This is a genomic window from Methylophaga thalassica MP, assembly GCF_000214595.1.
Taxonomy (GTDB): Bacteria; Pseudomonadota; Gammaproteobacteria; order Nitrosococcales; family Methylophagaceae; genus Methylophaga; species Methylophaga thalassica.
This window is the reverse complement of record NZ_AFIG01000002.1, coordinates 56,547-114,217: the sequence shown is the minus strand read 5'-3', so window position 1 is coordinate 114,217 and position 57,671 is coordinate 56,547. Positions and strand designations below refer to the sequence as shown.

Below are 57,671 nucleotides of genomic sequence, written 5' to 3'. Positions count from 1 at the left end.
TCTCTTCACCCTGGCCAATGATTCAAGTTGTCTAAGTTGTGCCGGCTGTATCGTATTAGGATCAGCTTTCACGCCACGACTTTTACTTGCATCTACCACCTGCAACTGTGCAGGTTTGCTGACCGAACCCGTCTGCTCTGTGGAGCTGGCGGTCTTTGTCACACTAGCCGCTGAAGTTTGAGCCTTAGTATCAGATGTTTCCAATTCTACAGGCTTCATCACTACAGACTGACTTGGACTTGGTTTATCAACACTTGCATTATCAAAAGAAAGACCTTGGGCTTGCATGTCGTTATCTTCATCAGAATCGAAGATTTCCCCACCAAAACCCAATCGAGCCAATAATCGCTGAAATGCTGCTGTCTCCCCAGTTTCATAATCTTTAAGATACCAAACTGCTTTGATTGCAGAACTTTCCGCGACTACATTGCCTTCTTTGTCCACTAATTGCGACTTAAAGACAACTCTACGCTCTTCCATGAACTCTTTGATGTGCTGTTCTGGTAGCTTCCCTTGTGCTGCAAGTGCTACACACAATTCCTTTCGGCCTTGTGCAAAATCCAGGTAATCGGTTGCTTGAGACAGTACGCGATAGCCTTTATCTGGGCCATATACCTTTAAAAAATCAGGTATACGGGCAGAGACTTTCACATATCGATTCGTTTCACCGTTGAGGTTTTGGATTTGAACAACTTTTGAATTAGTTGCAGCCATTATGCATCTCCTTCTATTTTAGTTGTCTTGTCCATAACTATCATAATCACCGGAATAGTAATCCATATCGTCAGGCATGTTAGATGATGGCTGCTGCATATCTCCTGCTGGATTGTTTGCACTTGATCTGCTGTCTAACATGGTCATTTCATTACCAACAATCTCTGTTGTGTATTGATCTTGACCTTGCTGGTTTTGCCATTTCCTAGTTTGCAATTTACCTTCGATATAGACTTGCGAACCTTTTTTTAGATACTCCTGTGCAATTTCACCTAACTTATTACGCAGTATTACCCGATGCCATTCAGTCCTTTCTTGTCTTTCGTTTGTTTGCCGGTCTTTCCACGACTCACTGGTAGCGATTCTCAATGTACAAATGCTACCGCCTTGAGGAAAGGCACGGGATTCAGGATCAGCACCCAAACGACCAACCAAAATAACTTTATTAACTGACATAATTTTCTCCTAAAAGGGTTTTCTACACTCTCGTTGAGGGTAGAACCTGAAATTGGTATTTAACCTTGGTCAAATACTGATGAGAGCAGTAATAAACGCTACTGCTGAACGTTTCAGACTGAATATCAAGTATTCAGCGCAGAAACCCTTTTTTTGGTTGAACTGTTTGTCAATGTAGCTAAAAAAAGAGTCACCGTTAAGGCAACTCTTTAAAACGTTTAACCAACCTCCAGTTCGTGTGAAAAGAAACGTCCGTTAGTTGATTTCTTAGTATCCATAGATACTACATTTCGATATGACAGAATATTTATTTCCTTGTCCATATAGAAGTGCTTTTCATATCGACCTAACAACAAGTAGGCAATATAAGAGCTAAAGTTATGTAACCGATACTCAGTACCAGACATTGATGTGATTGGTTCAAGCACAGTTTTCAGCTTTATCGCTATGCGAGATAAGTCTGAACTCAACATATCAGCTGAAAATAATGCACATAAACCATCCAGAATTTCTGGGTTATGACCTTCTAACCAGATAGAACTGGGTCGTTTACGTCCATCAATAACGGGCTCTGAAATCTTGATGGTGAAAGTTTTTTGTGTATATGGATCTAATACATCCACATCCCAGATATCTCCGGTATGCTGCTCACGCTGCATAGGAGTATCCGTCATAGGAAAACTACTTCGATGCTGGAGTAGTTTTGCAATGGCACTTACTTGTCCTTTCATCACCTGCTTTTCTCCCGTAGGAGGAAAAGCCATACTGAATGCTTTGCCTGTGACATTTGCTAATTTATTCAGTTTTTCCTGTACTTTATCTGGCATCTCTTGCTGAAGATCGAGTGTTAATATCTTTGCAAAAAGCGCCAGGTCATCTGTTGCTTTGCCTTCATTGGTCATAAACCAAACTTGTTCAGGCATACCGTTCTTTTCTGTCAGAAATAGACGGCAAGGTTCATTGCTTGGAAGATCGAATGTCCAAGCGTCCTTCGCTAAAGTGGAAATATCGTTTTGATTGCTCATTTGACGCTCCTTTTTTTACAAAAAGGGGCCAAATGACATTATCCGCCCAGGGCCGATGTTCATCTGACCCCGAGGGTGTTGTTGTGATCGGATTAGATCACAAGTATTGAGTGTCGGATAGTGCCGACGTTCACTTCAAAAGCAATATTGTTATTGCTAAGAAAACCTTATTGCAAAATCAACATATATGCAGACTTTGCGATAAGGCCGTTATAGCTAATTTGAATGGAAATATAATTAAATATGTCTGCCCTCCTTAGAAGACAGACTCTTTATGTGAAATACTTTGAGGAGTATTGATACATCCGTAGATATATCTATTTGAGAGCAGAAAGTTCGTTCTGCTAGCGATTCAGTCAGCAAAATTAATCACTGACAAGAATGTAATTCATTTTGTATGAGTGGATTTTGGATGTCAAGAAGTCGACTTTATTATATAAATCTCCAACCTAAGCTTTTTAGTCAGTACCGTACAATATTAATTGAAACACTTGATTAGTTTTTATATTTACTAATGAAAAAACTTTGGCAAATTGACTTTCTTAGTTACTAATGAATGCATTTATATTGTTAAGTACTTGCAAAAGTAGATGCTGTTTCCACACAGTTCTTTGTTTTAGTATACAAAGCAGTTGGGGCACTAATATCATTAGATTAATATATGGGCCAGAAGAGCTAGAAAATATGCAAATATTCCATAACCAATAACAACTGAGAGTGTTACTTTATCACTTCCTGTTTCGGCTCTTAACATAGCAACCGTTGCCACACACTGCAGTGCAACAACGTAAAACAATAACAATCCAATTCCAGTGCCAATTTCCATCCCTTCGCTTCGGACTTTATCAGCTAAACCAACTAGATCACCATCAGCGCCATCCATACCCAACAGTGTACCTAAAGTACCAACAAAAACCTCTCTTGCCAGAAAGGATGAAATTATGGCTACACCATAACGCCAATCAAGTCCTAAAGGCGAGAATACTGGCTCAATAAAATGTCCTATTTTGCTTAGATATGAATTCTCAAGACCTCCAGGCTCTAGTGGGAAGTAGCCAAGAATCCAAACGATAGTAGAAACAAGAAAAATAATAGGGCCTGCACGGTAGATAAATTGTTTTCCGCTATTCATTACACGATTGATTAAGGGTTTCCAGTGAGGTAATCGGTAAGCAGGCAACTCAAGAATGAAAGGCATATCGACATTATCTTTTCCAATTTTCGTATATCGACTGAGCATAAAACTTACCAATAAAGCAGTCATAATCCCAAATAAATACAAACAAAAAAAGGTAATTCCCTGCAAGCTAACAATTCCATTGAGATACTGGACCTCTGGTATAAACACACTTACTAAAAGAGCATAAACAGGAAGCCTAGCTGAGCAAGACAGTAATGGGATTGTCAGCATCGTTATCAACCTTTTGCGTGGTGACTCAATAGTTCTTGCTGCCATAATTGCTGGTATAGCGCAAGCGTGTCCTGACAAGTATGGTATAAAAGTGCGTCCTGATAATCCAAAATAACTTAATGGTCTATGACAAATTAACGCAGCCCTAGCAAGGTAACCACAATCCTCCAACAAACCGATTACAAATGTAAGAACCATTATCTGAGGCACAAAAACTAAAAATGAACCGATCCCTGAGAATACAGCATCATTAATGAAATCTGCAATTAGACCCGTGCCTAAATATGACGAGATATATGATGCGAGAGAAGTAATACCATTTTCTACAGCATCCATCAAAGGTGCAGCCCATGTAAATATACTTTGAAAAAGTAAGAACATAACTACCATAAATACGATGCCACCAATTGAATTGTGGAGTAGAAAATGGTCTAAAGCGTTTTGATTTCTGAGTGATATTTCAGGCTGAATTCCGAACTGATTCCCAACCTTTCTGGCTAGTTTACGTATAGACTTTTCGTCACCAACAGAATGTTTGGGCAAATATAGATTTGGGAGTTTAGTTATAGTCTTGATAGTCTTTTTTAGATTTTCAATACCCTGTCTCGTTTTTGCTGAAATTGGAATAACTGGGCTACCCAGCACCTCAGACAAAGACTCAGAATCAATGTGATGGCTCATGCGTGCTATTTCGTCAATCATATTTAGTGCAAAAAGGATTGGCTTTTTGTATTGCTGAGCCAGGCCCTGCACCTGAAGACCGAAAACCAAACTTCTCTCCAAACGAGTTGCATCAAGGTTACAAACTATCAGTGAAGTTTCCGTCGATGTCATAGCCTCTCGAAGTTTTTCCACCGCTAGAGCTTCATCGTGGGAAAGTGTATTCAGTGAATAAGCACCTGGAAAGTCAACTAACTCATATTCATTCAGGCGCCCAGCTTTTAACTCGACAGTTACTCCAGGAAAGTTAGCAACTTTTTGCTTCAGTCCTGTCAATTGATTAAAGAGAAGTGTTTTTCCTGAGTTAGGTTTTCCAACAAGTAGAATTCGTTGCATAATTTAATAGAACATCTCTCGATAGTTATATATCGTTGAGCTTAGCTCACTTATCCTAAGGCGATTACCTGTATCTGCTTGGCCAGACTAGGATCCAGTGAATAAATACAGTCACCGACTTGTATAACAATAGTGCCGTTGAATGGACCTTTACATAAACACCTTATCTGCTCACCAATTCCAAGACCTAAGTCTTGTATGCGTGCATCAAGAATAGGATTAATGTCTTTATTTGTGGCTAGAATAAAGGCAGACTTTCCCTCCTGCAGTTGCCATAAAGTACAAGCTAATGATGAGTCCGTCATTCTCATTCTGTATTTAGGAAGATTTAGAAATAAATGCGTGGTCTTTACTCAAAACATAGGTACGCCACATTGCATACTTCGGGATAAAGTCTATGTGTTTTTTGATTATAAAGCCGGAGTTTTCAAACTCTTTTTCTACCATTTCAACAGGAAGAACAAATCTATTTTGATAACTTTGGTTCGTTCTTTTTCTCTCAAGTTTTTTCCGTCTCCAGGCTTTATAATTACCATCTACCCATAATGAAATAATCACCGATTGGCGGGTCACTCGATGTAATTCATCAAGAATTTTCATTCTGTCTTCTGATGTCCCGATATGATGTAAAAGTCGAATACAAAAAACACAGTCCACACTATTATCATTCATTGTCAAATCGAATGCCGATGTTTGCAGAGTTTGGATTTTCTGGGTTATCTCATAAGGGCGATAGGCCATACCAATATCTATCATTTCTTGGCTATAATCTGCAGCGATAATTGCTCTGTTCTTCTTTTCAGCTAACAACGGCCAAAATCGACCAGTCCCACATGGCATATCTAGAATAGAATTAGGATTTCCTGCGATTTTAAGAGCTTGCCTACAAATCTGCTGGTCTCTCCAATTAGAAATCTTACGCCATAGTCCTGACTGATGTTTTTCAAAGTATGCTTTTGCATGCTCTGCATCATATTTTTTTGAAAACTCAAGATCTTTTCTTTTCATTGCTTATCACTTCTGAGGTTTATCATATTTATTACTGATGTCTTTTTTTGTCAGGAAGTCAGGACGATGCGTTGAAGCATCAAGTAAACTCTTAGTAGCTGACTGGATATAAGCACTAAGCCTGTGGGACATTACATTTTTGTCATCAGAGGATGAAAGCGTAACCTCAGGCAACTTTCCCAGTTGATAGCTATAAAGCTTTTCTTTGTCATAGGCATCTCTAACCAGTATTTCTTCACCACTGATAATCGCTGTTGTTGGATCTGAGCCAGAAGGTTTAATGATGGCAAACCCTTTATCATCTATATTTAACAAGTCTCTACCCCAACAACTATGAACACTCTTACCTCCAAGTAGGCCAGCGATTATTGGAGCGATGTCCACCTGAGATCCGACCATTGTGTTTCTTCTGCCATACTTCTCAATAATCCCCGGCCCAATAATTAGTAATGGAACGTGAAATCGAAGTAGATCTATGTCTGTAAGTTGACGGTTTGTACCAAACCCATGATCGCCGACAATGACAAAAATTGTATTTTTATAATAACTAGATTGTTCTACTTTCTTAAAAAACTGCCCGAGAGCCCAATCTGAATAACGCATTGCTGTTAAATGTTCATCTAGCGAACCAAATCCTGTAACAGGTCTGACAGGTAAAGGTATCGGTAGTGCATAAGGTGTATGGTTAGATAGTGTCTGTAGAAAAGCAAAAAAAGGTTTGTCTTTTGGAAGTTCTTTCAACTCTATCTCAGCACGATTAAACATGTCCTGATCAGAAACGCCCCATGTAGGATCGGAAAATATAGGATTGACGTAATCATGTCTGCCAATAAACCTCTGCATGCCTTGAGTACCAAAGAAGCCTTTCTGATTATCCCAAGCAAAATCACCGTTATAAACATACAAGCTTTGATAGCCTCTATCAGCGGTGATTTGTATCGAGCCTGAAAATTTCCTTGTTCCCTCAGGTTGCTGCATCAAATACTCGTAATGAGGCAAGTTTGGAAAACATGACACTGAAGCAAACATGCCTTGATGTGTATGCGTCCCATTAGAAAAAAAACGTTCGAATAGCAGTCCCCTTTGACTTAATTTGTCAAATTCAGGGGTGATGGAGTAGTCATGCCCAAGAGCACCGACATACTCACCACTGAAACTTTCCATCAGAATAAATACGACATTTAATGGTTCGCTCTGAAGTCCTTCACCCGCATCGTATTGCCTATAGGTAGGTGAAGTATCAGAAGATAGCAACTTATCTTTGCTTGTTAAAAGCATTGTTTTCACGATTGAATTGGCTTCATCTAACGGCATTTGTTTAAGCCATTTATTGTCAACTTTACGACTTCCAATAATGGCTTTACTCAAGGTATATACGCCATTCAACGCTAAGTGATTTGAAAATAAGTATTCACTATGAAATGCATCTCCCCATCTAAGAGGAGGCCCCTGCCTTAGTGTTCCTCTAGCAGCGACGATACTAACAATCAATAATAAAAAGAAAACACATAATCGAGTTGAATAAGAAATTTGTCTCTGCCCATGAGCTATATGATCACTGTTCTTTTTTAAGGCGTAATAAATAATGGTTACAAGAACAACAACCAGCATTAAATATTTAATAACCGGAAATCCATACCAAACCATGCTTAATACGGTACCGGGCTCTTCCTTTAAATACTCAAAAACAAGGCTATTTAGGCGAGTGTGAAACTCATGATAAAAGTCAAGTTCCATCACTGCTAGGAAAATCAATAAGCTAGCTACAAAAGTCAACCATACAAGATATAGTTTACGAAACTTAAAACCCTGTCTAAATAGCATTCCTAGAACTAAAGGGGTAACAGCATATACCGTAATTATTAAATCAAATCTCATACCAATTAAAAATGATGCACAAAGATCGGTCATTGGTATTTGAGTAGCAAGCTCATGATTTCTCGCAAGTAATATTAGTCTCAATACTGTTTGTAAAATCATGAGAATAAAAGCAGAACTCAATAAAAAATACACGTCTGTTTGTAATGTGGACTGATTTTTTGCTGTTGTCATAGACTTATTTTCCAATCAGATCGCAACTAATTAAAACTTCATTAGCAGCAAATTATTAATACTGATTTATAACTTTTTTTAGTTAAAAGACTCATAAAGACAGAATGTAAAAGAACATTTCTAATAGAGAATGCCTATCCAGATGCCTGCGGCTATCACTAAGCCCAATAAAACCGCTAGAGAGCCGTAATCCTTGGCTCGACCAGACAATGGATGCCAGTCCATCCCAACACGATCGACAACACATTCAATGGCAGAATTAACTAATTCGAGAATCAAAACCATTAGTAGGCTGCTAATTAAAGCAATTCGCTCTATAGCAGTAACATCAAATAAAAACGTAAAAACGGTAAATATGATAAATACTAAAAACTCTTGTCTAAATGCAGCTTCATTTTTTAGAGCCGACCTCAACCCATTCCAAGAATATGTTGTCGCATAAAATAAACGTTTTATCCCTGTGTGCTTCTTGATAAATCTATTATTTTGTCGTGATTCATTCATTTTTCAGTTACCAAATCAATGAGCTTTACTAGCAGGTGATTGTTTGAATGAAAAAAGAAGAAATAGCATCATGGATAAAAGCGCTGCAGTTGCACCATAATGACTGAGTCCAAGCCCACCAGAAGAGGGGGATTTATCCAGAAAATCACCAAGTACAGCTCCTAAAGGCCTTGTAAGAACGAATGCAGACCAAAAAAGTAAGGTTTTAGAAGCAGTCGTTAAATAATTTGCGGCTAACAATATGATTAGGATTCCACTGAATAAAACAGCACTTCCCAAATAACCTACTCCAGCTGTATCTGCCGTCCAATCTCCTAATGCCGTTCCTAATGTTTGAGAAAACATAATTGTCAGCCAGTAAAATACTTCTGCTTTAGGTTGATTAACGGAGGCGACGGATACCGTTCCAAGGCGGCTGTACCAAAGTGCTAAACAACCAATCAAAAGTGTTAAAAGAAGCATTGAGCCTCCGAGGTATCCAATTCCTAAAGACCGAGTTGTAAAGTCGGCTAATGTTGTACCAACAGTTGTAGTGGTAATTATGGTGAACCAGTAAATCAGTGGGTGAAATTTTTTAGCGAAGATCTGAACACTTACAGATAAAACAAACAAAGTGAAGAAAATACCTGTCGCGGCGAGATAACCTAGATTCATTTTCATTGAAACAGCATCACCACCGGTTTCCCCGAGTGTTGTCGAGATAATTTTTAGCACCCAAAACAGTAATGTTACTTGTGGCACTTTAGACATAATATTTTCTGAATAATTATTCACAGTATGTTCCTCATATAATTTCTCTTGCTTGTATCAGTTCAAAGTACTGGCTTGGCTGTTTCAACATTTACGCCATTTTCAAGCACCAGAAAGTGGCCATAATAGACAGCGACAAACAATGTAATAACTGCTGCAGATTCAAGTGTTAATATCAGCCAACTAAATAGACCTTTTAGGCTACAATTTCTCCACCTAATCAATATTTGTGTAAGAGAGGCAAATGCAAATAAAAGCACTGCTGAGTTGGCGACGAATTGATGTTGTTTTAAAGGTTCTTCTGCAAAACCACTGGCAAGCGCTTTATCAAGGGCAATATCACCGAAACCTGCACTCAGATAGGCAATCACCGTTCCAAAAATTAGTAGTTTGAATCCCACACCTGAAAAACCAGAATTTGAGGATAAGTCTTCACACTTGAGTTGAGCGGTGATCTGAATGATTACTGAAGCCGGCAAGACAGCTATTGGAATCTGAACAAGCAATGGGTGAATATGAGCAGGATTAATCATTTTCCTCTCCACTATCGATCAGTATTTTCGATTTTTTTAAGGTATTTTCTCTGGAGAAATATATCCACAAAGCCAAGCTTGAAAACCAGCAAATCAATGCGGATGTTAAATCATGACTTAAAAAGTGTGCCCCACGCAGTTGTTGAGAAACCCCATAAATAAGTCCAAAAAATAGAACACAAAGCAAAACAGTTTTTGCATAATCGGGGAAATAGTTTCGAGAGAAAAAAAATAGAGTGAAATATGTATATGCAGAACTTGCATGCCCTGCAGGAAAGCATTGACCTGATTCTTTTATATTAGACTCTAATATGCTTCTTACCCAGGGGAAATACGGTTGGTCTCCCCCAAATGCAGTTAGATCCCATGGACAACTGATATGAGTAACGTGCTTGAGTAGAGATACAATTAAAGTACCTAAAGGTATACCAATAACTAGATACTTTAATCCTGAATTATAATTAGATAAGCGTTTATTTCTGAATGAAATAACATATATACCCATAATTGATATATACAGCGCGATTACTAAATGATGCCCCCACTTATGAATCAGCGTTTCTGTTAGCCAGTGCTTCTTAAGTACCCAACTACCACCTTCAGCGCCGTAAATAATCTGAGCAATTACGTAGTCACCATTCAAACCTTGCAAATAGAAAATAGATACCAAGTAGATAATAACTGGGAATAAAATCCATCTTGAATATGGCATACAATCGATCCCTAATTAGCCACAATATTTTTGACTTTACAACTTCTGAATATGTCTAATTCTGGCTTGTAAGCGTCGGTATATATATCCAGTCCTCCGAGAATCGAATGAAACAGATTGTCATGTGAATATTTGTGGCTAGTTTTTTTATCTAAGCAACTACGGTCAATACCAAATTCATTCTCAAATGATTCCGATATCCAAAATATCATAGGTATATGTGTCTGCTCTTTAGGTGCCATAAAATAAGGAGCACCGTGCAAAAACATATTTTTTTCACCCAATGATTCACCATGATCTGAGGCATATATCATGGCTGTGTCATTTGTTAGTGACTTACTTTTCAAATAATCAATGATCTTACTTAGCACGAAGTCTGTGTAGAGGATCGTGTTATCGTAAGCATTAGTGATTTCATCTACAGAGCAATCTTGTAACTGTTTTGTTTTACAAGCTGGCTTGAATTGTTCAAAGCTGGACGGTACACGCTCAAAGTAGGCTGGACCATGACTTCCTTTCTGGTGCAAAACAATAAACAGATCATTTTGTGTCGAGGCTAAAACATCATCAAGCCCCTGAAGTAATGCTTCATCGAAGCACTCATTTTTATTGCAAAAACTGGCAAATTCTAAGTGTGATATCTTTAAATTATCTACCCTGTCACATACACCTTTACACCCACTATTGTTATCACGCCATGATACGCTCATCCCCGCGTCTGATATTACATCCAGTAAGGACTCATATTGACGACCTTTTTTATCAGTGTAGTTATCCCGTCCAAACTTTGAGAACATACATGGCAGAGATACAGCTGTGGCAGTTCCACATGAAGACACATCTGAAAAGTTTAAAATGTCTCTTTTCTCTAGTTCAGGAGTTGTTTGTTTAGAATATCCATTCAGGTGAAACTCTTGTGCCCTAGCTGTTTCACCTACCACAAAGATAAAGACAGTGCGTTTGTTCTTTGTTAACCAAGTAGGGCCTTTTGAAACTCCTTGAGAGATTGATTGAATTGGTTGTGCAGCAGATTTCCATTGTTCTTCTAGTAATGATTTAGACGCTGATATGTAATTTACTGGATTAATTAGGTAACGAAGTTCTCTATTATTTCGTAGTAAGGAGGCATAGTCTTGATAAAACATTAAAGCGATTAGTGCGACGACAATCAGGCTTGAAGTCATTGATAGAGTATTAGCTAAGATTTGTTTATGAACTGGTCGGTATTTAATGTTTATTTTGAAAATGACACAACTCGGCAAAACTCCCCATATAAACATGTGTGTCAAAAATGAAAATGTCAACAGATCTCTTGCTTCAGCATAATCTGTTTGGAAGACATTTTGTAACATACTGGAATCAAGTAATATGTTATAGACATCCATAAAGTAGCTTGCTGCAGCCGAACATAAAACGATAATGATAAGAGCGAGTTTTTGAATATGCTTATATGCAAACAAATTGAACAGAAAGTTATTTGTTGCAGTAATGAAAAAGGCACAGGAAATTAGGAATAATAATGTGTGCAGGGACAGGTTAGTTTGAGCGTTATAGATACCTAGCCATAGACTTTGGTTATATACAACAGCAAATAAGACCGCCAAAAGTAACGAGAAATACTCAGCTCTGAAGCCAATGTTTGAAATTTTAAGCAACTTTGCCATGTGGGCGTATCCCTACTCCATAATTGAGATTCACAAAGTCGCAATACTAGTTAAGATTTCACCTCACATCGTTACCAAATAGTAATCATTACAATTTGGTAATATAAGTTTCTACATATGACTATCAGAAATCGCTATTCTCGAATTCTATGAAAATATTGTTAATTGAAGATGATATTGAAGCTGCCACATCGCTTCAAAAAGGTCTAAAACATTCGGGGTATGAAGTTGTTCATGCTTCCGATGGTCTACATGGTTTTTCATTAGCCAATACACAAAATTATGATGTATTGATCATCGACAGAATGCTGCCAAATCTAGACGGTTTAACAATCATACGGAAACTGCGTGAAGAGGATATTCATACACCAGTCCTAATATTAAGTGCATTAGGTGAAGTAGATGATAGAGTCACTGGACTTAAAGCGGGTGGCGATGATTATTTAGTAAAACCGTACGCATTTAATGAGCTACTTGCTCGGATCGAAGTATTAAATAGGCGAAGTTTAACCAATGTCGAGAAAGCTGAATTAGTCATTAACGACCTGAAACTAGATCTTATATCTCATACCGTGACAAGAAATGGAATCGCAATAAGACTACAGCCAAAAGAAATGCAACTACTCGAATACTTTCTTCGCAATATTAACAAAATTGTTACCAGAACAATGCTCTTAGAAAAAGTATGGGGTTTTCATTTTGACCCTGAAACTAATCTAGTTGACACTCAGATCTCTCGTCTCAGAAGTAAAATAGATAAAGACTTTTCTCAGCAATTGCTTCATACCATTAGAGGCAAAGGATATATTCTTAGTGAAGACCCCTCGAATCCTAAAAACTAGTGTCATAAAGCTTGTCTTAAAATACGCTATTTTCATAACAATTCTAACTACCTTAGGACTGAGCTTTCTCTATTGGTCAACAAGTCAGTATACCGATGCACAACTCGAATCAGGTTTGAAATTTGAGTTATCAAAACTTAAAGAAGTCGATGCAACTCAAGGAAGAGAAAAACTTATTTCTATTCTTAGCTCAAACTGGCAAGAAGGATTGGATACACGTCATTACTATCTATTAGTAAATGATAAAGGTGAAAAAATACTTGGTGACTTATTAGCATGGCCCAAGAAACTAGATCCCAATGAAGAAGTTGTGAATATTTGGATTGAAAATGATATTGCGCCTATACATTTAGAGGAAAATGATGGCTACTGGCCAATGATAGCCGGTAAGTTAGCTGATGGCAGTGAGCTACTGATTACATTGAGTGTTTTACCTGCGGAAGATATACAGGAATTTACCCTCTTTATTATAGCTATCATATTGATTACTTCCATCATTTTTACAATGATGATGGGATGGTTTTTAGGACAAACAATTCTCAAACGAATAGATAACATAAATAATACGGCTAAAGCTATTGAAACAGGTGAACTTGACCAACGCATCGTTTTATCAAGTAATAACGATGAGTTTGATGAACTTGGACAGCATCTAAATAGCATGTTAGACATGATAGAAAAGCTTTTATCAGGCATGAGAGAAGTTACTGATAATATCGCACATGACCTTAGAAGCCCTTTAACAAGAGTTCTCAACCACCTGGATGTCGCTTTGTTAGAAAGTCGCAGTGAAAAGGAATATAAGCAGGTTATTCAAGATGCTGTAATCCAGATCCAAAGTTTAATAACGACTTTTAATTCTCTTTTAGAAATCACACAAACCGAGGCTGGCAGTTATAGGGGGGAGTGGTTAACAATTAACATATCATGCATTTGCACTGACATTGGTGAACTTTATGCTGCTGTAGCAGAAGAAAAAAATAAATACATTCATCTCGACATTGCCCCAAATCTTACCATCATTGGTAATCAACATTTACTATCATTAGCAATAAGTAATCTTTTAGAGAATGCTATCAAATACACATCAAATAATGGAAAGATAGAACTCAAGGTTAGAACTTATCAAGACTCAACTGCCATAGTAATCAGCGATGATGGACCAGGTATTCCAGAAGAATTTCACGACAAAGTATTTGAACGCTTTGTTCGTCTAGATAATTCTAGAACTACTGAAGGTAACGGTCTAGGGCTAAGTTTAGTGAAAGCTGTAGTAGAATTGCATGGAGCAAAGGTTTACCTTAATGACAATCAACCTGGTCTGAAAGTGAAAATTGTATTTGATGATTAAAAAACATCGAAATGGAGTTTTGGGAAACTCTCGCGTAGATGAGAAGCAAAAATGGTTGATGAAGTAGCAGGTGAAATAGAAACCGCTCGTCTAGGTTACTTAGCCTCTCCATATACGTTTTATATGGGAAATTTGAAAGGTGTTGAATAATATTTAACAACAGACCTTTTTTGCTCTATCCCAAACTGGCTTTTGTCAAACTGTACACCCCCCTTTCCCATTACGTTACCAGACTTACTCAATGATAAGGTTCTTCTGTTCTTTATAGCATATCAGTTAGCTATATTTCGTAATCTGGCTAATCGATCAACGGAATATTATGGACGTGTAAAACATCATGATTAACAGCTATATATGGCAATTAATGATATTAACCACACATAAACCAAAGCGATGTCACCTCAGAAAAACGGTATTTGTGAACGATTCTATAAGACTATATTCCAAGAGTTTTATTAGCTCACGTTCCGTGAGAAATTGAACTCATCACTGAATAAATTGCAAAAAGACTGAATGCGGCACCGGTCTTCTATACGTTCACCTAGTTAAAGAATGGAGTCACCGAAAACGACTCGCCATATGCAATTGATTGTTGGACCAGCCATTTTACAATCTGGTCAGACGCGGCTATCAGGCCGGAGATGGACAACAGGGCATACGGCGAGAGATATTTGCCAATCATGGACGTTGCCTAACCCTTCAGGGCCAGAATGCGTCTGGCTCCGTTAAGCACGACAATTCCCGCGATGGTACCGATAATAAGATCCGGATAATTGGATCCTGTCCACACGACTAGGGCGCCAGCGGTGATGACGCCCAGGTTTATCACCACGTCATTGGCCGAGAATATCCAGCTTGCCTTCATGTGCACCCCGCCTTCTCGATATTTGGATATCAGCAGCAAACAAGTGGTATTGGCAATCAGTGCGACGAATGCAATAAGCATCATTATCATCGATTCCGGCTCACTACCGAAGACGAAGCGTCTCACCACCTCTGCGATCACGCCAACAGCAAGAATCAACTGGAGCACCCCCGCAAGATGCGCCGCGCATCCCTGCATTTTCACGCTATGCCCAACGGCATAAAGGGCGAGCCCGTAGACTGCCGCATCGGCAAAATTGTCGAGGGACTCACCAACCAGGCCGGTGGACTGGGCGATCAGACCGGCTGCCATTTCAACCACGAACAGGACTGCATTGATGCCGAGCAACCACGTCAGCATGACTGACTCTTTGGTAGCAGAGGCTGCGAAGGATTCGTCGGCCTTGATGTTCTCCGGATCGGCAGTGACGGTTTCCTGAAACGAAGCTCCCAGCCCCAGGGTCGTCAGTTTCGCAGTGAAAGGAGCAGCCTCTCCATCATGCATGATCTTCAACTGGCGATTCGACAGGTCGAAAGACAGCGCCCGAATCTCATCAAAGCCATTCAGGGCCAGGCGAATCATTCGTTCTTCTGAAGGACAGTCCATCTTCGGTACGGCATAAACGCTGACCCATCTCCCCGATGCTTCGAAGGAGATCCACCTATCGGTATCTGCTTTGGAAGTTGCATCACAGCCACAGGCATTTGTGCAGGTCTTGCTCATAATACGATTCCGCTTGAACATTATTGGGTTATCATTTAAAACCATATAGTAACTATAAGGTCAATAAAACGGAAAGAATCCGTTGAGGAGGAGTCTGATGCGCATTGGACAGTTGGCTCGGTCAGTCGGGATCAATACCCAGACGATCCGCTTCTATGAACAGCAGGGCCTGTTGCCTCCGCCTGATCGGCAGGAAAACGGTTACCGCACCTATACCGAGAAGCATGGTGAGCGGCTGGCCTTCATCTGTCGCTGTAGAATCCTCGATCTGTCACTGGCTGAGATTCGCGAACTACAGCGCTATCAGGACGACCCTCGTCAGCCTTGTGCTGCTATCAACACCTTGCTTGATGACCACATTTCTCATGTGCGGTCGCAAATAACTGCTCTGCAAGAGCTTGAGAAACAACTTGTCTCGCTGAGAGCGGGTTGTAGCGATGGCCGGGAAGTTGGGGCTTGTGGGGTTCTTGCTGGAATCGGCAAAGGGAGTGCGCATAAGCAGTAGGTCGAAGCCATAACCAGATAATCCGATGGTATTTTTGCTTGCCTCATTCTAATGCAGAGTAAAATCATGCACTAAATCCGGACACCCAAAATATGTAATGGTCATACACCAATGGCAACCTTGGACGATAGGGAATTAATTTGGGTAAAAAAGAATTTAGCTCAAATTTAATCTGACAGACACGTTTATCTAAAACGGATAACTATCACATCAAGCCCGAACTAGTACAGCTTTTGTTAGTTTTTCACCAAAAAGAACTCAATCATGAAGTACACTCATGCTCGCCTCAACTTCTCTTTTGGCTACTTGTTCGTAAGCGAGACGCTCACTTAATACGTCGTCGAGTAGTCCACGGTGAATTGCAACAGAGATGGCGTCCTGATTGTTAAAGCGGCCCCCGTGTTTAAATATGAGATCGATAAGTTCACGCTCGTTCATAGTCATATATTCATCAAGTCGGGCGCCTTGTTCTGTTCTGACTTTTATCGCTGCAGGATTAACGTTTCTCATCGTCAGGCTGGCGAGATTGTCTATCAATATTAATTCATTGATTGCATCATCAGAAAGGTGGGTTGGATTCATATATCGAAGGTCCACCAGCCCTTTAATTTCACTGTATAAACTGAATACGTCCTGAAACTCAATGTGATCAGCGGCAAGTACTTTTAAAGCCTCAAGTCTAGCTTTTGCCAGTTTAATGACATTGCTTTCTAGCAAAATGAACCTCCATGTTACGTTTTTAATTAGGGCTTAGGCCAGTGAGAAGTATAACTGTCAGACAACATAATGCCTTTTTGTTCAGCAAATTTATGAGTCTCTTGCACCATATGCTCTCTCATTTGAACAATATTTGAAAAGTCATTAGGAGATTCACTGATTATGGCCTTATAGCTAGGATTGTAGAGATATAAAGAAGCATCTACGCCAAATAGTAATAATTTCGGACACTTACCATGACGAAGATTCTGCTCAGCAATACAGCCGTTAGAAATTAGTAAAAATTCCTTAGGACTGGGTTGATTTAGTGTATCAGCTAGGTTAGAGAAACAAATCCCGGTAACAATTACTGCTGTAAGCCATGTAAAAGTTTGAAGAGTCCCTGTCATTTTTTCTTTTTCCTAAGCTTATCCTCGGGTAGATAACGATAGATATTTAATAATGGGCAGTAAGCCGTTTCACATAACGTAGCATCACTACGCCTGATACGTGGTCTGTCTTCCCATTGTTCTGCTAATGGGATGATGATAGGTAGTTGTTCATCGCTATCAGCTGGATAGAATAAAGGTAAATGAGCAGTCGTGACCGGCATACGCTTACCTTGAATGATTATATTCATTTTGGGTTGGGCGGTTGTCACATAAACTCTGGCCAGAATTTCATCTTCGGGTAATTCCATTAACCTAGCATGCTCAGATTTTAAAATTTGAAGCTCTTTTTGATCACGCACTTTTGCAATTTTACGATTAGCGACCTCTATGGCCTCATCTCGCGACAGTTTATGTGTTGATCTTGATTGCGACCAGATAAAACTGATAGATTCGGGCTTGTTATCAAGTACGCGAAACGTCCGACCAGCAGTTTTACGATTAAAACGATGTAATCCTGCTTTCTCTAACAAATACTTGCTCAGTCGAAGTCCCTCAGGAGTAGTCTCTTTGTCGGATTCACGGAGAAAAGCCATAAGGTTTTCTCTCATTTCATTAATTGCACGTACTTCGTAGAGCATTCCATAGGGTACGCCCAAAACAGCAGGCATAGACGAAGTACTCCCCGCTTTGGAATCATCATCCTGGTACTCCATAGATTCGATATGTGATGCGACTAGCTCTCTACTCGCATCCAGATGAGCCCAATATGGATATTCATTATCTACACGGACAAACTCTGCTAGTGCATGCTGCAGTTCTCGCAATGGTAGATATATCTCTTCAAAACGCTCAATAAGACTCATTATCTCTGGCGCCATAGTCATAAATAGCCTTTTAGAATAATTTATATAATGCATAATATAACACAACCACCGTATAACAAGCTTTATACTCTTTCCGAATAAAACACACCTTTCTAGCCTGCATAGCCAACCGTGATCGTATTAAGTCTTTGCTAGACGGTCATACATTTATTCATCAAATATCAACTACTATGAATGCCCCACGTAGCGTTAAATAGACATAAATAGATAGTAAAAAAAGAATATAAAAAAATAAAAAACAAAAGGATTTATACAGCGGAGGAAAACCTATATTTCAAGGCAGAAAGAGAAGGCTTAGTTGTAGAGTTGCGTTACTGTGATTGTGTTATAATATGCATGTAATAGTAAATTATTACAGGAAGCGTCTATGTCATCTCTCACTGTTGAAAATACAAATCAGATCCTGAAAACCGTAGGTATAAAGATGCGAGTGACTGATAAAGGTTTACATTTCGTCAGTCAGGTAGCTCAATTTGCTAAAGCTCTTGCACATTGCACATCTAATCCAAAAGCACGTGATGATCTGATTACAATACTGGCTCACTATAAAGAGCAGCCTGGCTTAGTTTTTGTAATAAACGAATCTCAGCATCAGGATTTAGTGGATTCAGCCCCATCTCAAAACAACCTCGATCAACGTCCAATGAATCACTTTCGACCTCAATATTCTGATCAGCAAATGGACTCTGAAGATAAGGCTGACAATAATCACCCTACCCATCACAATACAAATGATGAACAGTCTCAAAAACAAACTGCACCGGTAGAGTTTGTTGGCCATCATGTCTATGGTAGTAAAGCCGCTCTCTATTTTGCTTATGACAAGACTCGTGATGAAGATGACACTATTGCTATCGATGGTGCTGTGTCAGTAGCTCCTCGCAAATACGATTGGAATAAAAAGCTAAGAATCCAAATTACTCGGAGTGATTTACCCAATGTCGCTGCTGTCATGTTTGGCTTATTGAAGAAAGTTGAACTCTCGAACTATGGCGCTGACAATACAAAGCGATTGATGATCGAAAACCAGGGAAAGAACTATTTTCTAAATATGTCGGCAAAAGATTACAACCAAATTGCTGTACCAATCTCTGCAAGTGATATTTTTGAGATTCGCGGGCTTATTTTGGCTCAACTAATGAAAAACAGACCAGAAATTGGTGTTGAAGGTGTGCTCGCCAACCTTAAGTGCCATGCTGCCATTCTCAAACAAGCAGGTCAGCAATAATGCCATGCTATTTAAAGACTGAACAAAGCTATACTGAAGTGGCTGAGCCCCATGAGGGCTCAGTCTGATACTTCTTTAAAGTATGGATTGAGTAATTAGAGAATAAAACCGTTGTAAATGCCCATCAAGCTTGTTGCTGTGAAGCCAATTTGCATAGCGAGTAAAGCGAAATAACGATTAGTTATAGAAAAATGTATAAAGAATAGGTTTGAGATTAAAAAGAATATAAACCCAGCTTCTGATCCCTGGTCCTGTCTGGCCAGAACAAACGCACCTATCAGTCCAAATAATGATCCGGCAAACTCGCACCAGGTCATTTGTTTTGTTAAATTGAGTATTGCTTTCATAAGCTCCCCTAAATTTACGGAAACTAAATGGCAGATAAGAAGAAATCTCTGAAAATCATCCAAGGCAATCGAGAGGCATTAGAAGTCGAAAAAGCTAATGAGATAATAAAAGCGTTGGTAATAGATAAAGATAGAGATACTGCCTTTCAGATTGCAGATTCGTTAACGCCCAAAGGGGCGTTAACTCTTGCTGCAGATAATCAGCGGAAACCTAAATAGAAACAAGAACTGGTTTAGCAGCTCGTCGACGTTGCTCTTCAGCAATTGCTTCAATAGCAGCCTCAATTGTCTTTTTGCCAGCCGGTGTAGTCATGCTATCTGATAATGTAATCAGATCGTTCATGGTGTCTTCCAGCGTTTGCTCAGACGAATTCTCAAAACTTACTTCAAGAACGTTAGTTTTTGTCATGGTGGACTCCTTAAAGATAAAAAAGGAGAACACAATGCCCACAAGGGAATGTATTCCCCTATGGGTAAATCATCTGCTTACAGATAATCACGATTAATTGACAGCACCTGTTTACAGGTGAGTTATTGAGCGTTCAGTTGGTGTGTTGAACGAACACTTCATACCTAACTAGTAAAAAATAGTAGGTACAAAATCAGTAAGATAAAGATAGCGCTTACTTACAGCTGAGTCAAAGCATGGTAGTGATCTTCTTCACACTTCTCATTAGATTCTCTTATACAAATCACATTTATTAACACCAATAACCGGATAGAGGTTTCCGGGAGAGTTATTAAATAATCACCCTCTAGGTTTTCAGGAGATTTATATATCTTGTTGTTTTGTATATAGTTTATATCGAGGTTTTGCGGAGAGTTAACAAACCAAAAGGTTCATGGTTTTTAGGAGACTTGTCTATATCATTGATTTATATATGTATAGGTTCTAGGTTTTGCGGAGAGTTAGAGTATTTACACTCTTTTTATTACTCATAAAAAGCTCTAGTAATGGTAGAGGTTTTCCGGAGAGTTAGTGGCTAGACAGATGCAATAAATAAGAGTGAATTGGTATCAAGGTTTTCAGGAGACTTACTTAAGCTACTGTTTTATATGGATAGGATTCTAGGAATTGCGGAGAGTAAGACAAGACAAAGATAATGAAATTTAGCGAATTCATTTCACAGAATGACCAAGGCTTAATTTTAAATCGATTTATATGAAAATTAACGTGCAACAGAGACAGTTAATAAGTATAGTTATCACATCAATTTTATAAGTATATGAAATATATGGATTTCCGTTCGAGGTTTTCCGGAGAGTTGGACAAAGCCTCCACTGATAATTTAATTAACTAGCATTTAGGGTTCTAGGTTTTCAGGATAGTTAAGGCTACGTTCGAGGTTTTCCGGAGAGTTGATTTTGTACCTAAAGGGTTCTTTTTGCGCCTGGGTACTAGGTTTTCAGGAGAGTTTAAGGAACATTACATTCTAGGTTTTCGGGATAGTTAATCCTTCCCCATCTAGGTTCTTAGGATTTTTATTCAAGGTTTTGAGGAGAGCACTAGTTATCCACAACATTATGTTAAATTCTAAGAGCCAAAATTTAATAAAATGTTCAAGGTTTTCGGGAGACACCTTCAAGGTTTCAAGGAGAGTTGATACTTCAGTATCTAGGTTTTGAGGTTATTTGTTGTTTTAATGTGGTAAAAAATTATCAGGTTCTAGGTTTTGAGGATTTTATTAGTCATAACTATTTGATAATGTTGAACTTATCAGCCTTTCCTCTCCTCTACTCCTCTTATAAAAAAAGACCATCTTTCTTTCAAGAAGATAAAGGCTTGCGTCATATGTTTTTTATGTCATCATCTCGTAGTACAGTTCTTAGGACAAAGGTATCACACAGGAATGTCAGGTAATAAGTTGAAAGACGACAATGATACAAAAAAAAATGCTCGTTCTATTCTAGACGACATTCAGGAATCACAAGATAAAGCACCGGCTTTCCCTCAAAGCAGTCAGAACTATGATTTGTTTGCTACTTTGCTTGGTCCTTCAGGTGATACAGAGCAGTTATCAAACTTACTGAGTTTTTGGGATTCCATTCCAAGATACAGCGTATCACGACAAATCCAAGCTGCTATGCGTAACGAAGCGGGTAATTTACCTATTCTTAGGAAAAAATTTCAATCACCAGCTGGTGAGATTTGTGAAATGGAATTAAAACCAGCACGCATAGAAGTAGGTGGTGAAGAAAAGGACTTTTATCCTGCAGAGTCTGAAGAATTAATTGAAGATATTTTACGTAAAATCTTCCTTCAACAAAGACATGGATTTCATGACTCCGATCGAGATGAAACTTGGTGCAAATTCACAATAAATATGATTGTCAAAGAACTTAAAGCTTTTGGAAAAGTTCGTAGCCATGATGAAGTTAAACAGGCACTAGAAATCATGGAAAACTGTCGTCTAACAATCACTGTAAATGGTAAGCAGGCATATAGTTCAAACATACTCTCTGACAAGTTACTTCAAGATAGAGCTGCTTATAGAACAGATAGTAATGCCCTTTCTGCAGTAAAATTCTCATCACTTATAAGTAGAGCTATTAATAAATTTGATTATCGTCAGTACAACTACGCAGATGCAATGAGTCTTAAACAGCCATTAGCAAGATGGTTATTTAAACGACTAGCAGATAGGTTCATTAATGCAGGAATTGATGCACCTGCTTATAAAATCATCTTTAGTGAGATAGATCGTGATTCTGGGCTAATGCATCACAAACTCATTACTAGACGAATAGAAACATTAAAAATGGCCGTTGAAGAATTAGTGGAAAGCGGTATTTTGATGAGATATGAAATGAATAGTGTCAAAGACGGGAAAAAAATAGTTGATGCTATTTTTATGTTGCATGCTTCAATGAAATTCATCAAAGAAATGAAAGCTGCAAATGCCAGACAAAAGATTATAAGGGAAAAAGCACAACGAATTTCAAAGAAATAAACAATCTTTTCTTTTGATAATTGCTCTACTTACTCAATAGATATTATTTAGATATCTAGTAGATATCCAATATGAAGTCTTACTAAATAGCAAATTACATTACTAATAATAATTACAGGAATATTAGGGTGGCTTTATATCAAAAGATAATACAGAAAAAATTAAAAGTAAGTTGTCTTTGACAATTAGAAAATCTATTGAAAGTTGTAGTACTTTTTATAATGGAAAATATTGATATTTTAGTTTACTCTCTAGATCTAGGCAATCGATTGAATATTTCTTTAAGTCTAGCGATATATAAACTAGATACCTTATGATTATTATATTTTCTACACTTAACTGTTGTTTGCTTAAGTTGTAGGTAAACATAAACTGATTGTTGTATGTTGATGATTTGAAGTTATACTAATACTCCCTCTATGTGCTTCGATTATAGATTTTGTTATTGCCAATCCTAATCCTGTACCCTCTGTGTTATCACTTCTAGACGAGTCCACTCTATAAAACCTGTCGAATACTTTTGTAAGGTGTTTAGTAGGAATTGGCTGACCAGGATTAATGAAATCAAGCTGGATTATGTCATCATGCTTGACACTTGACACGATCCGGAATTCCTTACCAGAGGGAGTATATCGAATAGCATTGGAAATAAGGTTGGATATTGCACGTCGTAAGAGATCTCTATCAGCATATATCCACGGCACTTCTCCTTCCTGAATAAGCCTGATATTTTTTTCTGAAGCTAATGCCTCAAAAAACTCTAATAATTCTTTAATTTCTTGATTTAAATTAATAAAATTTGAAGCGGGTTTGATGAGATTGTTGTCACTCTGAGCCAGCCAGAGCATTTGGCTAACCATTTTAGCAAGACGCTCTAGTTCTTCAAGGTTAGAATAAAGTAGCTCTCTGTATTCCTCTGATGAGCGTTGCTGAACAATCATGACTTGGTTCTGTGTTATGATATTTGTTAATGGCGTCCTTAACTCATGAGCTATATCAGATGTGAAATTAGATAAACGTTCAAACCCCTCTTCTACATGTTGCAGCATTTCGTTGAATGATAGAGCAAGTCCTCTGAGCTCAATAGGCAATTCATTTGAATTAATTCTCTCATTGAGTCGGTTTGTCTGAATGTTTCTGATTTTTGTACTCAGAGACTTGAGAGGTTGATGGCCCTGATAAATTACAAACCAAGTGGCACTTATGGTGATAATGCCTATAACTAACATCATTAGCCACATCTTTATTGTAAATTTATCAAGAAACTGCTTGTGAAAGGCCATGTCCATAGCAGTTATTACGTTATATGTCTGACCATTAACAGTGAGCTCAGCAATCAATCCTCGATAAAGACCACTGCCGATTTGCCATTTTTTCAATTGTTCTCGACTGGCTATTTCTAGTTTTTGTTCATATTCAAGATGCTCAAGAAACTCAGCGTTTCTGGAAAGAAATATTGGTTTTCCATTTTCAGTATCAACACGGAAAAAAATACCATGATGACCTGAGATCGCTTTTGATAAAGCGTTCTGAACTTTTGCTCTATCAGCATCAATGCTGTTCAATTGGTGCTTAATACTCTCAAGTACGACAGTTAATTCCTCATAGTCCTGCTCTGCAAAATGGTGTTTGACGGACTTCAGTACCAAGAAACCACTGAAGATCAAGCTCAGCGTTATTGCAGTACCAGCAAACATCATCAACCTTAAAGTCAACGAGAGCTGACCCAGCTTACCCCTTATCATTGCCTTGAGTCTCATACTCAAATTTATACCCCATCCCACGAATGGTATGTATTAACTTAATGTCGAAATCATCATCAATTTTGGCGCGTAGCCGCCTTACTGCAACATCAATGACATTGGTATCACTATCGAAATTCATATCCCAGACTTCAGAGGCTATTAATGATCTTGGCAACACCTCACCTTCTCTACGGATGAATAGTTCCAACAACAGGAATTCCTTTTGAGACAAAGTAATTTTTTTCCCTGCCCTGCTGACCTTCCTCGAAGGCAAATCGACTAACAAGTCAGCGATATTGAACTGATCAAATATATTTGACAAAGTCCCGCGACGTAACAAACTTCTTACCCTTGCCAACAGTTCCACAAATGCAAAAGGTTTGACGAGATAATCATCCGCTCCCAACTCCAAGCCTTTTACCCTGTCATTAACACTATCCCGTGCTGTTAAAAATAACACCGGTGTCTGGTTAGCTGATTCACGCAGCGCCTGAAGAATTTTCCAGCCGTTAACATCAGGCAGCATGACATCCAAGATGACCAAGTCGAAAGTCTCAGTCATAGCATGGTGGTATCCATCCAAGCCATTTGAAGATAGCGTGACGAGAAAACCGGCTTCGGTTAATCCCTGCTTAATGTAATTACCTGTTTTTGCTTCGTCCTCAACAACGAGTATGCGCATTTACACCTTCCCTAAAAATCAGCAAATAAATGCTATGTTTGCACCTTATATATTTAGTTCAGCATACTCGATGCATATTTGACTGAGAATTACATTATTGTCATGTTTGAGCAATGTCTATGTAATAAATGAACAAGTAGACTACAAAAAAGTTGAAATAAAATTCGCTATTAAATAGAAATCAAATAACTAGGAAAAATGAAATGAAAATAAAATTAGTTCACATAGTCATGTCAGTTGTTGCACTCCAAGTTCCTATAAGTCTCTATGCACACGAACAAGAAGATCACGCAAACATGGGTAGCAGTAAAGAACCGAATTGTACTGCAATGAAAGATATGGATCACGGTAAGATGGACATGAATGACCCTGTTACGCAGGCAATGATGCAAAAATGTATGTCACATGATATGCAGGGACATTCAAATGATCATAAGAATTCAACCACAGATAAAAAATCTGACATGCAACATAATCACCAGTAAGTGAAACTAATTAATCAATAAATGACTATCAATTATGACGTCACCGCTATCAAGTAGAAGAAAGTTTCTCTCGTCAGCGTTAAAAGTGAGTTCGACACTTTTGCTGGCAAAAATGGCGCCTGCTTGGGCAAGCCCTCTGGGTCGGAGTTATGGGCAGATTATCGACAGCAATGAGACAGTCGATTTGCTGGTAGAGCGCCAGCCTATGACTGTTGCAGGCCAGATGACCAGACCCATCACTATTAATGGTTCTATGCCTGGTCCACTGATTCGACTCAGGGAAGGTCAGCGTGCCAGGCTGAATGTGACGAATGCACTTGATGAGGACACGTCTATTCATTGGCATGGCATTATCCTGCCGGAAAATATGGATGGTGTGCCCGGTGTGAGCTATGCGGGCATCAAACCGAGACAGACCTTTAATTACGAGTTTGACGTTAAACAACACGGGACTTTCTGGTATCACAGTCACTCAGGGATGCAAGAACAACTTGGCCACTTGGGCCCTCTGATTATTGACTCGGCGGATGGTGATATCGGTGCTGACCGGGAACATGTGATTGTGCTCAGTGACTGGACCTTTGAAGATCCGCATGATGTATTCAGACACCTTAAAGTGGCTGAAGGCTACTACAACTACCATCAGCGCACCATTTTTGACACGCTTGATGACATAGACAAACAGGGATTCGAGCAAACCTGGAAAGAGCGCTCGATGTGGAACCGTATGCGTATGAGTCCTCGGGACATTCTAGATGTCACTGGCTCGACCTACACCTATCTTATGAACGGTCGCGACAGTCAGACTAACTGGACGGCACTCTATAAACCAGGTGAAAAGGTACGTCTCAGAATCATTAACGGCTCGGCTATGTCGTTTTTTGATTTCAGAATTCCGGGGCTGGAGATGGTTGTAGTAGCTGCCGATGGTCAACCCGTCATGCCAGTGACTGTTGATGAGTTCAGAATAGGTGTAGCAGAGACCTATGATGTCGTTGTTCAACCCAAAGACACCCGCCCCTATACCCTTTTTGCCGAAAGTATGGACCGAAGTGGTTATGTTCGCGGCACGCTCGCCACGGAAATGGGCCAGTCAGCCGAGGTGCCCGCTCTGAGACCGACCCCAGAACGAGGCATGGCAGCGATGGGCATGGGCCATGATATGTCAGCGATGGCCATGAAAGATGATATGGGGACGATGTCCGATGGTAATCAGACCCATCAGATGGACAATATGTCCGACATGGATATGAAGCAGATGACTGACGACCATTCAGGTCATGCTGGCCTTCCCTCTGCCCCGAAAATAAAAGTCACGCACCAGGACGGCGGCCATGGCCCCGGTGCCGCGATGATTGCCGAGAACCCGATCAGTCGTCTGAATGAGCCTGGCGTGGGACTTGAGCATGTTGATCACCGTGTGCTGGTTTACGGGGATCTGATTGGGGCCCATCCATGGCCGGATGAACGGGAACCCGTAAGAGAAATCGAGTTACACCTGACCGGCAACATGGAAAAATACATGTGGTCTTTTGACGGTATCGAGTTCACAGAGGTTGATGGTCCGATTGAGTTTCACTATGGCGAAAGGCTGAGGCTGATACTCGTTAATGACACCATGATGGAGCATCCGATCCACCTGCATGGGATGTGGATGGAGCTTGAAAATGGTCAATATCCAAGGCCTAGAAAGCATACCATCAGCGTCAAACCAAGCGAAGTGGTGTCATTGCAAATCAGTGCAGATGCGCTAGGTAGCTGGGCGTTCCATTGTCATCTGCTTTATCACATGGAAGCTGGCATGTTCCGTGTCGTTTCTGTTGCTTAAGAGGTCCGCTATGAAGAAATTTATTGCATTGCTATCAATGTCATTAGCGTTGTTGTCATCTGCTGTCATGGCTCAGCATGCCGAGGATGACTGGCCAGAACCTGTCAAGCCCTACTACACTGGACAGTTGATGATTGACCGCCTGGAAATCAGTCAAAATGACAATGGTGACAATGTGGCGACTTGGGATATGCTGGCCTGGTATGGTGGTGATGAAGCACGGGTGTACTTCAAAAGTGAAGGCGAAAATCAGCTGAATGATGGCGAGCCCTCGGAACTGGAGCGAACTGAGATATTGGGCAGCAAGCTGATCTCTCCTTTTTGGGAGCTACAGGCAGGTCTGGGCGCGCGAGGCTCGTTGAAGTCAGATGTTAACCTTGAACACTATGCCGTCGTGAGTCTGTTCGGTCTGGCACCATACCGTTTTGAAATGGATAACGCATTACAGATTAATGAGGATGGTGATGTCTCAGCTAAAGTTGAAGCTGAATATGACATTCGCCTTTCACAAGTTTCCTATCTACAACCCAGGCTGGAACTTAATGCGGCATTCACTGATGCTTTGGAGTATGACCGACCCAGCGGCATCAATAGTGTTAGGTTGGGACTTCGCTATCGATATGAGTTAAGTCGAGAGTTTGCCCCCTACATTGGCGCTTACTGGCGTAGTGCCCTTGGACAGACTGCGGATCTGGAACAGGCTCAGGGGAAAGACCACAATGAATTTGGCTTGGTAGCCGGCGTTCGTATGTGGTTTTAGTCACAAATTTACAGCAAAAATAGGGATGACAGATGTCAGACCACGATGATCACAGTACGCATTATCAGAAAAACAGTTTATCTCTGACAGGCACCGCCGCATTGGGCACCGGCGTGATGATTGGGGCTGGGATTTTTTCACTGACCGGCCAGATGGCACAATTGGCTGGATCTGCCTTTCCCTTTGCCTTTCTGGCAGCAGCTATCGTCGTCAGTTTCAGCGCCTACTCCTACATCAAGGTCTCTGACAAATACCCGTCAGCAGGCGGTATCGGCATGTATCTGCATAAGATGTATGGCCACTCCCTGACTACGGCATTTCATGCCCTGCTCATGTATGTCTCCATGGTCATCGCCCAGAGTTTTCTGGCCAGAACCTTTGGTAGTTACACCCTGCAACTTTTTGATGTTGAAAACACGGATTTCTGGGTGCCTGTGCTTGGGGCATGTCTGTTAGTCGCCGTTTTTCTGGTCAACCTAACGAGCAACAAATATATTCAAGGAACGGCTTATGTTCTGGGCGTAGTCAAAATTGTTGGCATTATTGTCTTCGGCTTGTTAGGCCTCTACCTCATGCTGAGATCGGGACAAGGTCTGGAATCTGACATCAATCTTTCAGCCGTACCGGGCAACTGGAATGCTTTCATCGCTGCCACGGCACTCGGTGTTCTAGCATTTAAAGGCTTTACCACAATTACCAATAGCGGTTCTGAGGTAGTAAACCCGCGAAAAAATATCAGCAAGGCCATTATTATTTCTATTGCCGCTTGCATCATTATTTATGCCCTTGTTGGTTGGTCCGTGGCAGGGAATCTCACGATTGAGGAGATAATTACTGCGCGGGACTACTCCCTCGCTGCTGCAGCAAGGCCAGCCGCGGGTGAAATCGGCGTTTGGTTCACAGTCATCATCGCCATTGTGGCAACTGCTGGCGGTCTGATGGCCAGTGTTTTTGCTGTATCACGGATGCTGGCTATGCTGACTGAAATGAAACTGGTCCCACACAGCCATTTTGGCATGCCCGGCAGTATTCAAAAGCACACCCTTGTCTATACTGTCGTTCTGGGGCTGGTATTAACACTATTTTTTGATCTGAGCCGGATTGCCTCTCTGGGTATTATTCTTTACTTGATCATGGATATGGCGATTCAATGGGGGGTATTGAGGCACCTGCGTGAGGATATTAATGCCAGCCCTGTCATCCCTGTCATCGCCATCTGTTTCAATGTGGTTTTGCTTGCTGGATTTAGTCTTAGTAAGTGGTTAAGCGATCCAGTCATACTGGGTGTTGCTCTGGGCATAATGGCCACTATCTTGTTTGTAGAAAAAGCCTTTTTAAATTCTTATTCAGCAGATGATTACTAACAACAGAGAATTAACAATGCAATCACATTTTACTTATTTCATCAAAGCTTTATTATTTTTAATTCTGGCAGCTGTTCTAGCAGTATTTATTTTTATCTACTCAGGGCTATACCAGATTGGTGCAGATGTGCCACATAACAAAGGGACTTTTTGGTTGCTAGAAACACTAAGAGAAAGATCTGTCGCTAAAGCTGCAGCAAAGGTGCATGTACCAGATGATTTATCATCACCAGCAAGATTACTTAGAGGCGGACCTGACTACAACGAAATGTGTGTTTCATGTCATTTGAGTCCATTTACGTCAGAAACTGACTTTACAAAAGGACTCTATCCTTCTCCTCCAGATCTAACCAAAATATCATCTCAGAAACTCAATGAGAAACAACGTGATCAACGTCGTTTCTGGATTATCAAGCATGGCATCAAGGCCTCGGCAATGCCCTCATGGGCTCCAGGTCATGATGATCAACGTATATGGGATATTGTTGCCTTCTTGAAAAAACTGCCTGAACTCTCTCCGGAACAGTACCAAATTCTGACTGCTAGGGGCAGCGAGGAGAGCCCACACAGTCATTGAATGACTGTAATGGCTGCTCATCAAACTCAGTATCGTGAATAACAACAAGCCAATGATTTCATTGATTAGGGCTTTAGTTTGAAAAGTATTCACACCGGTGCGATTGCTGTAATGCTGATGTGGGCGCTTTGTTACCCACTCATCAAGTTAAGTCTGCCCTATGCGCCAGTGATGATAACGGCTTTTTTGAGGGCTGTCACAGCTGGTTCTGTCCTTATTGCAATCGCGTTACTCATCAATCGCCGCTTTCCCAACACGATCAGAATTTGGGTCTATATAGCCATCATTGGCTTTAGCGGAACAGGTCTTGGCCTGTGGGGTATGTTCTATGCTGGCAAATTACTCAATCCTGGGTTTGCGACTGTACTAACCAACACCCAGCCACTTATTGCTGGCGTATTGGGCTGGTATGTGCTCAATGAAAAGTTAGGAAAAATACCACTAACAGGAACTGTCGTAGGTTTTATCGGAATTATCATAATCTCAACAAACACGCTATTTGATACTGGGGAGACAGTACTGCAAGGGATTCTTTATGTGTTTCTGGCTTCGACCGGCGTGGCTATTAGTAATGTTTTGCTAAAAAAAATTGCGGGCCAGGTTGATGTCTTTATCGCAATGGGACTCCAGTTATTATTTGGCTCAATCCCTCTGGCTTTTCTGGCATTTAACACAAGTCATTTTTCTTTATTAGACTGGCAATTAAATTACACGCTTATCCTTCTGTCGCTGGCATTGGTCGGGACCGCACTTCCCTATGTCACTTGGTTCTGGCTCATGCACAGAACCTCTCTATACAAGCTCAACGTATATAATTTCCTGACTCCTGTATTCGGTCTGTATCTGGGACTTAACTTTTTTTCAGAAACACTAACAGAGCTACAGTGGTTAGGTGCAGGACTTATCATCGTGGCTATTTTGTTGGTAACAGCCACTAATGGAGGTATAAAAACTGAATCATAATCTGATTCCTGTCTCACTGTCCCTTTATACGCTACTGACAAACATGGATTTAACTCTCTTCAGCATCGGTTTTACATGACTCACAAAAATGCACCCTATTCATTGCCAATAATGAAAATGATGCCGACCAAGCAATTAAGAGTAAGCCATTAATGGCTTCTAAGCCATAAAGAAGCATCAATGGTTGTGGTAGTGATAACTCACCGGCACCAAGAGAACTATAGGCCACAAATGAGAAATACAAAGCGTCTGGCCATTGTTGAAAACTTTCTTTAGCCTCTCCCATATCCAGCATATAATCAGAGTGATAGTAGACCATTGCGTAAACTATTATTTCCATAATATGAGCGATGAATAGCCCACAAATAATCAGCACCAATTTTGTTGATTGAGACCATTTGGTCTCAAAAATCACTGCCATATTACTAAGAAACTGATAATGCACGATTACCGTGAGAACCAATATAAATGGAAAGGTGATTAACAACATCCAATGTCCCTCTATTTTTCATTTGATTCAGTAGCTGAGCCTAAGACAGTTTGTGAGAAACACTTTATTAAATTCATTGGTCTAGATCTTTCATTCTCGAGTTGAGTCCATTTTTGGCTTTGGTGCTGAAATAACGCTAGCCAACTTGGGAACTACTATTGATGCCAGTATTACTGTCACCACCGTCATCATGACTAAAGCCACCGTTGCGTGATGAGAAAGGTGTTGTTGTTTCATACCGACACTAGCAACAATTATTGCGACTTCGGCGCGAGGGAGCATAGCAAACCCGAGTAAGCAACCTTCTTTTGGGCTTAGAAGGGGCGCGATGATCAAGGGCGACATGATTTTCCCTAAGATGGATGCAATTAAAATCAAACTTACGTACCAGAGCATATCAATAGTTCCAATAGTCATGTCAGTAAGCTGAATTCCTACAGCTAAAAGAAACAATGGCGCAGCAATTTTACTTAAATTGTTGAAAAAAACTGTATCTGAATCCGTTGGTGAGCTTTTAAACAAAGAAAAAATTGCGCCAGTGATGAACCCGCCGATAACCAGAGATAAGCCAAATTTTTCAGTGAGTCCTGCGGAAATAAATGCAATCAAGACAATAGAAGCTCTGCGTGGAAATTTTATTAGCTTCAACGAGTAAGAATTTATTAGCCTTGCTATGATACTCAACAACACAGTCAGAGCAAATAACATCAGAAGACTCATCAAAAAAGAGAGCAAAACACCGTTTGAATCAGTGCCAGAACTAAAGCCTGCATGAGCTGTAGCTAATATAAATAATACAAAAATATCGTCTACAACAGCAGCGGCTAACAGTATTTGTCCAACCTTTGATTGTAAGCTGCCTGCATAATTCAATAGCGATACGCTCAAACCGATACTAGTTGCAGACAAAGCAATACCGACATATATGGCTTCTTCGAAGTTGTGCCTGAACAGGTAACTGGCCGAGAAACCTAAAACCAAACTAAGTAGTACTCCCATCAACCCAACTAAAAGACCAGGCTTTATGGCTGCCATAAACCTGTCCCAGTTAAGACTGTAGCCGGCCGCAAGCAATATAATTATTACGGCACCTTCTGAAAGGAGCTGCTCGACTTTATTCAAATGAACCAATGTTAAAACTGCGGGCCCGATAATGATACCTAGGAGCAAAGTTAAGGCTGCTTTGGGCAATCTTAACCGCTCAAAGACACTGTCATTAAATGCGAGAATCGCAGCAATGCACAGAAACACTACAGTTTGAATAATCAATGAACTTTCCTGTCAGTGACCCATTAGTTAGAAGCGGTTTTAGTGAGATACTTATCGGCTTCTTTTGCTAGCTGATACTCTTCGTTTGTTTTGATAACAAAAATATGTGTCAAACTTTCCATTGTCAAAATCTGTACCTGTTCAGCTTTAATTTTCATCTTATTTTTCCCCACCTCTTCCAGTCGTATGCCAAATTGTTCAAGGTCCTCACAACAGCGTGCTCGTATCTCTGGATAGTTTTCCCCGATACCGCCAGAGAAAACAATGGCATCGACGCGACCAAGCACCACCATATACTCACCAATGGCTTTACGGACTCGGTAAACGAACATATCAACTGCCAGCTTTGCATCTATATCACCACAATGCATCCGACTGAGGAACTCTCGCATATTGTGGTAACCACACACTGCTTCTAAACCCGATTCAGCAGTTAATTTCTTATTTACTTCATCTTGACCCATCCCATAGCTGTGCTGAACATATATCAAGGAATGGTGGGATCATGATCACCGCTTCTGGTTTCCATCATCACGCCTACCGCAGGAGTAAAGCCCATAGATGTATCAACACTAATACCATTATGTATAGCACAAAGAATGGCACCGTTACCCAGATGCAACGTGACAGAGCCGGCTGTTGTATTACTTTAGCAGTTGTCACTGCCAAATAGTTACAGGCTTGCCAGTAGGCATGTATTTTTTCTAGAGTTGATCCTCGTACGCTGTCGTTACGGCCAGAACTCATAATGTATTCCCTCATTCAATGTATAAAGTAATCTAATATCTCAGTCTCACAGATGCTTGATCACCGTTATTATCTCGTTTAATGTCATAGCGCTTTACAGCCATCGCTTCAAAATGGAAGCAACTAAACCAGCCAACCTGGCTAAAAGGTCACGCTTAAACCACTGGTCTGAAGATACCTTTTCAGCTTCCTTGAGATCGTAGAGAAATTGTTCTTCGAGCGTCTCGCTTAAATGCCTGTTTGCACTGACCAGAGTTAACTCATAATTAATAAATAAACTTCGGTAGTCGAGGTTTGCTGTACCAATGAACGACCAGGTTTTATCAATAACAACCGTTTTCGCATGAAGTATCCTAGGTAAAAATTCGTATATCTCTATACCGCTTGCAAGCATTGGCGCGTAAAGACTTCGGGATGCCCATAATGCAATACGGACGTCACTTTTCCGTGGAACGAGTAATTTGACATCTACACCACGGTTTGAGGTTTTAATGAGCTCGTTAATAGTGTAAGAATCAGGAACAAAATAAGGTGTTGTTATATAGACAGTGCGCTTTGCTTGTTCAAAAACTGAAGCATATTCGCATCTTAGCCGGTGTCGGCAAGCTAAAGTTTGATTGTGTAACAGCTGGCTGCCAGTGGCTGGCTGGCTGACTACCTCTCGCAGGTGCCCAGACCAAAAAAGATCGAATAACTGTGATGCCTCGTTCGCTTTTATACCTGTAAACCGAATGTGTGTATCTCGCCAGCGTGCATCCCCGGATAAATTTTTTGAATTTTCCTTGTGAATATTAAAGCCGCCTAAAAATGCTACTTTACTGTCCACAACCAGCAGTTTTCGGTGGTCCCTGCAGTTATAACGTAATGGATGCTGCCAGCTCCAAGTATGAAACCAATGCAGTTCCACACCGCTTTGTCGCAAAGCTTTAATCAGTTGCTGTGATGACCAGCGTGATGAGCCCACGGCATCAACAAGCACCCTGACTTCAACACCATTTCTGGCTCTTTCTGCCAGTGCACTCACAAAAGTTTTTCCTATCTGGTCATAGGCAAAGATATATGTTTCCAGTTGTATTGAGTGCTGCGCTTTTGAAATGGCAGATAGCATGCTTGTATACAGTTCATCACCTTCAACGAAGACGATAAACTCTTCCTTGGCGTCATCAGGAAGCGTAATGCATGAATTGCATCTATCCATCTGCTTTTCCAAATGTGATCGCCGTAATGAGAGTTACGTTACATATCTTCTGAACGGTTGGCAGACTGAACCATTAACATCATTTCATGCTCCTCAAAGGATTTGAGCATCTCAAGCAACTCTTGAGCCGAGGGAATATCTGCACGATCATGCAAGTAACGATAAAGTTCTATCACTTGATTATGCTGATCGATAATCACTCGCATAATTTCAGTGGTTGATAGTTGAGAAAATGGCGCGTCACAATGGTGATGTTGAACTATGGGGTTTTTATTCAAATATTCATAACACCAGGTGTTTAAAGCATGCTCATCCCCCTTAGTTTCAAACTCATGGATCACATGAGCAAGCTTTTCTTCATGTTCTGATAAATACTTTAGAAGCATTTTCGCTCGTTCACTTTTATTACTGTCGGCACAATGTTTTAAACATGCTGTCAGGTGCTGATGAAAGTCGCTTGTCCAATGTAATACATCTCTTAAAGTTTCTACTTGCATGGGGCACTCCCGACTAAAGAAAAAATTGTTTAGTGTTACAAAAGATCATATATGTAAAACACTCCTATTCTCAGCCACATTAACTGCAAATCGGGTATTTTCGTTCAGATGAACGCGGAAAGCTTCAAGTGCCTCGCTATCACCATGTACCAAGTGGATTTGTGTACCTGGCTTTAAGTCTGAATCTTTTAACCACCTGGTTAATTCCATGTAATCCCCATGCCCAGACAAACCTGATATTGAATCAATCCTAGCTCGCACCGGTATCCACTCGCCATGAATTTTCACTGCGTCAACACCATCTACCAGCTTAGCTCCCCGTGTTCCGCCTGCTTGATAACCGGTGAACAATACTGTTGTTTTGTTGTTGCCCAGCAACCTTTTGAAATGATGTAGAATGCGTCCGCCAGTGGCCATCCCGCTGCCCGCAATGATGATGTGAGGATATGTTTGCCCTGCCAGTGCCTTGGATTCTTCTACTGATCGGGTATAGGTGACAACGTTACACATACGATGACATTGGTCCCTATCAAGACGGTGTTGGTCTTTGAATTCGCAAAAAACATCCGAAACCTTAATCGCCATCGGGCTATCGAGATATATAGGCATTTCAGGAATAACTTCGTCAGCCATCATTGATGCAAGCATGTGTTGTAAAGCTTGCGCTCGTCCCACGGCAAAAGCGGGTATGAGTAAGACGCCGCCATGGTGGGCCACATTACTAACCACATCCGCCAATTGTTTGAACGGATCGATACCACTATGTTGTCGATTTCCGTATGTCGACTCCAACAATAAATGGTCAAGAGCAGGCAAGGGTCGAGGTGCTTTCATCAACACATCTGAAAACCTGCCCACATCGCCAGAGAAGCCTATTCGTTTGCCTTCTGCTTCCAGGATAATGCTTGCCGCACCGAGAATATGTCCGGCCAGTTGCAGGTGAAAACGACAGTCTTTTATTTCCACTGGTTCATCAAAGTCGATGGACTGAAACAGTTCAATACTGTTTTCAGCAGTATGACGGTCATAAAGTGGTTCTGGATGGGCATGTTTGCCTAATTTGTGTTTACTGTAATATCTCGCATCTTCTTCCTGAATATGACCACTGTCAGCCAACAAAATCCTACATAGATTCTTGGTAGCATGATGGGTAAATACCGGTCCACGGAAACCCTGTTTAAAAAGGACGGGTATATAACCTGAATGATCCAAATGCGCATGGGTGAGAATCACTGCGTCAAGTTCATCGACTTCCAGATCGAGTGGTTGCCAATTGCGTTCCCGCAGCCATTTGTAACCCTGAAAAAGACCGCAGTCGATCAATATGCGGCTATGTTCGGTTTCCACAAGAAATTTTGAACCGGTGACTGTCTCCGTCCCGCCAAGAAAAGTTACTCTCATGGCTGACCTCCCTGAATTGTCGTTTCTGATAAGAAAGCTTCCACGGCGGTAACCAATAACGGTGCCATATCAATGCCGTTGGTATGGTGAACAATCGTGTTAGTTGTAACCAGTGATTCCAATCCAGCTGACATCAAATCCATATCGACACCTTCAGCAAAAATGCCATGTATAGCAGCACATAGAATATGAGCGATGCCTTTTGATTTAAGTGTGTTGATACACTCCAGAACGGTATGCCCACTGGAAATCACATCATCAATAATCACTGCTGTATGCGAAATGTATTGGTCAATATCAGGCAAAAAGATTTCGACGTTACGATCTCCATAGCGTTTTTTTGTACCAATAACGAATGGATGACTGCTTTGCTCAGCGATCTCAGACACCCACTGCTCACTCTCAGCGTCAGGTCCTATCAGTAACAAATCTTTTTTTCTTTTAGCCACTGAACTAATGCCGGTGCCCCTTGAACTACTGTTGAAGGAACCTGATAAATTTCATCCAGCGCATGATAGCGATGCAAATGCGGATCCACAGTGACCAACCAATCCATGTGATGGGAAAGGTCTTGCGCGAATATTTTTGATGTTATTGCTTCGCCTTCTATGAAACGCCGATCCTGTCTCATATAGCTCAAGTAAGGTGCTATCAAGCCGACACTGGCAGCACCAAGTTCACGCAACGTATTTAACAGAAAGATCAAAGGTAAATACTTAGCGTTTGGACGCGATAAATCGGCAATGACCAGGCAGCTGCGTCCAGCGACTGGAGACAGGACACGAAGATACGATTCGCCATCAGGAAATCGTCTTGTATCGAACTCGCCCGCCTCCCCATTTAACAGATCTGCAAGTGATAGTTGCAATGGATGTGGCTCAAGGGCAAATACGAGGGGTTGTGCTTTGCCTGCCTGTTTACGTTGAGGAATGTGATTTACTGAATCTGCTGGCATGTGATCGCTTAGCCTTTTAAGTCAAGTTAATAGTGAAAGGGTTGCCCTGCTCACTGTAATAAGCGAGTGCGTAATCGCGTTCTCCCTCACTGTCACTGAATAAAGTAAATAATGGTTCCCCTTTACTCAGGGTGTCACCAACTTTAGCGTGCAGCCTCACCCCGGCAGCGGGACTGCCTGGCGCACCTGCGAGTTTTGCCAGACGTGCTAACTTACGATTATCTATTTCAGTGATTGCACAGGCTTCTGGAACGAGCTCCGTATGCTGATAACGGGCTTCTGGCAGCTGTTTGATACCACCTTGTGCTTGAACAATGCGCTGAAACTGCTGCAAAGCTTTACCACTATCTAATATTGATGTGGCCCTCAAGAGACCTTGTTCCACACTCTCCTGATATGACAGAGAAAACAGGTTAGCAGCCAAGAACAAAGCACGCTCACGGAGATCTAGCGGCGCATCATTGTCTCCCTGCAAGACTGAAAGCACGTCCCGTGCTTCTTCAACGGGACCGATCCCCAGACCAACAGGTTGACTACCATCCGTAATAAGACAGCGGATGTTGATGCCACAAGCAGCACCCACCTGAGTAAACAGCGAAGCCAGTCTGTTGGCTTCTTTGTCCGAGCGGACCTTGGCCGTGGGACCAACAGGAATGTCAACCACTGCATGGGTTGAACCTGCAGCAATTTTTTTTGAAAGGACGGAAGCGATAAGTTGCCCCTCTCCGTCCAGGTCAAGTGCACGTTCTATACGAATTAACAGATCGTCTGCTGGGCTCAGGTTAACGGCACCTCCCCAGGCAAGACATGCGTTAGTGTCAGCAACAACACACTGAATTTCTTTGAGGTTAAGGTTAACGGTAGTCAACGTCTCCATGGTGTCTGCAGTGCCAGCTGGTGAAGTGATCGCCCTTGATGATGTTTTGGGAATGACCAGCCCTGCCGCACTGACAATTGAAACAACCAGCGGTGTAGTACGGTTACCTGGCAGGCCCCCAATGCAGTGTTTATCGAGAATCATGTTTTGACCAGACCAGGATAGGCGCTTACCGCATTCAACCATGGCCTGGGTCAGGCCAATTATCTCATCAACGTCCAGACGACTTCCTGCACAAACACTGAGAAAACTGGCAATTTCTATATCAGAATAGCGGTGCGCACTGATGTCTTTGATAATGTCAGCAATTTCATCGTCACTGAGCTTGTTGCCAAATACTTTTTTTCGTACATGACTCAATGAGGTAACGACGGGGGCATGACTGACCATGAGCTTCTGCCCCTCAATAGCACTCAGGCGGTGCATGGCGATTCTGGATAAGCCTGCTGTGCCTGACGGCAAAAGTTGTCCATCAACCACATTCAAGGTTGCAATGACGCTGTTTTCATTAAAACGGAGCGTGACCCGGCTGTTGGCGGTGAAGCCTTCTGAACGACAGATATGGCAATCACTTCGCATGTATACCACAGGCTCTTGGTGGGTATCTATGCCCATATCAACAATAGACAGTAAGTGTGATGTAGTCATGGCTAAATTTTTAATTCCTTAATTCAGTATGCCGATAGTGATTAAGTGAGCCTGCTGGAACGCATGCAAAAAAGATTCTCATCTCTCTATATCTCAGCACTGGGAAAACAATTCTGTTTACCTGAGTTTGTTACCTGAAGGTGCTTTATTACAGCAGTGGGGCTCGTGTTTGGCATTGTTTTTTATGTTTTCGTCGGTTTGTCGTTGCCAGCCAAGTTTTGTCTGGCTCCACCAACTGTCTTTAATCGACGCACCGTGTTTTTCAACAATTACAAGCAATTCATCGATGTTATGGAGAGATGCCTCGTAAGCAATGTTAAGCGTTTGCTTATTGGTATTCAGCCTGACATCGTCAACCCATGGTAATGAATCGATCTCAGTAATCATCTCACTGCTATTGGTTTGTTCAAGCCCAACTAGCCCCAGCTTATGTTTTGTCAAAAAACCGGGATTAATACCCAGCCTGTGCTTAGTCATCTTCTCGTCTCCAGTGTTAAATAAGACGCGGGGTTGTTGCCTGTTCATCCGTGATTAGAATTTTGGAAACCATCCGGGTGTCTTCGCCATGTAGCTTCGGTATTCATCGCCAAATTCATCAAGTGCCATTCGCTCTTCTCGTTTGGCTAAGCGGACATAGACAATAACCAGAATTGGGAACATGACCAGCGTCGGGATTGTTGGCCATTGCAACAAAAAGCCAAACATAATCATGATAAAAGCGATGTATTGTGGATGACGCATTCTTGCGTACCAGCCGGTTGTTGCCAGTTGTCTGTTTTGTTGGGCGTGGTGTAATACGCTCCAGGCAGAAGCCAGTAAAAAGAAACCAAGAATAATGACGACGTTGCTTGCAATATGCAGTGGATCAAAATGCGGGTTACCTTCAAAACCCAGTAGCGTATGCAATAAATGTCCATTTTCGTGTGACATGAAATCTACACCGGGATACTTTTCCGCCAACCAGCCTGACAAAAAATAGATGGTTAGTGGGAACCCATACATTTCGGTGAATAGTGCAATAATGAATGCTGAAAACGCCCCCAGACTACGCCAGTCTGTTTTGGTCTTTGGCTTAGTAAAACTAAAGGCAAAAAATATAAATATTGCTGAATTTATTAAAACCAACGTCCACAGGCCGTATGCTGATTCACCATGCATATTTTTTCTCCAGTAATGTTCTCTCATCCTGACCTTTAATGATCATGTTCACGCTCTTTTCGGCCATCCTCCAGTCCGCGTTGATAGGCATCCTGTTCAGACTCGCCTCCTTCATGCTGATGACCACCATGTCCCCCATGACTGCCATGCATAAAGAGATGTAAAAAAGGGCAAGCCAGTAGAATCAAGTAAGGCAGGAACTGCCAGACATGCTGGCGATGTTCCATAAGAAGAAAGTAAGTCACAACACCAATCAAAACGAGTGCGGTGAAACCGGCAGGGGTTTTCCAAAATGATGGTCTTTGAGTGTCCATAATTCACCTCAGGTGTGTCATGTGAGAAGTAAACCTTCTACTTCATGTTGTAGTGGAACCTGTTTCGCATTGCTTGGATAAACGTCATAGAAAATGGCAACAAATTTGTGAATACTCATATCCAGGCCCTCACTGTTGTTTTGCCCATTGAGGTCTAGATTTTTCATATTCTTGCCCGCCGGAGTCTCAGCGCATTAAGTACCACTGACAAGGAGGAAGCACTCATGGCAAAAGCGGCAAAAATTGGTCCAATCAGAATCCCCAAGAATGGATACAGAATCCCTGCGGCAATCGGTACACCGGCAGAGTTGTAGATCAAAGCAAAAAACAGGTTTTGCCTAATATTTTTCATGGTGGCGTGGGCAAGTCGTCGTGCACGAACTATCCCGTCTAAGTCACCTTTAACTAAAGTAAATCCTGCACTTTCAATAGCGACATCAGCGCCTGTACCCATCGCAATACCTACATCAGCCTGAGCCAATGCTGGAGCATCGTTGACACCATCACCCGCCATAGCTACTTTGCGCCCCTGTTGCTGTAGCTCTTCGATGATACGAGCCTTATCAGCTGGCAGAACATCTGCACGAATTTCATCAATACCCAGTTGCGTGGCTACAGCCCTGGCTGTACGTTCATTGTCGCCCGTTGCCATGATGATTTTCAGGCCGAGTTGGTGAAGTGTTTTCAGTGCAGCTGGTGTCGTTGCTTTGACCGGATCTGCGACACTTACTAAGCCAGCGATCTTGTCTTCAAGAACAATAAACATCACTGTTTCACCCTGATCACGTCGTTCATTGGCTTTACCTGTGAGCTCATCATTCTGCAAGCCCATGTCAGTCATCAGTGCGAGATTACCGAGTGCCACAGCGTTACCGTCCACAACACCTTTAACGCCCTTGCCAGTGACAGCTTCAAAGTCTGTTGCTTCAGTTAATGCTACTCCTCGCTCCTCAGCACCTCTGACGATAGCTTCAGCCAGTGGATGTTCTGAACCACGCTCAAGCGAGGCCGCCAGTCGAAGTACCTCTGCTTCGTCGTGTCCAGCTTCGGGCATTACAGCAACAAGTTTTGGCTTACCCTCAGTTAAGGTTCCTGTCTTATCGACTATTAGTGTATCAACCTTCTCGAAACGCTCTAATGCCTCAGCATTTTTGATTAATACGCCTGCCTGTGCTCCACGCCCTGTTGCCGTCATAATTGACATAGGCGTAGCGAGGCCTAGCGCACAGGGACAAGCAATGATCAAGACAGCTACCGCTGATACGAGTGCATAGGATAAGGCGGGGGCTGGTCCCCAGATTGACCAAGCAATGAAAGAAATGATTGCGATGCCAATTACAGCTGGTACGAACTTGCCGGCGACCATGTCAGCCCATTTTTGAATCGGTGCACGTGATCGTTGTGCTGCAGCAACCATTTCCACGATTTGAGCAAGCATCGTGTCAGAACCAACTCGCGTCGCTTCCATAATCAAACTACCCGTACCATTAATTGTCGCCCCGGTTAACTTTTCACCTTCTGTCTTCTCAACGGGGACAGGTTCACCAGAAATCATACTTTCATCCACTGACGAACGACCTTCGACCACAACTCCGTCTACGGGTACTTTATCGCCAGGTCTCACTCTGATCTGATCACCGACATGGACTTCTTCAAGAGGAATTTCTTCTTCCTTGCCATCCGGCCTAATAACGCGTGCTGTCTTGGCAGCCAAATCCAAAAGTGCGCGAATAGCCTTACCGGTACCCTCTCGAGCACGCAGTTCCATAATCTGTCCAAGTAGTACTAATGTGACGATGACCGCTGCCGCCTCAAAATAGACGCCTACATGTCCAGTTTTTGGATCTCTAAAGCCAGAAGGAAAGATCTCCGGCGTAATCATGGCGACCATCGAATACAGATATGCCGTAGACACCCCCATGCCAATCAGTGAGAACATGTTGAGATTCATAGTGCGGAAAGAATTCCAGCCACGTACGAAAAAAGGCCAGCCGGACCAGAGGATAACCGGGGTTGCAAGTATTACTTCTAACCAGAGAGATACGTTTTCTCCCAACAGATCACGAATCTGACCAAGTCCTATTAGTGGACTCATTGTAAGGATAAGGAGCGGAATGGTAAGCACCGCACCAACCCAGAAGCGTCTGGTAAAATCAACGAGCTCAGGATTAGGCTCATCCACCGCCATTGCAGCAGATTCAAGCTCTAGCCCCATACCGCATATTGGGCACGATCCCGCCTCTGTGCGACGAACTTCCGCATGCATTGGGCAGGTATAGACAGGGCCGTTCCAGCCTTGAGGAACACTATCGTATTTACCCTGAACAGCATTTTTACTTTTGGTTTCTGTGTCATGTTGATGATGCAATTGGGACACACTCTTATGCCCTCCACAACAATTAGATTCATTACCAGAGGTTTCTGAATCCGTGTGCTGTGCATGCTTATGATGTGATTTGAGCTCAGTTTCTGGCACAAGGTGCATACCACATTTTGGGCAATCTCCCGGCTGTTCGGACCTTACTTCCGGGTGCATCGGACAAACATAGGTTGTATCTTTTTTAGCACTATGTTGGCCAGGCTTGTCTGAGGCTTCTGTATTCTGTGTGTTCATGTGTAAATCCCGAGTTAGTCTAAAACAGTCGCTGGGTATCCCGCTTTTTCCAGGGTTGCAATTAGTTCATCTGTCTGAACTATTCCGCACACTGATACGACACTACTAGCCAGATCCATGCTGGCATTGCTTACACCGTTCAGAGATTGAAGGGCTTTTTCAATGCTCTGTACACAGCCACCACAGTTAGCACCTTCAACTTTTAATTGTTTGACTGGTAAGTCACTGACTAATTGTTCAATGCCTACCTTCGTTATGACGGTGGAATTGTTTGTACAGCAGCAACCTTGCTTAGCTGTTTCACTTTGATGTGTTGAATGTATTTTCATTACTTTTCCTCCGTCGTAAATGGGACAGTAAATTCTTCTATCAAATGGCAAATCATTTGACCTGTAGGCTCCATATCGGGCATTTGTTTCCATTGAGCGAGCGCTTTTTTCATCTTTTTCCTTAATTGCTGCATTTCCCTGAAACGTAGCTCTGTTTCCTGCAGTCGCTTAGCCAGTAGACGCCTTACCCCGGGACAAGGGGACCTTTTCTTGTCGGCGTCGGCCAGTATCTGCTGAATATCATCGACCGAGAAACCAAGCTGTCTTGCGGCTAATATAAACTTCAACCGATTGATATCTTTATTGTCATATTCTCGATAACCGTTAAACCGGTTCTTTTGAGGCTGTAGCAATTTTATACGTGTGTAAAACCGTACAGTTTCAGGACCTATGTTCAATGTTTTCGCCACTTCATTAACAAGCATGACCTACTCCTATTGCCTGACTATCAAGCGTCAAAGCTGCTTTTAAATTTCGGTTTAACTGTCATGCTAGTTAAACTATAAACCTGTGTCCTTGACATAGGTCAACAAATGAGAAGTAAATTAAGAAACATAGACTTAATGATTCGCTTACTCATATCTTCAATCAATATTCATATTCCTCTGACCAAATGATTTAATAGAAATGGAAATCTGAACCTGAGTGTTATTTAACTCCTCCTCGTGTTACTTGTAGGCCCAAAGAAGGTCGAGTGTGAATCGTGAGATTTCATTTAGCCCTCACTTTCCATAAGTAAAATACGACTGGCAGCACCAATAAAGTCAGAATTACTGAACTCACCATACCGCCCACCATAGGCGCTGCAATTCGGCTCATTACTTCAGAGCCAGTTCCTGTACCAAATAGTATGGGTATCAAACCTATGATGACCGCCGCCGCTGTCATCATTACTGGTCGCACACGCAGACCCGCCCCAGTGATCACAGCTTGTCTCAACTGGGTCTTACTCAGTGAGTTACTTAATGTGCTAATTGAGTTCTTTGTAAGTTCTTCTCGCCAAGCTTGATTTAGGTAGACCAACATAATGACGCTGATTTCAACAGCAACGCCCGCCAGAGCAATAAAACCAACTCCAACAGCGATAGAGAAGTTGAAGTTCAGCAAGTCAAGCAACCAAATGCTGCCAATCAAGGCAAAAGGCAGTGTCCCCATTAACAGTGCTACTTCTGTAAAATTCCTAAAATTTATGAATAAGAGAATGGCAATGATCGCTAATGTCAAGGGAACAACATAAGTAAGCTTTTCTTTAGCTCGCAGCATGTATTCATATTGGCCTGACCAATGAATTGAATATCCCGCAGGCAAGTCCAATTCTGCGCGAACTTTTTCCATAGCGTTCTCGACATAGGAGCCGATATCAACGCCTTCTATATCAACAAATGTCCAGCCATTAATGCGGGAATTCTCACTTTTGATAGCTGGGGGACCATTTTCAATTTTTATTTCTGCTACATCACCCAGAGCAATCCTTTGCCCTTTTGCTGTGACTATCGGCAATAATGCCATCTGCTCTGGAGAGTCGCGATATGATTGTGGGTATCGTATATTCACGGGATAACGTTCAAGTCCCTCTACTGTCTGGGTAACATTGACTCCACCAATGGCAGATGCAACAACCTGTTGCACATCAGCAATATTTAGGCCGAAACGGGAGGCTTTTCCTCGATCAATATCAACTTTAATATAACGTCCTCCGGCAACACGTTCAGAATAGACCGAGGCGGTGCCGGGCACCTCAGCCAATATTGTTTCGAGTTGTTGACCTATTTGCTGGATAACTGAAATATCTGCGCCAGCAACTTTGATCCCCACCGGTGTTTTTATTCCTGTTGCCAACATATCAATCCGGGTTTTTATCGGCATAACCCAAGCATTGGTGAGACCGGGCAATTTGACCAGATCATCAAGCTCTTTTTTCAGCAATTCTGTTGTCATACCTTCACGCCATTCGCTTCGGTCTTTTAACTGAATGAATGTTTCAATCATGGTCAGTGGCGCTGGATCGGTTGCTGTTTCAGCTCGACCAATTTTGCCAAAAACAGTTTCTACTTCAGGTACGGTCATAATCAACTTGTCGGTTTGCTGAAGAATTTCTCGGGCATTACCAATAGATATGCTGGGATATGTAGTAGGCATATACATGAGATCGCCTTCATCAAGTGGAGGGATAAACTCACTACCGATGTTCTGCAAAGGCCAGTAGGTAGAACCCAAGGCAAGTAGCGCAATGAAAATGGCCGTTTTGGGAAACGCCAAAACCATTTTCAAAACAGGCATGTAAGAAGCTACCAGTAATCGATTAATGGGGTTTCTATGTTCTGGCAACACTTTTCCACGAATAAAGTAGCCCATCAACACAGGAACTAATGTAATCGCCAATGCTGCAGATGCAGCCATCGCATAGGTTTTAGTAAAGGCCAGCGGAGAAAACATACGACCTTCTTGGGCTTCCAATGTAAAGACTGGCACAAAGCTGACAGTAATGATTAGCAGACTGAAGAATAATGCTGGGCCGACTTCAGAAGCAGACTCAGCCACCACTTGCCATCTGTTTTCCTTGGTTAGAGGCGTTTTTTCCATGTGTTTGTGCATGTTCTCAATCATCACTATAGCGCCGTCGATCATCGCACCGATGGCTATAGCAATACCTCCCAGAGACATAATATTGGCATTAATACCTTGCATATGCATGACAGTAAATGCAGTTAGAATACCGACAGGGAGACTGACAATAGCTACGAGTGATGACCGGATATGGAACAAAAAGAGCATACAAACCAGTGCAACAACAGCAAACTCTTCTAATAATTTGTGCCAAAGATTATCAACCGCACGTCCAATAAGCCCCGAACGGTCATATACCGTCACAAGTTCAACACCCTCTGGCAGGCCTTTCTGGAGTTCCTGCAATTTATCTTTAACACCTTCAATGGTTTTTTGTGCGTTCTCGCCAAAACGCATTACAACTACACCACCGACAGTTTCTCCGAGGCCATTAAACTCTGCGATACCTCTCCGCATTTGTGGTCCAAGCTTGATTTCTGCAACATCACCAAGCGTAAGAGGTGTGCCCCGGCTATTGACGCCCAATGGGACTTGAGCCAAGTCCGTTTTGGACTGAATATAGCCTGTCGCTCTTACCATATATTCAGCTTCAGCCATTTCTACTACGGAGGCACCTACCTCCTGATTAGCTCGTTTGATGGCAGTCTGGATATGTGACATAGGGATGCCAAAAGCGCGAATTTTTTCAGGATTCACAGTTACCTGATATTGCTTGACCATACCACCAACAGCCGCAACTTCAGATACCCCAGGTACTGTTTGTAGTTCGTATTTCAGGAACCAGTCCTGCAATGAGCGTAATTCGCTGATGTCGTGTTGACCGGTTCTATCTATTAGTGCATAAAGATAAACCCATCCAACACCTGTAGCATCAGGGCCCAGTTGTGGTCTGGCATTTTCGGGTAGTGAAGGTGCCACCTGACTCAGGTATTCCAATACCCGGCTGCGTGCCCAGTATAGATCTGTATCTTCATCGAAAATTACGTAGACATAGGAGTCACCAAAAAATGAATACCCTCTTACTGTAACGGCACCCGGTACTGATAACATTGCTGTCGTTAATGGGTAGGTGACCTGATCCTCAACAACTTGTGGCGCCTGTCCCGGATAGTTTGTCTTGATAATGACCTGAACATCAGAAAGATCAGGAATCGCATCTACCGGTGTGTTTTTTAAGGAGAACACACCAACGCCGACCAAAATCAAAGTGGCAAGCACTACAAAAAAACGATTACTGACAGACCAGCGAATTATTGACTCAACCATAAGTATTCCTTTCTACATGCCTGAGTGTTGATGATGTGAATGCTCAGAACTTTCGGAACTATCCATTTGAGTATTTTTTTCTTGATGCTTGTTATGGTTCATACTTTCATCATCTATAGATTGTAATTTGACGTCACCCTCTGTGGCAGACTCCTCATTCACAGTGCTAGTACCACTTTCTTTAATGTGAATTCCGGTAATTTCGTAGTATTCAGTATCTGAGTTGGTAATTTCCATGTGCAATTGAGTACCTTTTGAGAGAGTACTCAGATCAATATTTTCACTGACACTGAAATCCATAGTCATAGCAGGCCAATCCCACTCGCTGATTGCTGAATGAGCGGCTGTGATCATATGATGTTCTGTCATAACAGACTCAATCTTGGCCTCAACCCACACAGATCGTGGTTTTGAGTCTTCATGATGCATACGCTTGAAATCTGAAGTTTTGCTGGATTCTGAGTCAAGAAGAAACTGTGCAGAACTGACCACTTCCTCTCCCGGTTCGAGACCATTGATGATTTCTACATGACTTTCGCCAATGTTGCCGGCGATAACAGTAATCGACTTAAACTGACCCTCCCCAAGAGCTAGAACAACACGATCTTGATCGCCAGTTCGGATAAGCGCCTCCATTGGGATCATTAGTTTTTCTTTCTCCTCACCGGTCGCTATTGTTACTTGGGCAAACATATTTGGTTTGAGGGCATAATCTTCGTTATCAAAACGAAGACGAACTCGAACTGTTCTTGTCTCGTCATTCAATGTGGGATAAACATAGTCGACTTTTCCAATCCACTTTGTTCCAGGCATATAATCTAGGGTCATGGTAACCGCTTGCCCTGCTTTGACTAACTCTGCTTGACGTTCAAAGATTTCAGCTTCAACCCAGACTGTACTGAGATCACCTACTGACATTAAATTCATTCCTGGCTTGACATAAAATCCTTCACGCACATTAAGGTTATCGATGACTCCGCTCTGTGGAGCATAAAACGTAATGGCTTGCTGAACCTTGCGAGTTTGTTTTATTTGATTAATAACAGAGTTGGCTATTTGTAATGCTTTCAAGCGGTCCTCAGCTGCTTTAATTAAGCGAACATTGTTTCGATTGAGCGCTAAGACAAGCTCTTCTTGAGCGTTTACAAGTTCAGGTGAATAGAGTTTATAAAGTGGTTGTCCTTTTTTAATGGGATCACCGGCTGCTTTGACATATAGCTTGTCAACCCAACCCTCGACTCGTGGATGAATATGAACTAGCTTGTCTTCATCATATTGAACATAACCGACTGTATTTATTTCTGAATGAATTGGGCCATACTCAGCTTTAACAATTCTAACCCCGATATTATTCACAACATCTGGAGAGATGGTAATTGTTCCTGGACCAGAATTCTGAGAGGTTTCATTTTCTTCATACACAGGAATCAAATCCATACCCATTGGTGATTTACCAGCCTTGTCTCGACGGTAGTTGGGATCCATCGGTGCAACCCAATACAGTGGTTGCTTTTGTTCGGCTTCACTATTACTAACGGTATTATTTTCAAAATATACACGCGTCACACTGTATGTAATTACTGCGGTAAGCAGTATTGCAAACAGCATCAATAATAAAGTTTTGTATGAGCTAGTCATGTTGTTTCCCGTTAATAGATGTCATGTATTCAGATGAACTTGAGAAATAATTCAATGCGGCAATTGTTTTTAGCCTGTCTACGTTGATATTTAGGTAGTCGATGTTGGCATTGAGTTCTGCAATACGAGCGCGGACGACTTCGGCAAAGTCACCATCATCATTGGTGTAAGCGTTTAAGGAGGCTTCAGCCTGATCGTTCATCTCTTTCAACAGACGATCGCTGTAGAGTTTCTGGCGTTTTTCCAGCCAACTTAGTCTTTCACTGGCCTCATTAAAACGAGCGTTCATAGCACGTAATGCGAGTGTTTTATCTGTTTTTAAGGCTTCCTTACTACTTACTGCCGCTTCTACTTCCTTGTCTTGCCGTTTTTCCGTAAAAATCGGTAAATCAAAGCTAATACCAACAGAAAATAGATCACTGCGATCTTGCCCCCCTGGTGCATCGTCACGGAAACCATAGCTTGCATTGATGCCAAATTGCGGTTTGTATTTTTGTTTTGTCAGAACAATATTTGTTTCTGAAGCCATGATCTGCTGGTCAAGGCTTCTAATCATTGGGTGATCAGTGAAATCAGGCGCCTCGTACTGCACTTGATTGTTGATTGCTTCGTGAATACTTTTAAGTTCTATTTCTGGCAGTATTTGGGAAACGCCCATCTCTTGCCAGTGTGCCCCTGTGTCATAAAGCCATTCAGCAAGTTTTTCTTGGGTTTCGCTTCTTTTTTTATCGAGTACTGTAAGGCGGTCTTCAATGCGTGTCAGCTCAAGTTGAGCTCTAACTAGATCCTGTTGACGACTTCTACCAAAAGCACTGCTGTAACTAACCTCGGCAACTTCAACAAGGTATTCAAACAATGATCTGTCGTTCTCAATCAGACGAATAGACTCTTGGCTCTCATACAAGTCGAGCCATAATTGAGTGACTGTCAGTTTCACTTTTGCATACCTATCTTGACGCATAAAAGGATGTTGTCGGCTTATATCTTCCAATTTTTGTCTTTGTAACTCGAGAGTTTGACCTCGAGGGAAAACTTGGGAGACACCAGCCATGAGTTGTGTCATTGGCTCCTGATTAAAGTTCAAACTGTCAAGAGGCATATTTGCTAATCCGAGTGATATGACAGGATCCGGTAACTGTCCAGCTGCTATACTCTGAGCAATATTTGCCTGTTCTTTCTGATAACTTCCTTTTATCCAAGGATCACTCTGATGAGCAAGCTCGATCGCTTTTTCAAGAGACAACTCTTGGGCTGTCAAAGACAAAGAATTGAACATCAGAGCCATCAAAACTAAAGCTTTCAGTGGTTCTGTACTAAAAAAATATTTGTTATTACTCATTGCTCATATTCCGAATTAGGCTCATTTAACGCAGTATCAATTACTATTAATAAGAATCTCACTCATTGAGCTCTAATGTAGGTCATTCATTAATAGGCAAAATGCCAAAAGTGCTATTCTTAATATGTAAAACTTTAACGAATGATGACATGTGTGGCACACATTTCAGTGTTGACCTATACAGTTGTCTAGAGTGGCTACATCTATACTGTAATGAGTGAAATCGGAGGACGAAACAATGAGTTTGTTTCAAAGTTTGAGTAGAAGCTCGTTAAGTTAAGAGCAAGGCTGACTGCATTTTGCACTTTGAACGCTTGGGGGGAAAGTGAGAATGTAATAGCCTCTTGACTATGATGCAGACAAGAGTTCATGCCGCAAGTGGAAATAATACAACATTCAGATGTCAAATTTTTACTGCGAACTTGCTGAATATGGCCATCATGGACAGAGCCCATTGAGTAAGATTCTGTCATTGTACGCATTTCCATATCTTTACATGGGGAAGATAAAGCAATTAGCGGCTGACCTAAGTAAGCCATCACGATAAGGATTAGAAATAATAAGTTTGAAACTCTAAACATCCATTTATACACCAGCAACTAATAGTGTGATACTAACCTCAGCCTTAAGAAAAAAGAAGCAATGTAATGAACTTGTAATGATTCACACAAATTCTGACAAAATTGTAATGTAAGAAAGAATTTTATTTATTAGTATTTCTTCTTTCACACATAAATTATCACTCGAAAGTGATACATCGTGGTGACTTATTCTCTAGGAGTTATCTCAGAATGGATGAACAGTACGTATGGTTAGTCTGGTCTTTGGCATTTCTTATACCATGGCTGGCTGTATACCTAATTACACCTACATATCGCTCGGTCATGTTAAAAGCAAGCTCAATCACAATGCTTTTTGGTTTTACCGAACCATTATTTGTTCCAGACTACTGGAGTCCACCGAGCATGTTCAATTTAGCTCTCAAAACGGGGTTTGATATTGAAAGTTTGATTTTTTGTTTTGGTATCGGTGGAATTGGTGCTGTGGCTTACAACGTAATCACGGGTCAGAAGTTGCAAACTATGCCACTAGCTATTCGTTTATCTAAGAGACACGCTCATCATATTCTGGCCGTCACGACACCATTTATTTTGTTTCCAATCTTAATGCTCTGGGAGTGGAATCCGATTTACCCCGCTATAATAGCTATGGTTGCGGGAGGTATCGCCAATAGTTTATGCAGAACCGATCTAGCGCTAAAAAGCATATGGGGAAGTGCACTTTTTCTTATTTATTATTCGGTGTTTGTTCTTGGGCTTGAGAGTCTCTCACCAGGGTATATTGAGCGCGTCTGGAATCTGGATGCACTCAGCGGGTTGTTCGTTCTCCATATTCCGATTGAGGAATTACTTTTTGCAGCGAGTTTTGGCTATTACTGGACTGGCTTATATGAACATCTGACTTGGAAAGAAACTGTCGAATGAAATGTTCAGTTGTCTTTATAAGGATGGCCTAAATTATCTAGTTCTCCGTCCTCATTGTAATGAATCAAGGCATTATGGACTTTATCTATCCAAGATTGTTCGATGGCGATGCCCGTTGATTTAATGAAAGACTCTATTTCTCCTAAAGACACCTGAATCAGGTCGTATTCAATCTCAAGTTGTCCTTGATTAATTCTTGCCTGTATGACCCCCATTAACGAGTTCAAATACTGAATTAGTAGATCTATAGATTCATGATTGTCTGGCAATACAAGCTTTATGGTGTGTTTTTTCTCTACTTTTACACCATGCTGTTTGACTGATTTACCATGCTTAGGATCACCAATGTACAAACTTGGTCTTTGATTGAATCTGTCCCGGCATTGCTCAGAGCATAACCAAAAGTTTATTCCCTTAAACTGAACAATATTATCACTCTTTAGTAATAGCATTTCGCATACGGGGCATTTTTTTGTTTTTATCATTCTTCACATCGAGCTAAATTAACAAATACATCACAATTACTGAATTAGGTAAGACTTACTATGAATTGGCGCGTAGGCTTTCATGAGGAGTACCCATAGCGTTACCGTTAAATCACAAGCTTCTACATGCTAGCGATATTTAAAATCTATCCATAGGTGATTATCGTATATTAATTCTTGGTCACATAATGAATGTGTATCAGTTTATGACGTTAACCTTTAAAAAATATTTTAGTGACAAACCAATACTGTGAAAAGGTTCGATATTTATAAAATCAGTTCTTATTATTGATTTTCTTGGCAATCTTTTTTGCCTTTTCGTTTTGATAATAAGTGTTGAAAAAACACTCAGAAAGGGCAGATTCAACCCCGAAGTGCATAACCGTTTAAGCCGCAATTGCAGCCATGTGATTTCCCATTAACATTGCGGGCGTTTTAAAATTTAATTTCTTTCTGGGACGATTATTTAGCTGAACAATAACGGCTTTAACTTCTTTTGCCGAGACTTTTTTGAAGTCCGTCTTTTTAGGCCAGTACTGACGTAGAAGGCCGTTAGTATTTTCATTCAAACCGCGTTGCCATGAGCTGTAGGGGTCGGCAAAATATACCCGCGCCCCCAGCGCTGCAGTCATCTGCTCATGATAGGCAAACTCCTTACCGTTATCCGCCGTAATCGTTAGCACCGCGCCCTTGAACGGCCTCAGCAACTCAATTGTCGCATTGGTAACGACCTGAGCCGATTTGTTATTGATTCGCTTCGATACGGTAAAGCTAGTCGCTCTATCGACGATGGTTAACAGCGCTCCGCTGTGGCCTTTGCCGATGACAAGATCAATTTCCCAGTCCCCTACGCGTTCCTTAGCATCAACAATCGTGGGGCGCTCATCAATACTGACACGGTTTTTGATGTGCCCACGTCCAGCCTGGCTTTTGCCCCGTGCTTGATAGGCTTTCCCTTGTCGGCGCAGATTGCTATACAGATCACCGCCAGCGGCCTTATCGACCCAAATATGACGGTAGAGGGTTTCGTGACTGAGCAACTTCTCTTTCTCCACGAGTAGCCAACCCGAAATTTGCTCTGGACTCAGCTTTTCGCGCAACTTTGCGTTAACGAGAGAGATCATCTCTGGTGTCATTTTTGTGGGTTTAACCGCCTCTGCTCGGCGCTCCAGGGCTTTACGCTGGGCCTGAGCGAAACGATAACCGCTACCGCCGGTATTGCGCTTAAGTTCTCGACTGATCGTTGGCTGACTCACGCCAATCGCATTCGCCAGTGCTTGTTATGTCATTTTTGTTTTCTTTAGTGCGTAAAGCTGGCATCGTTGTTCATAGGTCAGTTGCTTGTAGGAATTCATCGTTCATCTCTTGCCGGAGAAAAAATGATCAGCCTACAGGTGACTGACCTCTTCTTCTACCTATTCAAGTTATGCACTTCGAAGTTGAATCCAAGAATTGTAGAAAATCAAGTAAATTCCATTCTGTTAAGCTTCTAGTATCTAGCGTTTAACAAACTTGTGATATGACTTTTATTTACCATAATAAAGACTAAAATCGTGCAGAGCTATGCTGCTAGTAGAAGAAAAATTAGAAAATGTTTTAAATTTTTGAAGTATAAAAGGCATCGTAATGAGTAAAAGCTTACCAGCTACAGGAAAAGAATTAAAATATTCAGATGATGTTAGCATATTCTCTACAACAATAAAGAAAGGCGTTATTACCTATATTAATGATGATTTTTTGAGTGCCAGAAGATGAATTACTTGGACAAGCACATAATTTGGTTCGACAGCCTGACATGCCCCAAATTACCTTTAAAGAACTTTGGGACACGTCTGCCAAAGGTCCGCCTTGGATGGGTATTGTAAGAATCGTTGTAAAAACGGTGATAATTACTGGGTTGATGCCTTCGTTATGCCTTATAGGGGAGGCAAGAAGAGTGCGGCCTGTAGAGTGTTCGCTTCAAGCCTGATGGTGAGGCGGTCAATAGGACTGAGGAAGCATACGAGAAAATAAACCTAGGTAAAAGTCCGTTTAATTTGTTATCTCCGAAGCATTGGCCAATCTTTACTAAGCTATTCTTAGCTGGCCTTTGTTCATTTTTACCTTTTGTTGTATCAAGTCTTGTTGGAGCAATAAATCTCGATACATTCATCGTTTTGTTGTTGCTTGGATTCGTTATTTTGGCTTCATTTTCCTATGGAATCTCACGGCCCTATGTTAAAGCGAAAAGCGCTCTATCAAAATTATTTTGGAGAGTTCATTTATACAGGAAGAATGAATGATTAATCTAGGACAAAAATTTTTAAGTAACCATTTAGAAACAGCGCTTTGGAGAGTAGCCAGCTCGACAAAAGAGGTTGAAATTGAAGCTGATAATTCGTTTGCCGTTTATCGTAATACCTTTGATCAAACGGAAAAACAGGCACTTTAACTAGAGCAACGCGCATAGGCTATGAACGAAATGGTTGCGCAAGGTAATGAATAAGTGGGTAGCACAAATAGAATATCGAACTTCTGGTTGAGGAGCTCATGTCAACATCTGATAAGGTGAAAAATATTAGTAAGAGTAGTCACTCAATATCAACTCTGGTTGGAGCCATCTACTGCTGTGTTTTCTCTTAACTCTAAATCATCAGTTTTAATTAAAATGGGTGGTTAATGTTCATAATCATTGGTCTTTAGCGTCCCCGAATTGGTCTCTTTCGACCATAAGCCACTATTGACCCAACCTTCAAACTGGCTGTTTTGTCCTTATCTAAACAATGTATCTGAACGGCAACTTTGCGGACTTCACAGGCACAAGAGCAAAAAAGTCTGATCAGATTTCTTTCGAAGGTCGACTTCTGGGCATCCTAGTGCCATGAACTGCCGTTGAAGGTTAAATAGAGCGTGGCCTAATCGTCATGAATTAGGGTGCTGGAAAATTAAGGCTTTGCTTCAAAAGCGTTCATGTTTGACTGACCCAAAAACAGCTTACTTCAAGAGCAAAGCGATCATTATGAACCGAAAAAAAACTAGCTAACTTCCAACCTTCTTGCTCGCTGTTTTCTGAGGATTTAATAGGTAGCGCTTTGTGCTCGATGCCAGTGGTATTTAGTGCAACCAAAAATGATCGATTTCAACAAAGAGTCATTAATATTCCTGCATTCTTAAAATGTTAGTTTTGTGCTCAACCCCCCATATAGAGTACTGTCCCCGTGAGTTCTTTTTCACTCCAGTCAGTCAAGCTATGAAATAAAATAGTCATCTAAGCTTCATTTCTCTGTCATATTCAAACCTTAGTATTCGATTGTGAACCGCAATACAGCGGTGACAATTATTGCGAAAGGTAATGATATGACGTTAAGCCACTCACCTCAGCCAATTCTGTCCACAGACGATCTTGGCATAATCTATCCCGGCGGAATTGAAGCATTACGTGCAACCTCAATCAACTTTCAACGTGGTGAATTCACAGTGCTGCTAGGTTTATCAGGTGCGGGAAAATCATCCTTATTGAGGTCACTGAATCATTTGGTGAAACCTACCTCGGGTAAAGTGATTTCTGCTGAATTCGGAATACTGGATAATCAAGGCATACTGCGCCGGCATCGACGCAAAACCGCGATGGTGTTTCAGCACCATCAACTGATTCTGCGTCACACAGCCCTGCAGAATGTACTCATGGGGCGACTGGGATATCATTCATTCTGGCGTAGTTTATTGCCGCCACCCAAAACCGATCTTGAATTGGCATTGCATTGTCTGGATCGCGTTGGCCTTGCTGACAAAGCCCTGGTGCGGGTCGATCAATTATCAGGTGGCCAGCAACAACGAGTAGGTATTGCCCGAGCTTTGGCTCAGCAGCCGAGTATTATTCTGGCGGATGAACCTGTCGCCAGCCTGGATCCATCCACATCCGAAAAAATTTTGTCTCAATTGAAACAAATCTGTGCCGAAGACGGCATTACCTCTATCGTCTCATTGCATCAGCTTGAATATGCCAAACGTTTTGCCGATCGCATCATTGGTTTAGCTCAAGCCCAAGTGGTGTTTGATGCCGCTCCGCAAGAGCTCGATGACAAACAGCTCAAGTTGATTTATCAACAATCGGCCAACCCCAAAAGAAAAGATAAACAAACCGCCGATACGCAATCCAATTCTTCTTATCAACATTTACCCACTAAAACGGCAACACAACTGGAGATAGCAAAATGAAACTGTTTAAACAAATACTCTTAGCCACCACCTTGCTGGTGACAGCCATAAGCCCCTGTATGGCAGCAGATGCCGATCCGGATATGCTCAAAGTCGCCTTGCTGCCGGATGAAAACGCTTCCGAACTAATCAAGCGCAATGAACCCTTAAAAAATTATCTGGAAGCCAAGTTAAACAAAAAGGTGGAATTAATAGTCACAACCGATTATTCATCCATGATTGAAGCGATGCGCTTTGGCCGTATTGATCTGGCCTATTTCGGCCCGCTGTCTTATGTGATGGCCAAATCAAAAAGCGATATTGAACCGTTTGCGGCAATGATAATCGACGGTGTACCGACATACCGTTCCATTTTGATCGCCAATACAGAGTCAGGCATTGATTCCTATGCCGACATTAAAGGTAAAAAAATGGCCTATGGCGATCGCGCCTCAACGTCCAGTCATCTCATCCCGAAAACGGTTCTTTTAGAGGAAGGCGGCATCGAAGCGAAAACCGATTACGAACAACACTTCGTCGGCTCGCATGATGCTGTGGCTGTCAATGTGGCCAATGGTAATGCAGATGCAGGCGGGCTCTCTGAGGTGATTTTTAAGTATGTGGTGGAACGTAAACTCATTGACCCGGCAAAAGTTAAAGTTTTGGGCTATAGCAAACCTTATCCACAATATCCCTGGGCAATGCGCTCCAACCTTAATAAGGATCTCAAAGTGAAAATTAAAGATGCGTTTGTCAGCCTGGATGACAAAGAGATATTGAAGAATTTCAAAGCAGAGGGATTTGCACCGATTACCGATGCTGATTATGACGTGATACGTGTTATGGGTAAATTACTGAATCTTGATTTTTCCAAGATGTAAGGATGATTTATGAATACCTACCTGATTACACAAACAGATGTGCTGCAAAGTTACAGCAAGAACTGGAAACGTAAAACCCTGCAGGTGGTGACCTTATTGGTCATCGTTCTGCTGGCAGCCTGGTATGTGAATGTACTGAACTTCGAAATTTTGGCAAATGGCTTGCCTGCAATAGGAACGTTGGCTGGCGAGTCTTTCCCACCGGACTTTACCAACCTTCAAAACTGGTTTTCACCCTTGCTGGATACGCTAGCAATGAGTATT

At 41.6% G+C, this 57,671-nt stretch carries 60 protein-coding genes and 1 pseudogene (2 of these 61 cut by a window edge); 19 read left to right on the top strand and 42 right to left on the bottom strand.

Annotated features, from left to right (window positions below; translation table 11 throughout):
- The 12 genes from MAMP_RS11365 to MAMP_RS11310 all read right to left on the bottom strand — a co-directional run.
- Positions 1–714: the 5' portion of a hypothetical protein gene (locus MAMP_RS11365; protein WP_007146198.1), read on the bottom strand. It extends 81 nt beyond the left edge of the window; only the first 714 of its 795 coding nucleotides appear in the window; it begins with the start codon at positions 712–714; its stop codon lies off the left edge, out of view.
- An 18-nt stretch (positions 715–732) separates the two neighbouring features.
- The gene (locus tag MAMP_RS11360) at positions 733–1,170 is read right to left on the bottom strand and encodes a single-stranded DNA-binding protein (protein ID WP_007146197.1); all 438 of its coding nucleotides are present in this window, start codon (positions 1,168–1,170) and stop codon (positions 733–735) included.
- Positions 1,171–1,388: 218 nt separating this feature from the next.
- Positions 1,389–2,195: a hypothetical protein gene (locus tag MAMP_RS11355; protein ID WP_007146196.1), complete on the bottom strand. Its 807-nt coding sequence runs from the start codon at positions 2,193–2,195 to the stop codon at positions 1,389–1,391.
- 649 nt (positions 2,196–2,844) lie between these two features.
- Complete coding sequence (feoB, locus tag MAMP_RS11350; RefSeq protein WP_007146195.1) at positions 2,845–4,662, bottom strand: ferrous iron transporter B; 1,818 nt, start codon at positions 4,660–4,662, stop codon at positions 2,845–2,847.
- A gap of 50 nt (positions 4,663–4,712) precedes the next feature.
- Positions 4,713–4,967, bottom strand: coding sequence for a FeoA family protein (locus MAMP_RS11345; RefSeq protein WP_007146194.1), 255 nt, complete (start codon positions 4,965–4,967; stop codon positions 4,713–4,715).
- Between the two features lie 13 nt (positions 4,968–4,980).
- Positions 4,981–5,670 carry a class I SAM-dependent methyltransferase gene (locus MAMP_RS11340; RefSeq protein ID WP_007146193.1) on the bottom strand — a complete coding sequence of 230 codons (690 nt, stop codon included), beginning with the start codon at positions 5,668–5,670 and terminating at the stop codon, positions 4,981–4,983.
- Positions 5,671–5,676: 6 nt separating this feature from the next.
- Entirely contained in the window at positions 5,677–7,722 is a 2,046-nt protein-coding gene (locus MAMP_RS11335) for an LTA synthase family protein (RefSeq protein WP_007146192.1), read from the bottom strand.
- A 120-nt stretch (positions 7,723–7,842) separates the two neighbouring features.
- On the bottom strand, positions 7,843–8,226 hold the full coding sequence (locus MAMP_RS11330) for a diacylglycerol kinase (protein WP_050797557.1): 384 nt from the start codon (positions 8,224–8,226) through the stop codon (positions 7,843–7,845).
- A 15-nt stretch (positions 8,227–8,241) separates the two neighbouring features.
- Entirely contained in the window at positions 8,242–9,000 is a 759-nt protein-coding gene (locus tag MAMP_RS11325; RefSeq protein ID WP_007146190.1) for a COG4705 family protein, read from the bottom strand.
- Positions 9,001–9,038: 38 nt separating this feature from the next.
- Positions 9,039–9,509 (bottom strand): DUF2231 domain-containing protein, encoded by a 471-nt coding sequence (locus tag MAMP_RS11320; protein ID WP_007146189.1) that lies wholly within the window; start codon positions 9,507–9,509, stop codon positions 9,039–9,041.
- On the bottom strand, positions 9,502–10,221 hold the full coding sequence (locus tag MAMP_RS11315) for a phosphatase PAP2 family protein (RefSeq protein ID WP_007146188.1): 720 nt from the start codon (positions 10,219–10,221) through the stop codon (positions 9,502–9,504). The genes MAMP_RS11320 and MAMP_RS11315 overlap by 8 nt, the downstream gene beginning before the upstream one ends.
- Before the next feature lie 11 nt (positions 10,222–10,232).
- On the bottom strand, positions 10,233–11,885 hold the full coding sequence (locus tag MAMP_RS11310) for a phosphoethanolamine transferase (protein ID WP_007146187.1): 1,653 nt from the start codon (positions 11,883–11,885) through the stop codon (positions 10,233–10,235).
- Between the two features lie 149 nt (positions 11,886–12,034).
- Between MAMP_RS11310 and MAMP_RS11305 the strand changes: the two genes are divergently transcribed.
- From MAMP_RS11305 to MAMP_RS16450, 3 genes and pseudogenes are all read left to right on the top strand, one after another.
- Positions 12,035–12,727: a response regulator transcription factor gene (locus MAMP_RS11305; protein WP_007146186.1), complete on the top strand. Its 693-nt coding sequence runs from the start codon at positions 12,035–12,037 to the stop codon at positions 12,725–12,727.
- On the top strand, positions 12,699–14,078 hold the full coding sequence (locus tag MAMP_RS11300) for a sensor histidine kinase (RefSeq protein WP_007146185.1): 1,380 nt from the start codon (positions 12,699–12,701) through the stop codon (positions 14,076–14,078). Before MAMP_RS11305 ends, MAMP_RS11300 begins: the two co-directional genes overlap by 29 nt.
- A 57-nt stretch (positions 14,079–14,135) precedes the next feature.
- A pseudogene (locus MAMP_RS16450) lies at positions 14,136–14,534 on the top strand (IS481 family transposase); the annotation flags it as partial.
- 235 nt (positions 14,535–14,769) lie between these two features.
- Here the strand turns inward: MAMP_RS16450 and MAMP_RS11290 are convergent.
- Positions 14,770–15,666: a cation transporter gene (locus tag MAMP_RS11290; protein ID WP_040576563.1), complete on the bottom strand. Its 897-nt coding sequence runs from the start codon at positions 15,664–15,666 to the stop codon at positions 14,770–14,772.
- A gap of 97 nt (positions 15,667–15,763) precedes the next feature.
- On the opposite strand from MAMP_RS11290, the gene cadR reads away from it, so the two are divergent.
- The gene (gene cadR / locus MAMP_RS11285; protein ID WP_007146183.1) at positions 15,764–16,171 is read left to right on the top strand and encodes a Cd(II)/Pb(II)-responsive transcriptional regulator; all 408 of its coding nucleotides are present in this window, start codon (positions 15,764–15,766) and stop codon (positions 16,169–16,171) included.
- A gap of 258 nt (positions 16,172–16,429) precedes the next feature.
- Here the strand turns inward: cadR and MAMP_RS11280 are convergent, their stop codons facing one another.
- The 3 genes from MAMP_RS11280 to MAMP_RS11270 are packed head-to-tail and all read right to left on the bottom strand — an operon-like array spanning position 16,430 to position 18,143.
- A complete protein-coding gene (locus MAMP_RS11280) occupies positions 16,430–16,888 on the bottom strand; it encodes a hypothetical protein (protein ID WP_007146182.1) in 459 nt (152 codons plus the stop codon).
- A 26-nt stretch (positions 16,889–16,914) separates the two neighbouring features.
- Positions 16,915–17,277: a hypothetical protein gene (locus tag MAMP_RS11275; RefSeq protein ID WP_007146181.1), complete on the bottom strand. Its 363-nt coding sequence runs from the start codon at positions 17,275–17,277 to the stop codon at positions 16,915–16,917.
- Entirely contained in the window at positions 17,274–18,143 is an 870-nt protein-coding gene (locus MAMP_RS11270; RefSeq protein ID WP_158005170.1) for a DNA replication terminus site-binding protein, read from the bottom strand. The genes MAMP_RS11275 and MAMP_RS11270 overlap by 4 nt, the downstream gene beginning before the upstream one ends.
- Positions 18,144–18,510: 367 nt before the next feature.
- On the opposite strand from MAMP_RS11270, the gene MAMP_RS11265 reads away from it, so the two are divergent.
- The gene (locus tag MAMP_RS11265; RefSeq protein WP_007146179.1) at positions 18,511–19,371 is read left to right on the top strand and encodes a hypothetical protein; all 861 of its coding nucleotides are present in this window, start codon (positions 18,511–18,513) and stop codon (positions 19,369–19,371) included.
- Between the two features lie 95 nt (positions 19,372–19,466).
- Here the strand turns inward: MAMP_RS11265 and MAMP_RS11260 are convergent, their stop codons facing one another.
- Complete coding sequence (locus MAMP_RS11260; RefSeq protein WP_007146178.1) at positions 19,467–19,718, bottom strand: nicotinamide mononucleotide transporter; 252 nt, start codon at positions 19,716–19,718, stop codon at positions 19,467–19,469.
- A gap of 27 nt (positions 19,719–19,745) precedes the next feature.
- Here MAMP_RS11260 and MAMP_RS11255 point away from each other — a divergent pair, with 27 nt between their 5' ends.
- Positions 19,746–19,937, top strand: a complete 192-nt coding sequence (locus MAMP_RS11255; RefSeq protein ID WP_007146177.1) for a hypothetical protein — start codon at positions 19,746–19,748, stop codon at positions 19,935–19,937.
- Here the strand turns inward: MAMP_RS11255 and MAMP_RS11250 are convergent.
- Positions 19,930–20,127: a hypothetical protein gene (locus MAMP_RS11250; RefSeq protein ID WP_007146176.1), complete on the bottom strand. Its 198-nt coding sequence runs from the start codon at positions 20,125–20,127 to the stop codon at positions 19,930–19,932. The genes MAMP_RS11255 and MAMP_RS11250 overlap by 8 nt on opposite strands.
- A gap of 1,441 nt (positions 20,128–21,568) precedes the next feature.
- Here MAMP_RS11250 and MAMP_RS11245 point away from each other — a divergent pair.
- A complete protein-coding gene (locus tag MAMP_RS11245; protein WP_007146175.1) occupies positions 21,569–22,669 on the top strand; it encodes a hypothetical protein in 1,101 nt (366 codons plus the stop codon).
- 350 nt (positions 22,670–23,019) lie between these two features.
- On the opposite strand, the gene MAMP_RS11240 is transcribed toward MAMP_RS11245, so the two are convergent.
- Together MAMP_RS11240 and MAMP_RS11235 are read right to left on the bottom strand one after the other, a co-directional pair.
- A complete protein-coding gene (locus MAMP_RS11240) occupies positions 23,020–24,414 on the bottom strand; it encodes a heavy metal sensor histidine kinase (protein ID WP_040576541.1) in 1,395 nt (464 codons plus the stop codon).
- Positions 24,401–25,096 carry a heavy metal response regulator transcription factor gene (locus tag MAMP_RS11235; protein ID WP_007146173.1) on the bottom strand — a complete coding sequence of 232 codons (696 nt, stop codon included), beginning with the start codon at positions 25,094–25,096 and terminating at the stop codon, positions 24,401–24,403. Before MAMP_RS11235 ends, MAMP_RS11240 begins: the two co-directional genes overlap by 14 nt.
- 203 nt (positions 25,097–25,299) lie before the next feature.
- On the opposite strand from MAMP_RS11235, the gene MAMP_RS11230 reads away from it, so the two are divergent.
- From MAMP_RS11230 to MAMP_RS11205, 6 genes are all read left to right on the top strand, one after another.
- A complete protein-coding gene (locus MAMP_RS11230; protein ID WP_040576540.1) occupies positions 25,300–25,581 on the top strand; it encodes a hypothetical protein in 282 nt (93 codons plus the stop codon).
- Between the two features lie 34 nt (positions 25,582–25,615).
- On the top strand, positions 25,616–27,409 hold the full coding sequence (locus MAMP_RS11225; RefSeq protein WP_040576539.1) for a copper resistance system multicopper oxidase: 1,794 nt from the start codon (positions 25,616–25,618) through the stop codon (positions 27,407–27,409).
- 10 nt (positions 27,410–27,419) lie between these two features.
- Complete coding sequence (locus MAMP_RS11220) at positions 27,420–28,169, top strand: copper resistance protein B (RefSeq protein ID WP_007146170.1); 750 nt, start codon at positions 27,420–27,422, stop codon at positions 28,167–28,169.
- A 32-nt stretch (positions 28,170–28,201) separates the two neighbouring features.
- Positions 28,202–29,533 (top strand): APC family permease, encoded by a 1,332-nt coding sequence (locus MAMP_RS11215; RefSeq protein WP_007146169.1) that lies wholly within the window; start codon positions 28,202–28,204, stop codon positions 29,531–29,533.
- Positions 29,523–30,110, top strand: a complete 588-nt coding sequence (locus MAMP_RS11210) for a c-type cytochrome (protein ID WP_237701227.1) — start codon at positions 29,523–29,525, stop codon at positions 30,108–30,110. The genes MAMP_RS11215 and MAMP_RS11210 overlap by 11 nt, the downstream gene beginning before the upstream one ends.
- Positions 30,111–30,188: 78 nt before the next feature.
- Positions 30,189–31,073, top strand: coding sequence for a DMT family transporter (locus tag MAMP_RS11205; protein WP_040576538.1), 885 nt, complete (start codon positions 30,189–30,191; stop codon positions 31,071–31,073).
- Between the two features lie 49 nt (positions 31,074–31,122).
- Here the strand turns inward: MAMP_RS11205 and MAMP_RS11200 are convergent, their stop codons facing one another.
- From MAMP_RS11200 to MAMP_RS11120, 20 genes are all read right to left on the bottom strand, one after another.
- On the bottom strand, positions 31,123–31,563 hold the full coding sequence (locus MAMP_RS11200) for an ion channel (protein ID WP_007146166.1): 441 nt from the start codon (positions 31,561–31,563) through the stop codon (positions 31,123–31,125).
- A gap of 90 nt (positions 31,564–31,653) precedes the next feature.
- Positions 31,654–32,832 (bottom strand): cation:proton antiporter, encoded by a 1,179-nt coding sequence (locus MAMP_RS11195; RefSeq protein WP_007146165.1) that lies wholly within the window; start codon positions 32,830–32,832, stop codon positions 31,654–31,656.
- Between the two features lie 23 nt (positions 32,833–32,855).
- Positions 32,856–33,296: an acetate kinase gene (locus MAMP_RS11190; RefSeq protein ID WP_007146164.1), complete on the bottom strand. Its 441-nt coding sequence runs from the start codon at positions 33,294–33,296 to the stop codon at positions 32,856–32,858.
- A gap of 23 nt (positions 33,297–33,319) precedes the next feature.
- Positions 33,320–33,454 (bottom strand): acetate/propionate family kinase, encoded by a 135-nt coding sequence (locus tag MAMP_RS16555; protein ID WP_007146163.1) that lies wholly within the window; start codon positions 33,452–33,454, stop codon positions 33,320–33,322.
- A 219-nt stretch (positions 33,455–33,673) separates the two neighbouring features.
- On the bottom strand, positions 33,674–34,789 hold the full coding sequence (locus MAMP_RS11185) for a phospholipase D-like domain-containing protein (RefSeq protein WP_007146162.1): 1,116 nt from the start codon (positions 34,787–34,789) through the stop codon (positions 33,674–33,676).
- Positions 34,790–34,815: 26 nt separating this feature from the next.
- Entirely contained in the window at positions 34,816–35,274 is a 459-nt protein-coding gene (locus MAMP_RS11180) for a hypothetical protein (protein ID WP_007146161.1), read from the bottom strand.
- Positions 35,275–35,319: 45 nt separating this feature from the next.
- A complete protein-coding gene (locus MAMP_RS11175; RefSeq protein ID WP_007146160.1) occupies positions 35,320–36,675 on the bottom strand; it encodes an MBL fold metallo-hydrolase RNA specificity domain-containing protein in 1,356 nt (451 codons plus the stop codon).
- Entirely contained in the window at positions 36,672–37,124 is a 453-nt protein-coding gene (locus MAMP_RS16315) for a phosphoribosyltransferase family protein (RefSeq protein ID WP_202796136.1), read from the bottom strand. The genes MAMP_RS11175 and MAMP_RS16315 overlap by 4 nt, the downstream gene beginning before the upstream one ends.
- On the bottom strand, positions 37,094–37,630 hold the full coding sequence (locus tag MAMP_RS16310) for a ribose-phosphate pyrophosphokinase-like domain-containing protein (RefSeq protein WP_007146158.1): 537 nt from the start codon (positions 37,628–37,630) through the stop codon (positions 37,094–37,096). Before MAMP_RS16310 ends, MAMP_RS16315 begins: the two co-directional genes overlap by 31 nt.
- Positions 37,631–37,646: 16 nt before the next feature.
- Complete coding sequence (locus MAMP_RS11165) at positions 37,647–39,155, bottom strand: thymidine phosphorylase family protein (protein ID WP_040576537.1); 1,509 nt, start codon at positions 39,153–39,155, stop codon at positions 37,647–37,649.
- 117 nt (positions 39,156–39,272) lie between these two features.
- Entirely contained in the window at positions 39,273–39,632 is a 360-nt protein-coding gene (locus MAMP_RS11160; protein WP_007146156.1) for a hypothetical protein, read from the bottom strand.
- A gap of 54 nt (positions 39,633–39,686) precedes the next feature.
- Complete coding sequence (locus MAMP_RS11155; protein WP_007146155.1) at positions 39,687–40,313, bottom strand: methyltransferase family protein; 627 nt, start codon at positions 40,311–40,313, stop codon at positions 39,687–39,689.
- A gap of 35 nt (positions 40,314–40,348) precedes the next feature.
- A complete protein-coding gene (locus MAMP_RS16550) occupies positions 40,349–40,627 on the bottom strand; it encodes a DUF2933 domain-containing protein (RefSeq protein WP_007146154.1) in 279 nt (92 codons plus the stop codon).
- A 17-nt stretch (positions 40,628–40,644) separates the two neighbouring features.
- Positions 40,645–40,794: a hypothetical protein gene (locus MAMP_RS16205; RefSeq protein WP_007146153.1), complete on the bottom strand. Its 150-nt coding sequence runs from the start codon at positions 40,792–40,794 to the stop codon at positions 40,645–40,647.
- Entirely contained in the window at positions 40,791–43,241 is a 2,451-nt protein-coding gene (locus MAMP_RS11145; RefSeq protein WP_040576536.1) for a copper-transporting P-type ATPase, read from the bottom strand. Before MAMP_RS11145 ends, MAMP_RS16205 begins: the two co-directional genes overlap by 4 nt.
- 14 nt (positions 43,242–43,255) lie before the next feature.
- Entirely contained in the window at positions 43,256–43,570 is a 315-nt protein-coding gene (locus MAMP_RS11140; RefSeq protein WP_007146151.1) for a heavy-metal-associated domain-containing protein, read from the bottom strand.
- On the bottom strand, positions 43,570–43,995 hold the full coding sequence (locus MAMP_RS11135) for a MerR family transcriptional regulator (RefSeq protein WP_040576535.1): 426 nt from the start codon (positions 43,993–43,995) through the stop codon (positions 43,570–43,572). The genes MAMP_RS11140 and MAMP_RS11135 overlap by 1 nt, the downstream gene beginning before the upstream one ends.
- Positions 43,996–44,281: 286 nt before the next feature.
- The gene (locus MAMP_RS11130; protein ID WP_007146149.1) at positions 44,282–47,404 is read right to left on the bottom strand and encodes an efflux RND transporter permease subunit; all 3,123 of its coding nucleotides are present in this window, start codon (positions 47,402–47,404) and stop codon (positions 44,282–44,284) included.
- 12 nt (positions 47,405–47,416) lie between these two features.
- On the bottom strand, positions 47,417–49,042 hold the full coding sequence (locus MAMP_RS11125; protein WP_007146148.1) for an efflux RND transporter periplasmic adaptor subunit: 1,626 nt from the start codon (positions 49,040–49,042) through the stop codon (positions 47,417–47,419).
- Positions 49,035–50,381 (bottom strand): TolC family protein, encoded by a 1,347-nt coding sequence (locus MAMP_RS11120; protein WP_007146147.1) that lies wholly within the window; start codon positions 50,379–50,381, stop codon positions 49,035–49,037. Before MAMP_RS11120 ends, MAMP_RS11125 begins: the two co-directional genes overlap by 8 nt.
- Before the next feature lie 791 nt (positions 50,382–51,172).
- Here MAMP_RS11120 and MAMP_RS11115 point away from each other — a divergent pair.
- Positions 51,173–51,865: a lycopene cyclase domain-containing protein gene (locus MAMP_RS11115; protein ID WP_007146145.1), complete on the top strand. Its 693-nt coding sequence runs from the start codon at positions 51,173–51,175 to the stop codon at positions 51,863–51,865.
- 5 nt (positions 51,866–51,870) lie between these two features.
- Here the strand turns inward: MAMP_RS11115 and MAMP_RS11110 are convergent, their stop codons facing one another.
- Both MAMP_RS11110 and MAMP_RS11105 read right to left on the bottom strand, forming a co-directional pair.
- Entirely contained in the window at positions 51,871–52,218 is a 348-nt protein-coding gene (locus MAMP_RS11110; RefSeq protein ID WP_007146144.1) for a hypothetical protein, read from the bottom strand.
- A gap of 518 nt (positions 52,219–52,736) precedes the next feature.
- Positions 52,737–53,606 (bottom strand): IS30 family transposase, encoded by an 870-nt coding sequence (locus tag MAMP_RS11105; RefSeq protein WP_007146143.1) that lies wholly within the window; start codon positions 53,604–53,606, stop codon positions 52,737–52,739.
- A 370-nt stretch (positions 53,607–53,976) separates the two neighbouring features.
- On the opposite strand from MAMP_RS11105, the gene MAMP_RS16545 reads away from it, so the two are divergent.
- The 5 genes from MAMP_RS16545 to phnE form a co-directional block, all read left to right on the top strand.
- On the top strand, positions 53,977–54,105 hold the full coding sequence (locus MAMP_RS16545; RefSeq protein ID WP_007146142.1) for a hypothetical protein: 129 nt from the start codon (positions 53,977–53,979) through the stop codon (positions 54,103–54,105).
- Positions 54,106–54,628: 523 nt separating this feature from the next.
- Positions 54,629–54,781, top strand: coding sequence for a hypothetical protein (locus MAMP_RS16275; protein WP_007146141.1), 153 nt, complete (start codon positions 54,629–54,631; stop codon positions 54,779–54,781).
- Positions 54,782–55,641: 860 nt separating this feature from the next.
- The gene (gene phnC / locus MAMP_RS11095) at positions 55,642–56,547 is read left to right on the top strand and encodes a phosphonate ABC transporter ATP-binding protein (RefSeq protein WP_425435127.1); all 906 of its coding nucleotides are present in this window, start codon (positions 55,642–55,644) and stop codon (positions 56,545–56,547) included.
- A complete protein-coding gene (phnD, locus tag MAMP_RS11090) occupies positions 56,544–57,407 on the top strand; it encodes a phosphate/phosphite/phosphonate ABC transporter substrate-binding protein (RefSeq protein WP_007146139.1) in 864 nt (287 codons plus the stop codon). Before phnC ends, phnD begins: the two co-directional genes overlap by 4 nt.
- A 9-nt stretch (positions 57,408–57,416) precedes the next feature.
- Positions 57,417–57,671, top strand: partial view of a phosphonate ABC transporter, permease protein PhnE gene (gene phnE / locus MAMP_RS11085; protein ID WP_007146138.1) — the beginning only. Its footprint extends 552 nt past the window's final position; the window shows 255 of its 807 coding nt (coding positions 1–255); its start codon is at positions 57,417–57,419; its stop codon lies beyond the right edge, outside the window.

What these genes read in the sequence shown, in the direction of transcription:
- MAMP_RS11360 (WP_007146197.1), bottom strand. Translation starts at nt 1,170, where the DNA reads ATGTCAGTTAATAAAGTTATTTTGGTTGGTCGTTTGGGTGCTGATCCT.
- MAMP_RS11355 (WP_007146196.1), bottom strand. Translation starts at nt 2,195, where the DNA reads ATGAGCAATCAAAACGATATTTCCACTTTAGCGAAGGACGCTTGGACA.
- feoB (WP_007146195.1), bottom strand. Translation starts at nt 4,662, where the DNA reads ATGCAACGAATTCTACTTGTTGGAAAACCTAACTCAGGAAAAACACTT.
- MAMP_RS11345 (WP_007146194.1), bottom strand. Translation starts at nt 4,967, where the DNA reads ATGACGGACTCATCATTAGCTTGTACTTTATGGCAACTGCAGGAGGGA.
- MAMP_RS11340 (WP_007146193.1), bottom strand. Translation starts at nt 5,670, where the DNA reads ATGAAAAGAAAAGATCTTGAGTTTTCAAAAAAATATGATGCAGAGCAT.
- MAMP_RS11335 (WP_007146192.1), bottom strand. Translation starts at nt 7,722, where the DNA reads ATGACAACAGCAAAAAATCAGTCCACATTACAAACAGACGTGTATTTT.
- MAMP_RS11330 (WP_050797557.1), bottom strand. Translation starts at nt 8,226, where the DNA reads ATGAATGAATCACGACAAAATAATAGATTTATCAAGAAGCACACAGGG.
- MAMP_RS11320 (WP_007146189.1), bottom strand. Translation starts at nt 9,509, where the DNA reads ATGATTAATCCTGCTCATATTCACCCATTGCTTGTTCAGATTCCAATA.
- MAMP_RS11315 (WP_007146188.1), bottom strand. Translation starts at nt 10,221, where the DNA reads ATGCCATATTCAAGATGGATTTTATTCCCAGTTATTATCTACTTGGTA.
- MAMP_RS11310 (WP_007146187.1), bottom strand. Translation starts at nt 11,885, where the DNA reads ATGGCAAAGTTGCTTAAAATTTCAAACATTGGCTTCAGAGCTGAGTAT.
- MAMP_RS11305 (WP_007146186.1), top strand. Translation starts at nt 12,035, where the DNA reads ATGAAAATATTGTTAATTGAAGATGATATTGAAGCTGCCACATCGCTT.
- MAMP_RS11290 (WP_040576563.1), bottom strand. Translation starts at nt 15,666, where the DNA reads ATGAGCAAGACCTGCACAAATGCCTGTGGCTGTGATGCAACTTCCAAA.
- cadR (WP_007146183.1), top strand. Translation starts at nt 15,764, where the DNA reads ATGCGCATTGGACAGTTGGCTCGGTCAGTCGGGATCAATACCCAGACG.
- MAMP_RS11275 (WP_007146181.1), bottom strand. Translation starts at nt 17,277, where the DNA reads ATGACAGGGACTCTTCAAACTTTTACATGGCTTACAGCAGTAATTGTT.
- MAMP_RS11270 (WP_158005170.1), bottom strand. Translation starts at nt 18,143, where the DNA reads ATGACTATGGCGCCAGAGATAATGAGTCTTATTGAGCGTTTTGAAGAG.
- MAMP_RS11265 (WP_007146179.1), top strand. Translation starts at nt 18,511, where the DNA reads ATGTCATCTCTCACTGTTGAAAATACAAATCAGATCCTGAAAACCGTA.
- MAMP_RS11260 (WP_007146178.1), bottom strand. Translation starts at nt 19,718, where the DNA reads ATGAAAGCAATACTCAATTTAACAAAACAAATGACCTGGTGCGAGTTT.
- MAMP_RS11255 (WP_007146177.1), top strand. Translation starts at nt 19,746, where the DNA reads ATGGCAGATAAGAAGAAATCTCTGAAAATCATCCAAGGCAATCGAGAG.
- MAMP_RS11250 (WP_007146176.1), bottom strand. Translation starts at nt 20,127, where the DNA reads ATGACAAAAACTAACGTTCTTGAAGTAAGTTTTGAGAATTCGTCTGAG.
- MAMP_RS11245 (WP_007146175.1), top strand. Translation starts at nt 21,569, where the DNA reads ATGTCAGGTAATAAGTTGAAAGACGACAATGATACAAAAAAAAATGCT.
- MAMP_RS11240 (WP_040576541.1), bottom strand. Translation starts at nt 24,414, where the DNA reads ATGATAAGGGGTAAGCTGGGTCAGCTCTCGTTGACTTTAAGGTTGATG.
- MAMP_RS11235 (WP_007146173.1), bottom strand. Translation starts at nt 25,096, where the DNA reads ATGCGCATACTCGTTGTTGAGGACGAAGCAAAAACAGGTAATTACATT.
- MAMP_RS11230 (WP_040576540.1), top strand. Translation starts at nt 25,300, where the DNA reads ATGAAAATAAAATTAGTTCACATAGTCATGTCAGTTGTTGCACTCCAA.
- MAMP_RS11225 (WP_040576539.1), top strand. Translation starts at nt 25,616, where the DNA reads ATGACGTCACCGCTATCAAGTAGAAGAAAGTTTCTCTCGTCAGCGTTA.
- MAMP_RS11220 (WP_007146170.1), top strand. Translation starts at nt 27,420, where the DNA reads ATGAAGAAATTTATTGCATTGCTATCAATGTCATTAGCGTTGTTGTCA.
- MAMP_RS11215 (WP_007146169.1), top strand. Translation starts at nt 28,202, where the DNA reads ATGTCAGACCACGATGATCACAGTACGCATTATCAGAAAAACAGTTTA.
- MAMP_RS11210 (WP_237701227.1), top strand. Translation starts at nt 29,523, where the DNA reads ATGATTACTAACAACAGAGAATTAACAATGCAATCACATTTTACTTAT.
- MAMP_RS11200 (WP_007146166.1), bottom strand. Translation starts at nt 31,563, where the DNA reads ATGTTGTTAATCACCTTTCCATTTATATTGGTTCTCACGGTAATCGTG.
- MAMP_RS11190 (WP_007146164.1), bottom strand. Translation starts at nt 33,296, where the DNA reads ATGGGTCAAGATGAAGTAAATAAGAAATTAACTGCTGAATCGGGTTTA.
- MAMP_RS11180 (WP_007146161.1), bottom strand. Translation starts at nt 35,274, where the DNA reads ATGCAAGTAGAAACTTTAAGAGATGTATTACATTGGACAAGCGACTTT.
- MAMP_RS11175 (WP_007146160.1), bottom strand. Translation starts at nt 36,675, where the DNA reads ATGAGAGTAACTTTTCTTGGCGGGACGGAGACAGTCACCGGTTCAAAA.
- MAMP_RS16310 (WP_007146158.1), bottom strand. Translation starts at nt 37,630, where the DNA reads ATGCCAGCAGATTCAGTAAATCACATTCCTCAACGTAAACAGGCAGGC.
- MAMP_RS11165 (WP_040576537.1), bottom strand. Translation starts at nt 39,155, where the DNA reads ATGACTACATCACACTTACTGTCTATTGTTGATATGGGCATAGATACC.
- MAMP_RS11160 (WP_007146156.1), bottom strand. Translation starts at nt 39,632, where the DNA reads ATGACTAAGCACAGGCTGGGTATTAATCCCGGTTTTTTGACAAAACAT.
- MAMP_RS11155 (WP_007146155.1), bottom strand. Translation starts at nt 40,313, where the DNA reads ATGCATGGTGAATCAGCATACGGCCTGTGGACGTTGGTTTTAATAAAT.
- MAMP_RS16550 (WP_007146154.1), bottom strand. Translation starts at nt 40,627, where the DNA reads ATGGACACTCAAAGACCATCATTTTGGAAAACCCCTGCCGGTTTCACC.
- MAMP_RS16205 (WP_007146153.1), bottom strand. Translation starts at nt 40,794, where the DNA reads ATGAAAAATCTAGACCTCAATGGGCAAAACAACAGTGAGGGCCTGGAT.
- MAMP_RS11145 (WP_040576536.1), bottom strand. Translation starts at nt 43,241, where the DNA reads ATGAACACACAGAATACAGAAGCCTCAGACAAGCCTGGCCAACATAGT.
- MAMP_RS11140 (WP_007146151.1), bottom strand. Translation starts at nt 43,570, where the DNA reads ATGAAAATACATTCAACACATCAAAGTGAAACAGCTAAGCAAGGTTGC.
- MAMP_RS11135 (WP_040576535.1), bottom strand. Translation starts at nt 43,995, where the DNA reads ATGCTTGTTAATGAAGTGGCGAAAACATTGAACATAGGTCCTGAAACT.
- MAMP_RS11130 (WP_007146149.1), bottom strand. Translation starts at nt 47,404, where the DNA reads ATGGTTGAGTCAATAATTCGCTGGTCTGTCAGTAATCGTTTTTTTGTA.
- MAMP_RS11125 (WP_007146148.1), bottom strand. Translation starts at nt 49,042, where the DNA reads ATGACTAGCTCATACAAAACTTTATTATTGATGCTGTTTGCAATACTG.
- MAMP_RS11120 (WP_007146147.1), bottom strand. Translation starts at nt 50,381, where the DNA reads ATGAGTAATAACAAATATTTTTTTAGTACAGAACCACTGAAAGCTTTA.
- MAMP_RS11115 (WP_007146145.1), top strand. Translation starts at nt 51,173, where the DNA reads ATGGATGAACAGTACGTATGGTTAGTCTGGTCTTTGGCATTTCTTATA.
- MAMP_RS16545 (WP_007146142.1), top strand. Translation starts at nt 53,977, where the DNA reads ATGAGTAAAAGCTTACCAGCTACAGGAAAAGAATTAAAATATTCAGAT.
- MAMP_RS16275 (WP_007146141.1), top strand. Translation starts at nt 54,629, where the DNA reads ATGATTAATCTAGGACAAAAATTTTTAAGTAACCATTTAGAAACAGCG.
- phnD (WP_007146139.1), top strand. Translation starts at nt 56,544, where the DNA reads ATGAAACTGTTTAAACAAATACTCTTAGCCACCACCTTGCTGGTGACA.